Origin of the sequence: Nocardia sp. NPDC060255, from assembly GCF_042727395.1 — a bacterium.
Taxonomy (GTDB): domain Bacteria; phylum Actinomycetota; class Actinomycetes; order Mycobacteriales; family Mycobacteriaceae; genus Nocardia.
This window is the reverse complement of the sequence record NZ_JBHXAU010000008.1, coordinates 170,805-228,282: the sequence shown is the minus strand read 5'-3', so window position 1 is coordinate 228,282 and position 57,478 is coordinate 170,805. Positions and strand designations below refer to the sequence as shown.

51 protein-coding genes and 1 pseudogene (1 of these 52 running past the window's edge) are annotated in these 57,478 nt (G+C 66.7%); 17 read left to right on the top strand and 35 right to left on the bottom strand.

The window, feature by feature from the left end; translation table 11 throughout:
* The 3 genes from ACFWF1_RS17760 to ACFWF1_RS17750 all read left to right on the top strand — a co-directional run.
* On the top strand, window positions 1–36 hold the 3' portion of the coding sequence (locus ACFWF1_RS17760; protein ID WP_379288926.1) for a YciI family protein. It extends 306 nt beyond the left edge of the window; only the last 36 of its 342 coding nucleotides appear in the window; its start codon lies beyond the left edge, outside the window; its stop codon occupies window positions 34–36.
* Entirely contained in the window at window positions 37–1,266 is a 1,230-nt protein-coding gene (locus ACFWF1_RS17755; protein ID WP_379288928.1) for an RNA polymerase sigma factor, read from the top strand.
* Window positions 1,267–1,355: 89 nt separating this feature from the next.
* Window positions 1,356–2,042: a Clp protease N-terminal domain-containing protein gene (locus ACFWF1_RS17750; protein ID WP_379288929.1), complete on the top strand. Its 687-nt coding sequence runs from the start codon at window positions 1,356–1,358 to the stop codon at window positions 2,040–2,042.
* Window positions 2,043–2,165: 123 nt separating this feature from the next.
* On the opposite strand, the gene ACFWF1_RS17745 is transcribed toward ACFWF1_RS17750, so the two are convergent.
* Window positions 2,166–2,852, bottom strand: a complete 687-nt coding sequence (locus ACFWF1_RS17745) for an SDR family oxidoreductase (RefSeq protein ID WP_379288931.1) — start codon at window positions 2,850–2,852, stop codon at window positions 2,166–2,168.
* Between the two features lie 109 nt (window positions 2,853–2,961).
* Between ACFWF1_RS17745 and ACFWF1_RS17740 the strand changes: the two genes are divergently transcribed.
* Complete coding sequence (locus tag ACFWF1_RS17740) at window positions 2,962–3,864, top strand: LysR substrate-binding domain-containing protein (RefSeq protein ID WP_379288933.1); 903 nt, start codon at window positions 2,962–2,964, stop codon at window positions 3,862–3,864.
* Between the two features lie 6 nt (window positions 3,865–3,870).
* Here ACFWF1_RS17740 and ACFWF1_RS17735 read toward each other — a convergent pair whose 3' ends face one another.
* Window positions 3,871–4,362 (bottom strand): pyridoxamine 5'-phosphate oxidase family protein, encoded by a 492-nt coding sequence (locus tag ACFWF1_RS17735; protein ID WP_379288935.1) that lies wholly within the window; start codon window positions 4,360–4,362, stop codon window positions 3,871–3,873.
* A 62-nt stretch (window positions 4,363–4,424) separates the two neighbouring features.
* Here ACFWF1_RS17735 and ACFWF1_RS17730 point away from each other — a divergent pair, with 62 nt between their 5' ends.
* Window positions 4,425–5,393: a helix-turn-helix transcriptional regulator gene (locus tag ACFWF1_RS17730; RefSeq protein ID WP_379288937.1), complete on the top strand. Its 969-nt coding sequence runs from the start codon at window positions 4,425–4,427 to the stop codon at window positions 5,391–5,393.
* 3 nt (window positions 5,394–5,396) lie between these two features.
* Here the strand turns inward: ACFWF1_RS17730 and ACFWF1_RS17725 are convergent, their stop codons facing one another.
* Complete coding sequence (locus ACFWF1_RS17725) at window positions 5,397–5,723, bottom strand: NIPSNAP family protein (RefSeq protein ID WP_379288939.1); 327 nt, start codon at window positions 5,721–5,723, stop codon at window positions 5,397–5,399.
* 24 nt (window positions 5,724–5,747) lie between these two features.
* The gene (locus ACFWF1_RS17720) at window positions 5,748–6,848 is read right to left on the bottom strand and encodes an FAD-dependent monooxygenase (protein ID WP_379288940.1); all 1,101 of its coding nucleotides are present in this window, start codon (window positions 6,846–6,848) and stop codon (window positions 5,748–5,750) included.
* Window positions 6,849–7,583: 735 nt separating this feature from the next.
* Here ACFWF1_RS17720 and ACFWF1_RS17715 point away from each other — a divergent pair.
* Both ACFWF1_RS17715 and ACFWF1_RS17710 read left to right on the top strand, forming a co-directional pair.
* Window positions 7,584–8,036 carry a DUF6879 family protein gene (locus tag ACFWF1_RS17715; RefSeq protein WP_379288942.1) on the top strand — a complete coding sequence of 151 codons (453 nt, stop codon included), beginning with the start codon at window positions 7,584–7,586 and terminating at the stop codon, window positions 8,034–8,036.
* Complete coding sequence (locus tag ACFWF1_RS17710; protein ID WP_379288944.1) at window positions 8,033–8,875, top strand: helix-turn-helix domain-containing protein; 843 nt, start codon at window positions 8,033–8,035, stop codon at window positions 8,873–8,875. The genes ACFWF1_RS17715 and ACFWF1_RS17710 overlap by 4 nt, the downstream gene beginning before the upstream one ends.
* 1 nt (window position 8,876) lies before the next feature.
* On the opposite strand, the gene ACFWF1_RS17705 is transcribed toward ACFWF1_RS17710, so the two are convergent.
* The gene (locus ACFWF1_RS17705; protein WP_379288946.1) at window positions 8,877–9,203 is read right to left on the bottom strand and encodes an ArsR/SmtB family transcription factor; all 327 of its coding nucleotides are present in this window, start codon (window positions 9,201–9,203) and stop codon (window positions 8,877–8,879) included.
* Window positions 9,204–9,322: 119 nt separating this feature from the next.
* On the opposite strand from ACFWF1_RS17705, the gene ACFWF1_RS17700 reads away from it, so the two are divergent.
* On the top strand, window positions 9,323–10,492 hold the full coding sequence (locus ACFWF1_RS17700) for an FAD-dependent oxidoreductase (RefSeq protein ID WP_379288948.1): 1,170 nt from the start codon (window positions 9,323–9,325) through the stop codon (window positions 10,490–10,492).
* An 85-nt stretch (window positions 10,493–10,577) separates the two neighbouring features.
* On the opposite strand, the gene ACFWF1_RS17695 is transcribed toward ACFWF1_RS17700, so the two are convergent.
* The 4 genes from ACFWF1_RS17695 to ACFWF1_RS17680 all read right to left on the bottom strand — a co-directional run bounded on the left by ACFWF1_RS17695 (window position 10,578) and on the right by ACFWF1_RS17680 (window position 15,710).
* Entirely contained in the window at window positions 10,578–12,038 is a 1,461-nt protein-coding gene (locus tag ACFWF1_RS17695) for a GntP family permease (RefSeq protein WP_379288950.1), read from the bottom strand.
* Between the two features lie 90 nt (window positions 12,039–12,128).
* Window positions 12,129–12,737 (bottom strand): bifunctional 4-hydroxy-2-oxoglutarate aldolase/2-dehydro-3-deoxy-phosphogluconate aldolase, encoded by a 609-nt coding sequence (locus tag ACFWF1_RS17690; protein ID WP_379289029.1) that lies wholly within the window; start codon window positions 12,735–12,737, stop codon window positions 12,129–12,131.
* 11 nt (window positions 12,738–12,748) lie between these two features.
* Window positions 12,749–14,362: an amidohydrolase family protein gene (locus ACFWF1_RS17685; RefSeq protein ID WP_379288952.1), complete on the bottom strand. Its 1,614-nt coding sequence runs from the start codon at window positions 14,360–14,362 to the stop codon at window positions 12,749–12,751.
* 13 nt (window positions 14,363–14,375) lie between these two features.
* The gene (locus ACFWF1_RS17680) at window positions 14,376–15,710 is read right to left on the bottom strand and encodes an alanine racemase (RefSeq protein ID WP_379288954.1); all 1,335 of its coding nucleotides are present in this window, start codon (window positions 15,708–15,710) and stop codon (window positions 14,376–14,378) included.
* Between the two features lie 105 nt (window positions 15,711–15,815).
* Here ACFWF1_RS17680 and ACFWF1_RS17675 point away from each other — a divergent pair, with 105 nt between their 5' ends.
* Genes ACFWF1_RS17675 through ACFWF1_RS17665 form a run of 3 tightly spaced genes read left to right on the top strand, consistent with a single transcriptional unit; the run spans window position 15,816 to window position 18,068 of the window.
* A complete protein-coding gene (locus ACFWF1_RS17675) occupies window positions 15,816–16,859 on the top strand; it encodes a sugar kinase (RefSeq protein ID WP_379288956.1) in 1,044 nt (347 codons plus the stop codon).
* A 28-nt stretch (window positions 16,860–16,887) separates the two neighbouring features.
* Window positions 16,888–17,658, top strand: a complete 771-nt coding sequence (locus tag ACFWF1_RS17670) for an IclR family transcriptional regulator (RefSeq protein ID WP_379288958.1) — start codon at window positions 16,888–16,890, stop codon at window positions 17,656–17,658.
* A 2-nt stretch (window positions 17,659–17,660) separates the two neighbouring features.
* A complete protein-coding gene (locus tag ACFWF1_RS17665) occupies window positions 17,661–18,068 on the top strand; it encodes a RidA family protein (protein ID WP_357391438.1) in 408 nt (135 codons plus the stop codon).
* A gap of 120 nt (window positions 18,069–18,188) precedes the next feature.
* On the opposite strand, the gene ACFWF1_RS17660 is transcribed toward ACFWF1_RS17665, so the two are convergent.
* The 7 genes and pseudogenes from ACFWF1_RS17660 to ACFWF1_RS17630 form a co-directional block, all read right to left on the bottom strand.
* Entirely contained in the window at window positions 18,189–19,700 is a 1,512-nt protein-coding gene (locus ACFWF1_RS17660) for an ABC transporter ATP-binding protein (RefSeq protein ID WP_379322194.1), read from the bottom strand.
* Window positions 19,674–20,525 (bottom strand): annotated as a pseudogene (locus tag ACFWF1_RS17655) (ABC transporter ATP-binding protein); the annotation flags it as partial. The pseudogene ACFWF1_RS17655 and the gene ACFWF1_RS17660, both read right to left, overlap by 27 nt.
* A gap of 10 nt (window positions 20,526–20,535) precedes the next feature.
* Window positions 20,536–21,447 carry an ABC transporter permease gene (locus tag ACFWF1_RS17650; RefSeq protein ID WP_379288960.1) on the bottom strand — a complete coding sequence of 304 codons (912 nt, stop codon included), beginning with the start codon at window positions 21,445–21,447 and terminating at the stop codon, window positions 20,536–20,538.
* A complete protein-coding gene (locus ACFWF1_RS17645) occupies window positions 21,444–22,388 on the bottom strand; it encodes an ABC transporter permease (RefSeq protein WP_379288962.1) in 945 nt (314 codons plus the stop codon). The genes ACFWF1_RS17650 and ACFWF1_RS17645 overlap by 4 nt, the downstream gene beginning before the upstream one ends.
* A gap of 18 nt (window positions 22,389–22,406) precedes the next feature.
* Window positions 22,407–24,038 (bottom strand): ABC transporter substrate-binding protein, encoded by a 1,632-nt coding sequence (locus ACFWF1_RS17640; protein ID WP_379288964.1) that lies wholly within the window; start codon window positions 24,036–24,038, stop codon window positions 22,407–22,409.
* Between the two features lie 183 nt (window positions 24,039–24,221).
* Window positions 24,222–25,853, bottom strand: a complete 1,632-nt coding sequence (locus ACFWF1_RS17635; protein WP_379288965.1) for an ABC transporter substrate-binding protein — start codon at window positions 25,851–25,853, stop codon at window positions 24,222–24,224.
* Between the two features lie 162 nt (window positions 25,854–26,015).
* The gene (locus tag ACFWF1_RS17630; RefSeq protein WP_379288967.1) at window positions 26,016–27,797 is read right to left on the bottom strand and encodes a gamma-glutamyltransferase family protein; all 1,782 of its coding nucleotides are present in this window, start codon (window positions 27,795–27,797) and stop codon (window positions 26,016–26,018) included.
* Between the two features lie 71 nt (window positions 27,798–27,868).
* Between ACFWF1_RS17630 and ACFWF1_RS17625 the strand changes: the two genes are divergently transcribed.
* Window positions 27,869–28,768, top strand: coding sequence for a LysR family transcriptional regulator (locus ACFWF1_RS17625; RefSeq protein ID WP_379288969.1), 900 nt, complete (start codon window positions 27,869–27,871; stop codon window positions 28,766–28,768).
* A gap of 65 nt (window positions 28,769–28,833) precedes the next feature.
* Here the strand turns inward: ACFWF1_RS17625 and ppc are convergent, their stop codons facing one another.
* From ppc to ACFWF1_RS17580, 9 genes are all read right to left on the bottom strand, one after another.
* Window positions 28,834–31,605, bottom strand: coding sequence for a phosphoenolpyruvate carboxylase (gene ppc, locus ACFWF1_RS17620; RefSeq protein WP_379288971.1), 2,772 nt, complete (start codon window positions 31,603–31,605; stop codon window positions 28,834–28,836).
* An 89-nt stretch (window positions 31,606–31,694) separates the two neighbouring features.
* On the bottom strand, window positions 31,695–32,231 hold the full coding sequence (locus tag ACFWF1_RS17615; protein WP_379289032.1) for a sugar O-acetyltransferase: 537 nt from the start codon (window positions 32,229–32,231) through the stop codon (window positions 31,695–31,697).
* A gap of 105 nt (window positions 32,232–32,336) precedes the next feature.
* Window positions 32,337–32,879, bottom strand: coding sequence for an ATP/GTP-binding protein (locus tag ACFWF1_RS17610; RefSeq protein ID WP_379289034.1), 543 nt, complete (start codon window positions 32,877–32,879; stop codon window positions 32,337–32,339).
* A 46-nt stretch (window positions 32,880–32,925) separates the two neighbouring features.
* Complete coding sequence (locus ACFWF1_RS17605; protein ID WP_379288973.1) at window positions 32,926–33,372, bottom strand: DUF742 domain-containing protein; 447 nt, start codon at window positions 33,370–33,372, stop codon at window positions 32,926–32,928.
* A complete protein-coding gene (locus ACFWF1_RS17600) occupies window positions 33,369–33,752 on the bottom strand; it encodes a roadblock/LC7 domain-containing protein (protein ID WP_357391518.1) in 384 nt (127 codons plus the stop codon). The genes ACFWF1_RS17605 and ACFWF1_RS17600 overlap by 4 nt, the downstream gene beginning before the upstream one ends.
* Window positions 33,753–33,793: 41 nt before the next feature.
* A complete protein-coding gene (locus ACFWF1_RS17595) occupies window positions 33,794–36,487 on the bottom strand; it encodes a nitrate- and nitrite sensing domain-containing protein (protein WP_379288975.1) in 2,694 nt (897 codons plus the stop codon).
* A 479-nt stretch (window positions 36,488–36,966) separates the two neighbouring features.
* On the bottom strand, window positions 36,967–37,989 hold the full coding sequence (locus ACFWF1_RS17590) for a hypothetical protein (RefSeq protein ID WP_379288977.1): 1,023 nt from the start codon (window positions 37,987–37,989) through the stop codon (window positions 36,967–36,969).
* A gap of 45 nt (window positions 37,990–38,034) precedes the next feature.
* Entirely contained in the window at window positions 38,035–38,553 is a 519-nt protein-coding gene (locus tag ACFWF1_RS17585) for a hypothetical protein (protein ID WP_379288978.1), read from the bottom strand.
* Between the two features lie 26 nt (window positions 38,554–38,579).
* A complete protein-coding gene (locus ACFWF1_RS17580) occupies window positions 38,580–39,347 on the bottom strand; it encodes an alpha/beta hydrolase (RefSeq protein WP_379288979.1) in 768 nt (255 codons plus the stop codon).
* Window positions 39,348–39,565: 218 nt separating this feature from the next.
* Here ACFWF1_RS17580 and ACFWF1_RS17575 point away from each other — a divergent pair, with 218 nt between their 5' ends.
* A complete protein-coding gene (locus ACFWF1_RS17575; protein WP_379288981.1) occupies window positions 39,566–39,934 on the top strand; it encodes a hypothetical protein in 369 nt (122 codons plus the stop codon).
* 883 nt (window positions 39,935–40,817) lie between these two features.
* Here the strand turns inward: ACFWF1_RS17575 and pheT are convergent.
* From pheT to ACFWF1_RS17560, 3 genes are all read right to left on the bottom strand, one after another.
* The gene (pheT, locus tag ACFWF1_RS17570) at window positions 40,818–43,322 is read right to left on the bottom strand and encodes a phenylalanine--tRNA ligase subunit beta (protein WP_379288982.1); all 2,505 of its coding nucleotides are present in this window, start codon (window positions 43,320–43,322) and stop codon (window positions 40,818–40,820) included.
* Window positions 43,323–43,355: 33 nt separating this feature from the next.
* Window positions 43,356–44,417, bottom strand: coding sequence for a phenylalanine--tRNA ligase subunit alpha (gene pheS / locus ACFWF1_RS17565; RefSeq protein WP_379289036.1), 1,062 nt, complete (start codon window positions 44,415–44,417; stop codon window positions 43,356–43,358).
* 411 nt (window positions 44,418–44,828) lie between these two features.
* A complete protein-coding gene (locus tag ACFWF1_RS17560; protein WP_379288984.1) occupies window positions 44,829–46,256 on the bottom strand; it encodes an MFS transporter in 1,428 nt (475 codons plus the stop codon).
* A 103-nt stretch (window positions 46,257–46,359) separates the two neighbouring features.
* Between ACFWF1_RS17560 and ACFWF1_RS17555 the strand changes: the two genes are divergently transcribed.
* Entirely contained in the window at window positions 46,360–46,938 is a 579-nt protein-coding gene (locus ACFWF1_RS17555; RefSeq protein ID WP_379288986.1) for a TetR/AcrR family transcriptional regulator, read from the top strand.
* A 206-nt stretch (window positions 46,939–47,144) separates the two neighbouring features.
* On the opposite strand, the gene ACFWF1_RS17550 is transcribed toward ACFWF1_RS17555, so the two are convergent.
* The 4 genes from ACFWF1_RS17550 to infC form a co-directional block, all read right to left on the bottom strand.
* The gene (locus tag ACFWF1_RS17550; protein ID WP_379288988.1) at window positions 47,145–47,942 is read right to left on the bottom strand and encodes a TrmH family RNA methyltransferase; all 798 of its coding nucleotides are present in this window, start codon (window positions 47,940–47,942) and stop codon (window positions 47,145–47,147) included.
* A 38-nt stretch (window positions 47,943–47,980) separates the two neighbouring features.
* Window positions 47,981–48,361, bottom strand: coding sequence for a 50S ribosomal protein L20 (gene rplT, locus ACFWF1_RS17545; protein ID WP_107655317.1), 381 nt, complete (start codon window positions 48,359–48,361; stop codon window positions 47,981–47,983).
* 167 nt (window positions 48,362–48,528) lie between these two features.
* Window positions 48,529–48,723 carry a 50S ribosomal protein L35 gene (gene rpmI, locus ACFWF1_RS17540; protein WP_135236040.1) on the bottom strand — a complete coding sequence of 65 codons (195 nt, stop codon included), beginning with the start codon at window positions 48,721–48,723 and terminating at the stop codon, window positions 48,529–48,531.
* A gap of 58 nt (window positions 48,724–48,781) precedes the next feature.
* Entirely contained in the window at window positions 48,782–49,495 is a 714-nt protein-coding gene (gene infC, locus ACFWF1_RS17535) for a translation initiation factor IF-3 (protein WP_379288989.1), read from the bottom strand.
* 369 nt (window positions 49,496–49,864) lie between these two features.
* Between infC and ACFWF1_RS17530 the strand changes: the two genes are divergently transcribed.
* The 3 genes from ACFWF1_RS17530 to ACFWF1_RS17520 all read left to right on the top strand — a co-directional run bounded on the left by ACFWF1_RS17530 (window position 49,865) and on the right by ACFWF1_RS17520 (window position 52,607).
* Entirely contained in the window at window positions 49,865–50,206 is a 342-nt protein-coding gene (locus ACFWF1_RS17530) for a DUF1844 domain-containing protein (protein ID WP_379288990.1), read from the top strand.
* Window positions 50,207–50,323: 117 nt separating this feature from the next.
* Window positions 50,324–50,938 carry a TetR/AcrR family transcriptional regulator gene (locus tag ACFWF1_RS17525; protein ID WP_379288991.1) on the top strand — a complete coding sequence of 205 codons (615 nt, stop codon included), beginning with the start codon at window positions 50,324–50,326 and terminating at the stop codon, window positions 50,936–50,938.
* A 55-nt stretch (window positions 50,939–50,993) separates the two neighbouring features.
* A complete protein-coding gene (locus tag ACFWF1_RS17520) occupies window positions 50,994–52,607 on the top strand; it encodes an FAD-dependent monooxygenase (RefSeq protein ID WP_379288993.1) in 1,614 nt (537 codons plus the stop codon).
* Between the two features lie 1,367 nt (window positions 52,608–53,974).
* On the opposite strand, the gene ACFWF1_RS17515 is transcribed toward ACFWF1_RS17520, so the two are convergent.
* The 3 genes from ACFWF1_RS17515 to ACFWF1_RS17505 all read right to left on the bottom strand — a co-directional run bounded on the left by ACFWF1_RS17515 (window position 53,975) and on the right by ACFWF1_RS17505 (window position 56,005).
* Window positions 53,975–54,880 (bottom strand): alpha/beta fold hydrolase, encoded by a 906-nt coding sequence (locus tag ACFWF1_RS17515; protein ID WP_379288995.1) that lies wholly within the window; start codon window positions 54,878–54,880, stop codon window positions 53,975–53,977.
* Window positions 54,877–55,308 carry a helix-turn-helix domain-containing protein gene (locus ACFWF1_RS17510; RefSeq protein ID WP_379288996.1) on the bottom strand — a complete coding sequence of 144 codons (432 nt, stop codon included), beginning with the start codon at window positions 55,306–55,308 and terminating at the stop codon, window positions 54,877–54,879. The genes ACFWF1_RS17515 and ACFWF1_RS17510 overlap by 4 nt, the downstream gene beginning before the upstream one ends.
* A 205-nt stretch (window positions 55,309–55,513) precedes the next feature.
* Entirely contained in the window at window positions 55,514–56,005 is a 492-nt protein-coding gene (locus tag ACFWF1_RS17505) for a hypothetical protein (RefSeq protein ID WP_379288998.1), read from the bottom strand.
* Between the last annotated feature and the right edge of the window lie 1,473 nt (window positions 56,006–57,478).

Sequence of the window (57,478 nt, the reverse complement as noted above, 5' to 3'; positions counted from 1 at the left end):
CTGCCGATCGAGGTCCGCCCGCTACGGGACAGCTAGATGGTCGCACCCGTGACCACCGCGGTGATCGAAGGGGTGTTCACCGAACATTACGGCCGCGCGGTCGCCAGCCTGATCCGCGTCTTCGGCGATATCGGTATCGCCGAAGACGCGGTGCAGGAGGCGTTCACCGCGGCGGTCCAGCGGTGGCCGTCGGACGGGCTGCCGCCGAGCCCGCCCGGCTGGATCATCACCACCGCACGCAACCGGGCGATCGATCGGCTCCGCCGGGAAGCCTCCCGCCCGGACCGCCACGCGCAGGCCGCGTTGCTGCACGCCGGCGACGAACCGGCCGAGGAGGGCGCGGTGCGCGACGACCGCCTACGGCTCATCTTCACCTGCTGTCACCCCGCGCTGGCGCGCACCGCGCAGGTGGCGCTCACCTTGCGACTGCTCGGCGGGCTCACCACCGCCGAGATCGCCCGCTCCTTCCTGACCGCCGAATCGACTATGGCGCAACGGATTGTCCGCGCCAAGGGCAAGATCCGCGACGCCCGCATCCCCTACCGCGTCCCCGCCGACGCCGACCTCCCGGCCAGGCTGCACGCCGTCCTCGCGGTCATCTATCTGATCTTCACCGAGGGCCACACGGCGACCTCCGGTGACCGGCTCGTCCGAGCCGACCTGTGTGCCGAGGCGATCCGTCTCGGTCGGCTGCTCACCGAACTCATGCCCGACGAGCCGGAAGCGGCTGGACTGCTCGCGCTGATGCTGTTGACCGATGCCCGCCGCGCGGCCCGTACCGGCGCCGACGGATCCCTGGTGCCGCTGCCCGCGCAAGACCGCGACCGGTGGGATCGCGAGCGCATCGCCGAGGGGCACGCGATCGTACGAGAGTGCTTGCGCCGCAACCAACCTGGTCCGTATCAGCTCCAGGCCGCGATCAACGCCGTGCACACGGACGCGCCGATCGCGGCGGCCACCGACTGGCCGCAGATCGTGCGGCTCTACGACCAACTGGCCGCGCTGACGCCGAGCCCGATCGTCGCGCTCAACCGGGCGGTCGCGGTCGCCGAGGTCGACGGCCCCGATGTCGCGCTTGCCCTGCTCGACGATCTCGACCTCGAAAAGTATCACCTGTACCACGCGATTCGGGCCGACCTGCTCGAACGCCTCGGCCGCACAACGGAAGCCGCGGCCGCCTTCGACGCGGCGCTCGCCCGCACCGGCAACGCCGCCGAACAAGCCTTGCTCGCCCGCCGCCGCGCCGCGTTGACCGACCGCGATTGACTGCCGACTCGACACCCGCATATCGACCAGCCGCTGCCCATTGTTGACTACCATCGAAATCAGCGGCCAACGGCCGAAAGGGGGTCGCTATGTTCGAGAGATTCTCCGATCAAGCCCGCCGGGTCATCGTGTTGACGCAAGAAGAGGCGCGCGAGCGCGGTCACGACTACATCGGCGCGGAGCACATGCTGCTCGCCGTCCTGCGCGCCTGCGAGATCGGTTCCGCGGCAACCACCGCGCGCGCACTGACCGAGTTGGGGATCGATCCGACGACCGCTCGTGCGCAGATCGCGCTGACGCCGGGGGCTACGGATCACAGCATGTCGGGCCATATTCCGTTCACCAAACAGGCCAGAAAGGCGCTGGAGAACAGCCTGCGCGAAGCGCAGGAGCTCGAACACGCACATATCGAACCGAGCGACTTACTCCTTGCCCTGACCAGCACCGCGGCGGACGATCCGGAGACACCCGTCGGCGCCGCCGTCACCACGCTGGGTCTGACGCACGACAAACTACGGCAGGCGCTGCGCGCCGTCGCGAAGTATCGGATCGCCGCCACGGTCACCCCGCATTTCACGACGCAGGCGCAGAAAGCGTTGGCGCGCGCCGATATCGAAGCGCGTCAATCCAATAGCGGCAGAGTCGATACCGGGCACTTGCTGCTCGGGCTCCTCGCGCAGGAAGACGAGGTCGTGCGGCCCGCGCTGCAGGCGCTCGGCATCGATCCGGATCAACTCGCCACCGAGGTGCTCAACCGCATCCCCCGCGCCGAGTGACCGCTGACCGATCACACCTCGAGTCGGCTGCCGCGCAAAGGTTCTCCCGCCGCGCATGAATCAGCTGCCGATTTCGTGCTCGGCGGCACAGAACGTGCGCAGCGTACCGCTCCAGCGTGGATCTCATGCCAGGCGGCCGCCGCCGTCGACGTGCAGTGTGGTGCCGGTCATGAACGGATTCGTGAGGGCGAGTAGCGCCGCCGCTGCGATATCGGCCGAACTGCCCACGCGCCGGGCCGGATTGGCTGCGGCGATACCGGCGAAGAAGTCGTTCTTGTTCTCGCCCATGCCATCCCATGCGCCGGAGTCGACGATGCCTGGCGACAGCGCGTTGACACGAATCGGTGCGAGTTCCACCGCCAGCGCCTCGGCGAGGAAACTCACGGCACCGTTTGTCGTCGCCATCACCGCTCGGCCCGGTGCGGGCCGCCACGCTGCCACTCCGGCGAAGAGCAGGATGGCGCCGCCCTCCCGTATCCGCGGACCGAAGTGCTTGGCCAGCATGATCGGTCCGATCACCTTGGCATCGAATGCCCTTGTCACGGCGGCACGCTCGAGGCCGGTCACCGGTCCGTTCGCGTGGTCGGCGGCGACCGACACCAGATAGTCGATTTCCCCTACGTCTTGCGCCAGTCGCGCGATCGATTCCTCATCGCCGAGATCAACGGTCGCGCTGGCGGATGCTCGTGGGTCCCGCCCGGCCAGCACGACCGTCGCACCCGCGTCGATGGCGTCGGCGGCGAGTTGCCGACCGATGCCGGAGTTGCCGCCGATGATGACGAGTTTCTTGCCGTCCATCGAGCCTGTCATGGGTATCTCCTCGGTAGTGGTTGCCCTTCACCGAGTTCCAACGTGGTGCTGCGGCGGTGCAATCCCGTCGTGAGATCGATCTTTTCTGGCTTTCCGATAGGATCTGCGAATGGCAACGTTGCGGGCGCTCGAATGTCTCGTCGCCGTGCTCGACTTCGGTTCGGTGACCGAGGCGGCGGCCCGGCTGCACATGTCGCAGCCCGCACTGTCGCATCAGCTCGCGGCGCTGGAACGGGAGATCGGCACGCCGGTGGTGCAGCGGTTGCCGCGCGGAGTGCGGGCGACAGCGGCAGGGCAGGCGATCGTCGCGGATGCGCGGGCGGCGCTGGCGGCGGCCGAGCGGGTGGTGACCACCGGCCGGGCCGTCGCGGCGGGCGCGCAGGGACAGCTGCGCATCGCGTGCGCGGAGAGCATGACCGCGGGGTTGCTCGCGCCGGTGCTGCGTGGGTGGCGGCGGCGGCATCCGGACGTGCACGTCACATTGCACGAAATGACCAGTGCCGACGCGCTTTCGGAGCTCGTCGGTGCGGGCGCGGCGGATCTGGGCATCGGACCGCGACCGTCGCAGTGGGAGGGGCCGCTGGCCGTGATCGGACGCGAGGAGATAGTCGCCGCGCTGGCAGCGGCGGATACCGCGACACCAATTCCCCTCAAAGACATTGCCGCACAACCGATCGTGCACTATCACCCGGACAACGGCCTCGGCGCCTGGCTCGACGACATCGCCGCCACCCACGGCGTCACGCTCACCGCCGCGACGCGCACCAGGCAGGCGACCACCGCGGCGCAACTCGCCGCAGCGGGCCTCGGCACCGCCTTGGTGCCGACCACCGCGCTGTCCGCGAGCTTCCCCGGCGTCGTCCGCAGCCTGCGGCCGCCGATCTTCCGCGATGTCGTCTGCCTGACCAGCACGCCCAACGACCCACTGGTGCAACGATTTCAACACGAGGTCCGCAAACGTGGCGTGCCGGTCCCTGCGGCGATCGCCGCACAGCTCACGCCTGCGCGCTGACCGGCCTCAGTGCTTGCGCACTACCCGTTCACCCTGCCCCGGCTTCCAGATGGTGATGTCGAGGTGGTCATCGATGACCTCGACGGTGGACGCACTGCTCACCTCCGCGATGTAGAAGTGGTCGAACTCTTGACCGCGAAGATCGAGCCCGATGTCATCGAACAGCTGCTGCGCGAAGCGGTCATGGACCTCCTTGTCAGGAAGGTCGACGACGGTGCCGAACAGTTTCGCGTCACCGTCGCTGACCTTCGTGTCGATGGTGGCGGTGTGCAAGCAGAATCGCGGATCGCGGGCCAGATCACGGAACTTCGTCGTGCCCGGCATGCCCGCGATCACCAGCATGTCCTCGAAGATCCGCGGCTCCACCGGGCTGATCCGCGGGAACCCGTCCGAGCGGAGGGTGCCGAGCATGCACAGGTAGCCGGTGGCGGTGTACCTGCGCACAAAGAGCTCGGAGATGTGCGGCGCTTCTGCGGTGAACTCGCTCCAAGTGGTCATGTCGTCGACGGTACGAGCAATCCTTGACATCTTATGTCATGTTTTAGGACTAATCTCGATTCATGCGCGCAAGTCGACTGGTGCAGCTGCTGCTGATCCTGCAAACGCGCGGGCGATCCACGGCCGGCGAGCTCGCCAAGGAGCTCGAGGTATCGGTGCGCACCGTGTACCGGGACGTCGAGGCGCTGTCCGCCGCGGGCGTGCCGGTATACAGCGAGCCGGGCCGCGCCGGCGGCGTACAGCTCGTCGACGGCTACCGAACCCGATTGACCGGCCTGACCACCGACGAGGCGGATGCCGTGCTGCTCGCCGGATTACCGGGCGCGGCAGCCGATCTCGGCCTCGGTACCGTCCTGGCCACCGCACAGCTCAAGGTGCTCGCCGCCCTCCCACCCGAATTACGTGGCCGCGCAACCCGAATCGCCGAACGGGTACACATCGACGCACCGGGCTGGTTCCACCGCCCCGACGAAACACCCACCCTGAACACCGTCGCCGACGCGCTCTGGCACGACCGCAAGCTGCGGGTGCGCTACGGCCGCAAAGACAAAGTCGTCGACCGCACCCTCGACCCACTCGGCCTGGTCATGAAGGCAGGCACCTGGTACCTGGTAGCCCGAGACGGCACCGCCATCCGCTCCTACCGCGTCAGCCGCATCCGCTCCGCCGAGCAGACAAGCGAATCCTTCGACCGCCCCATGGATTTCGACCTCGCCGACCATTGGTCAACGGCAGCAGACGATTTCGCGCAATCGATGCTCCGCGTGCGCGCCCGCTGCCGAATCGCCACCACCCACCTACCCATGCTCCGGTTGATGAACGAACCGGCCGCCGTCGCCGAAGCACTCGCCTCGGCCACCGCCCCCGACGCCGAAGGCTGGGTCGAAATAACCCTCCCCTCAGAGTCCTACGAGGTCCTGGCCCACGGCCTCATGCCCCTCGGCGAATACGCCGAAATCCTCGATCCCCCCGAACTGCGGGCCCAGATGGCACAGACAGCAGCCCGAATGCACGCCCGCTACCACCCTTAGGGATTACCCTGCGCCATCGGATGATTCGTGACCGGCCAGCCCTTCCGGCGCTGCCCGCATGAACACCTCTTCCCGCGCCGTGAACAGCATAGGTAGCGTCCGACGAACCTCCTGCGCCCGACGCGTCGCCGGATCCGCCACGACAGCAGCCTGAATCCGCCGATACGCCTGGTCATCGTCGTACTCCCACACGGCGACAACCCGCCCGTCCTCGGTCTCCCACCGACCAACGAGCCGCGCACCATGGCGCAGCTGGACCGGCAGCAAGTGAGCACGGAAGAAGTCGTGAAAGACCGCGAGATTCTCCTCGACGGCCCGATAGATACGCATTCGATAGATCACGATGACTCGCCGTCAGCAGGTCCAGTCGAGAACTGGCGCAAGAGAATTGGCCTGGGCCGAGGCGGGAATCAAGCGCAACGCCGCATTGCGTAAGGCTACGATCGGAGGGGACGACAGCTGGGCAATGGTGCCGATGCGGCGGGACCGGGTGACCAGCATTTGTGTGCGGGGTCTGCGTTCTTGGTCATACCGGTTCAGGTCAGCGTCGTCGGTGGCGACGCGAGCGAGGACGACGGCGTCTTCGAGGGCTTGGCAAGCACCTTGGCCGAGGTTGGGGGTCATCGCATGCGCGGCGTCTCCCACCAGCGCGATGCGATCGGCGACATAGGTTTTCAGTGCGGGCAGATCGTAGAGGTCATGCTTGAGGACGGCGGATTCCTCGGCGAACGCGAGCAGGGACGGGATCGGGTCGTGCCAAGTGCCGAACCGCCGGCGCAGCTCGGCCAGGCCGCCGCCGGTGGTGTCGGCCGGCATGTTGGCGGCGGCGAAACAGTAGACGCGGCCGCCGGATAATGGTGTGTAGCCGAACCGTTCACCGCGACCCCATGTTTCACCGAGCCCGGTGATCGGCTCCGCGGGCGTGACCACCAACCGCCAAGCGGTGTAACCACTGTAACGAGGAGCGATGTCGCCGCTAACGACGCGACGAACGACGCTGCGGACGCCGTCGGCGCCGACAACCAGGTCGCCCGTTGATGTTCCGGCCGAGTGCGTGACAGTGCCGTCGGTCCGCGCCTCCGTCACTGAGATGCCGGTGCGCAGTGTCGCCGCCGGCAGTGCAGCGCGCAGGACGTCCAGCAGATCGGCGCGATGCATCACGATCGGACTGCCGAACCGGGAGCGAATGGCCTCGGTATCGACCCGAGAAATCCACCGTCCCTTGTGGTCACGAATACCCGACGAGCCTGCTTCGACAGCATGCGATCGCACCTGATCGCCGAGACCGAGCGCATCCAATGCGCGAAGCGCGTTGGACCACAACGAAATCCCCGCCCCGACCTCCGCGATCTCGGCCGCCCGCTCCAGCACCTCCACCTCCCAGCCGCGCCGAAGCAAAGCAATAGCGGTGGCCAGGCCCCCGATTCCGCCGCCCACAATGATCGCCTTGGACATCTCGCAACCCTCCTCTCAGATAGTCACGAGCGTAAGCCGCAGCTTGGTTCGCGAGTATGACCCTCGTCGCGCGCCCCATGCGGCCTCCGACTCGATCTCACCCCGCCCACCCTCTTTGCGATGGGTCGGAACCCGGGCACCCGTCGGGCTCATCGCCGCCAGGACCGTGATCGTCGGCACCGACTTCGTCATCCACATACTCGACGAACTCGATCAACCCGCCTTCGAACACTTGAATTCGTGAGCGCCGCACCATGTTCCGCCTCCTCGCTCGACCCTTGTGGTTGGCGGATCAAGACCAGGATTACTCCGCCCCTGAGCGCCTGCCTACCGACGTTATGAGACTGCTGGCAGCCCGTCTACGAGTTTGATAGAACTTGCCGAGATGTGGTCATCAGCACGCGAGACCTACTAGCTGGAGGGATCATTGACAGCAGCACGGAAAGGCTGTGCACACCGCTAGAGAGGAGGCAAGGTCATGCTTTTGAAATTCCTCGGTAAAGGTGGATCCGGCAACAACGACTGCCCGACCCTGTACGCCACCGACCATGGCTACCTGGCGCAGGGCTGGCGGACCAGCACACCGGGAACGATCGAGATCCCGCACCTCCTACTGGGATTTCTCGAACCGGATACGTATATCGGTGCGACCTTGACCGATACCGGCCGGGGGACGTTCCTCCTCAACGGTCGGCCGATCGCAGACGACGAGACGCTGAGCCGGACACCTACGCGGTGCCGAACGAGTCGGAACCCCTGCGGCGCTTCCTCGATGGCGAACCAGACGACAATGCTTGGTTCGAGTCATGGGGACGGCTTGTGTCGGAGACGACGACTCGGGGTGTACGAGTGACTCGTATCCGCGTGGTCACAGTCCCACATGTCGACTATCAACGGTGGTTGCTCGCACTGACGGTGTTGAATGCCCGAGCCGGAGAAGACATTCGATACCTACCCCGGCATCAGATCAGCGCCGACCAGGTGCCGGCGGATGACTTCTGGCTCCTTGATGATGAGCGGGTGGTGTTCAATCTCGTAGACATGAACGGCCGCGCGGCCGGAGCATCTGCGCTCACCACCGACCCCGGTATTGCCGACCGCTGCCGGACGGTGAAGCAAAGCCTTTGGCCGCTCGCGACCCCATACAGGGACTATATTGCCGGGCATGCGGTAGATATGCAGAGGTGACCGAAAGTGTCCACGACGCACGAGAAGCTCTCGGGGCACAGCTTCGTGAGATCCGGCGCAGAGCCGGAATAAGCGGCCGCCAACTCGCACGCATCTGCGGATGGCATGAATCCAAGGTATCGAAAATCGAATACGGGAGGGTGAAACCCTCCGATGCTGACGTTCGCGCCTACTGCGAACATGCGGGTGCGAAAGATCAGCTTCCAGACCTGCTGGCGACCGTCCATCACATCGATACCGCATACATGGAGTATCGGCGTCAACACGCCGCAGGGCTCAGGCAAGGGCAACGAAAGTCCGTCAAACTTGCCGAACAGTCGAAGCAGATGCGAATCTATCAGCCGACGATCATTCCCGGCATACTCCAGACCGCAGCGTATGCCGAAGGCATCCTCGAGCATTCCGTCGCCTTCTATCGACTCCCTGACGACGTCGATGAGGCAGTCTCCAGACGTATCGAGCGGCAACAGTTTCTCTATAAGGGCGACAGGCGTTTCCATATCCTCATAGCTGAGCAGGCATTGTCTACCCGGGTTGGCGGTATTCAAGTCATGACAGGGCAATTGGACCGGCTTCTTGCGGTCACTGGGCTGCCTCGCGTTCATCTGGGGATCATTCCGGCTGCCGCCGGGCCGCCGATGCAGGCCACAAACTTCGTCTTGTTCGACAATCGCCTGGTCACAGTCGAAGCGGTTACAGCAGAGCTGACAATCACGCAGCCGCGTGAAATCGCCATCTACGGACGTCTGTTCGACATGCTGGCAACACGGTCAGTTTCCGGCGGCGCGGCTCACACGTTGATTGCCGCAGCCCTTGCCCGCCTTCGAGCGCGGGAATAGCTCAGATACCGTCCTGGCGTTCGGCTTCCAGGAGTGCGAGGAGTCCGGGGAATCTGGTCTCGACGTCCGTGCGTCGTAGGCGGATGCCCTTGCGGTTGCCGTAGTCGATCTCGTCGATGAGGCCTGCTTCGCGCAGGACCCGGAAGTGGTGGGTTTGGGTCTGCTTCGAGATCGGGAGGTCGAACGAGTTACAGCCTCGCTCGCTGTCGGTGCGGTCGGCGGCCAGCTTCGTCATCACCGAACGACGGTGCTCGTCGGCGAGAGCGCGAAGCACCACGCCCAGTTCGAGCGCATCGACCGCTGGACCGACCAGGTTCGTCCCGGCCACGGACACCTCCTTCAGGTACGTCTTGCATCGTACCTTAGCGGCGTGCTCTACTCGAGTACGAAATTCATCGTACCTAGACGGCCGGCAATGCGGCCGTCGGCGCTCCGAGAGGTCTTGTCATGAAGAAGCCCGAGGTGCTGATAGTCGGTGCCGGAATCGCCGGGCCCGCGCTCGCGTACTGGCTCGCCCGGAATGGATACCGGCCGACCGTCGTCGAGCAGGCCCGGCAGCTGCGCTCCGGTGGCAGCGCGATCGTCGTGCAGGGGCCCGCGATACCGGTGGCCGAGCGGATGGGCATCCTGCCGCAGCTGCGCGAGCTCGCCACCCGCAATCGGTCGCTGACCCTGCTCGACCCGGCGGGCAAGCGAGTCCTGCGACTTCCCGCTTCGGGCGGGTCGCCGACGGTCGAGGTGACCCGGGCCGACCTGTCCGAGGTACTCCATCGGTCGGCGCGCGGCGATGCCGAGTTCGTGTTCGACGACACGGTCACCGCACTCGATCAGGACGAATTCGGGGTCGACGTCACCTTTCGACGGTCCGCGCCACGGCGTTTCGACTTGGTGGTCGGTACCGATGGGATGCACTCCACCACACGGCGTCTGGTGTTCGGGCCCGAGCGGCAGTTCGTGCGCGACCTGGGTCTATACGGCGCGACCGTCCCGCTGGCACCCGACGCCATCGACGACCCGAGCGAGCTGACGATGCTGACCGTGCCGAACCGGATGCTGGTCGTGCACCCTGCGCGCACCACGCCGCTCGCGATCTTCACCTTCCGAGCCGCACGACTGGCGCCCCACGACCGCAAGAACATCGCTCTGCACAAGCAAACCGTGGCCGACGCGTACGCCGACATGCGTTGGCGGGCACCGGAACTCGTGGCGGCCTACCTCGACCACCCGGCCCCGTTCTTCGACCCCCTGACGACCGTCCGGATGCCCTCGTGGTCCCGCGACCGGGTCGTCCTGGCCGGGGACGCCGCGGCGGCCACCGCTCTGCTGGGCGACGGGTCCAGCCTGGCGATGGCAGGAGCGTATGCCCTCGCCGAAGAACTCGCCGCCCACCACGGCGATCACACCCGTGCCTTCGCCGCCTACGAGTCGCGGCTGCGCCGCGAAGTGCGACCGCGCCAGCGACGCGTCGGCCTGCTCGCCAGACTCATGGTGCCCGGCACCCGACCAGGCCTCGCGGTGCGCAACACGGTGGGCCGCGCGGTCGGTCGCCTCTCTCGCGAAACCGGTGGAGGCGTCCGCGATGCCGAACACGTGAAGAGTGATTTCGTCCGGCAGTAACGGGCCCGGTACGCCGATACGGGGATGGACAGCCGGCGGGAGTATCCGCTGGCTGTCCATCCCCGTTAGGACTTCACCGTCAGGGTCAGCTGACGATGGCGAACAGGATTGCCGCTACCGCGAAACTGACTACGGAGAGGATGGTTTCGAGGACGGTCCAGGTTTGCAGGGTTTGTTTGACGGACATGTTGAAGAACTTCGCGATGATCCAGAAGCCGCCGTCGTTGACGTGGCTGAGGATGATCGAGCCCGCGGCGATGGCCATGGCGATCAGGGCGATCGACATTTGGGAGTAGCCGCCGCTGGCCACCAGCGGAGCGACGATGCCGCCGGTGGTGACGATGGCGACGGTGGCCGAGCCCTGGGCGATGCGCAGACCGCAGCTGATGATGTAGGCCAGCACGATCACGGGAAGGCCTGCCGCGGACATGGTGTCGGCGAGGGCGGTGCCGATTCCGGTGGCGGAGATGACCTTTCCGAAGAAGGCGCCCGCGCCGACCACCAGGAGCAGCATGCCGACCGGCCGCAGCGATTCCGCGGTGAGCTGGCTGAGTTCCTGCACGGTGGAGCCGCGCCGCACGCCGAGCACGTAGAAGGCGACGAGCACCGCGATGAGCAGCGCCACCGCGGGCGTACCGAAGAACGTCAGCACCTGCAGCACCTGAGAGTTCTTGTCCAGCAACTGGGTACCGAAGGTGGCACCGAGGATCAGGATCAACGGGATGGCGATGATCGCGCCGATCAGGCCGACCGACGGCGGTGTCGCGGTCACGGTCTTGGTGGCCACGCCGCCGGAACCATCGGAAACCCGCTCCCCCTCATCGGGAGCGGTCTCCGCCTCGTCCTTGGTGACGAGAAATTCTTCGGGCACCTCGACGTGGATGCGCTTGCCGATGTAGCTACCCCACACGATGCCCGCGGCGATGAATCCCGGTATACCGCAGATGAATCCCATGAGAATCAGCCAGCCTAGGCTGACCCCGAGCAGGCCACCCAGCGCTACCGGCCCCGGGTGCGGCGGCAGGAACGCGTGCGTCATCGACAGTCCGGCCAGCATCGGCATGGCGTACAGCACCAGCGAACGACCGCCCTGCTTGGCGGCCACGTAGATCAGCGGCGCGAGCACGAAGATGCCGATGTCGAAGAACACCGGGATGCCGAAGATGAGCCCGAGCAGGCCCATCGCCACCGGAGCGCCCCGCTCACCGAACAGGTCCAGCAGTTTGCGGGTCAGAACATCGGCGCCACCGGATTTTTCGAGGATCGCACCGAGCACCGTGCCCAGCCCGATGATCACCGCGATGTGCCCGAGGATGCCACCGAAGCCGGTCTCCAGGATGGAGTCACCGGACTTGATCGCCGTGCCGACGATCTTCGACACCGGTAGCCCGGCGGCGAGCGCCAGCGCTAGTCCGGTGAGCAGCAGCGCGATGAACGGCTCCAGCTTGACCTTGATGATGGCGAACAGCAACACAGCGATCGCGAGCCCGCAGAGCACAAGCAGCCCCGGGGTGGTGGTGCGCAGCCAATCTACGGTGGCGCTCACGACTCCGCCTCGCTAGCGCTCGGCTCCGTCGTGCGCACCTGCGCACTGTGTTTTTGGTTCGCTCGCTGACGCTCGCTCACTGTGGACCTCTCAATTCATGGATCGAACGAACGATGCCGCACGCGAAGCGATTTCGGACCAGCGGCCCGCTGCGACATCGGAAGGGGCAACAACGTCGGTTCCGGCCGTGACGGCAACTGCGCCCGCGGCCAGGAATTCGGCGGCATTACCCGCGTTGACGCCACCCGAAGGGATGAGCGCCACGTCAGGGAACGGACCACGCAGGTCCTTCAGGTAGCCGGGGCCGAGCGCCCTGGCCGGGAAGATCTTCACCGCGGCCGCACCGAGATCCAGCGCGGTCAGCACCTCACTCGGGGTGAAAGCGCCCATCACGACCGGAATGTCGTGCTGCGCGGCGACTTCCGCCACCTCCACGCGCAGACCCGGGGTCACCAGGAACTGCGCGCCACTGTCGATGGCGGCCTTGGCTTGTTCACCGGTGAGCACCGTGCCGACACCGATAACTGCATCCTCGGCCGCGCGCGCGGCGGCGAGATAGCCGAGCACACCCGGCGTGGTGAAGGTGAGCTCCAGCGCCCGAATACCGGACGACGCAAGCGCTTCGGCGAGCGCGACCGGATCGGGGATCTCGGGCGCGCGAACCACGCTCAGCACGCGATCGGCGCGGATCACCTGCATGGCCGAGGTACTCAATATGTCTCCTTCCGCGAAGCGTCCATGCGCAGCGCACGTCCGGCGAGTGTCCCGGTGGGCGCGCCGTTTTCGATGGCGAACTCACCGTTGACCAGCACGTGCTGGATGCCGCGCGCCTGCTGTTTCGGGTTGTCGAAGGTCGCGGTGTCCACGACGGTGTTCGGATCGAACACCACCAAATCGGCGGCGTACCCGGTGAATACGAGCCCGCGATCACGCAGCCGCAACCGATCGGCGGGCCGACCGGTGAGGTGGTGCACGCAGTCTTCTAGTTCGAGTAGGCCGAGTTCACGAACATAGTGGCCGAGGTAGCGCGGGAAGGTGCCCCAGGCGCGCGGGTGCGGGCGCGCCGGTGCGAGCAACGCGTCGCTGCCGCCCATGTGCCCGGGGTGCACCATGATCGCGCGCACGTTCTCCTCATGTCCGACGTGCTGCAGGATGCTGGTCGCGAACTGGTCGCGGCGCAAGAGATCGAAGAACACATCGACCGGTGCCATGCCCCGTTCCGCGGCGATCTCGTCGACCCGCTTTCCGACGTATCCCGCCAGTTCGGCGTTGGCCACGCCGCCGATCTGGATGGTCTCCCATTCCACTGTCACGCCGTGACAACCGTCGGACCCGTTCACGTTCACATCCACGGCGATTCGCGCCCGCGCCTCGGCATCGTCGAGCCGGGCCAGCGCCGCATCCGGCCCGCCGGACATCGCCCAACTCGGCAGCAGCGCCGAAAGGGTGGTCGCACCGGGCAGATACGGGTACGTGTCCAGGGTGATGTCACACCCCTCGGCCCGCGCCGCGTCGATCAGCGCCAGGAATTCCGGTGCCCGCCCACGATTCACGTGAAAGTTCATCGTGGCGTGCGTGAGATGCAGTGCGACCCCGGTGGTTCGGGCCAGGCCGATCATCTCCGCGTAGGCCTCGAGCGCGCCCGCCCCATACGACCGGGTATGCGGCGCGTAGAACCCGCCGAACTCGGCGACCACCTGGCACAGGGCCGCCAATTCCCCGGTGTCGGCATACATTCCGGGCGTATAGGTGAGCCCGCTGGACATGCCGACCGCACCCTCACGCAGGCCCTGCGCCAGCAGTTCCCGCATACGGCCGATCTCCTCGGCCGTCGCCGGACGCTGGTCCGCGCCGACCACGAGCAGCCGCAGTGTGCCCTGCGGCACCAGATAGGCCGCGTTGGGCGTGATCCCGCGATCGAGCCGATCCAGGTACTCACCGACGCTGCGCCAGGAGAAGTCCAGATCGCTGGGATTGCCGTTCCATCCGGCGATCTGGCGGCGCACCACCGCGAGGGTCGCATCGTCGATCGGCGCGTAGGACAGGCCGTCCTGCCCGATGAGCTCGGTGGTGATGCCCTGGCTGATCTTCGGGAAGTGGCCCGGCTCGGTCAGTAGATGCAGATCCGAGTGGGCGTGCATGTCGATGAAACCAGGGCACAGCACCGCGCCCGGTCCCGCATCGATGACACGCTCGGCGCCCCCGATACTGCCCGGCTCGGCGATCCGCGCGATGCGCCCCTGTTCGACCAGCACATCGCCGCGGAAGCGCGGCGAACCGGTGCCATCGATGATGTCGATGTCGCGAAAGAGTAAGTCCGTCATGGTCATCGGCTCGTCAGAAGAACGTATGCAGGAGGTCGACGACCCGTGGAGATGACGCGTCGGCGTCATCGATCACCGGGATGAGCCGCCACTTGTCGAACGCGGTACACGGGTGCGACAGGCCCAACCGCACCACCGAACCCACCGGCAGCGCGGTTCCGGCAGGCAGGCGCAGGAACGTGTGCTGATCGTTGAGCGCGGAGACCGTCGCCGCCGGGTCGACTGCCGAAGCTTCCTTTCCCACAACATATTGCGGCACCGGAAGGCCCTCGTCATAGGGCAGGTCGCGCTTGCCCGCGTCCAGCAGCGCCAACTCCGGCTCCGGACGGGAGACGGTGCGCGCCCAGCCGTGCATGGCCGAACGCAGCGGCGTCGCACTGCGCGACGCGGCGAACGGCGAGATGCCCGAGTAGAAGCCGTCGTCGTGGATGATGTAGGCCCCGGAGCGCAGCACGACCGAGGTCGGAACACCCTGCGCGCCTTGCTCATCGGCGAGACCGGCCAGCCGTTCGACGACCAGGTCCTGGTAGGCACTGCCACCCGCGGTCACGATCGCGCCGTCCGGATACTGTCCGGCGGCGGCGAGCTCGCGATGCAGGCGGGCGAGTTGGTCGAGGTAATGCCGCACCGTCTCGGTGGCGTCGGCGGTGCGGTCGTGCGCGAGCGCGCCCTCATAGCCGCCCACACCGGCGAGCGTCAGCCGCTGTGCGCCGGTGATTGCCGCCGCGACGGCGTGCGCCTCTTCGATGGTCCGCGCACCGGTACGACCATGTGGCCCACCGAGTTCGACGAGTACCCGTACCTTCGCCGAGCCCGGCGCGGACCGCAGGTGCTCGTCCATCAGCTCGATCGTCTCGACGCTGTCCGCCCAGCAGACGAACTCGAAAGCCGGATTCTCGGCCAATTCGGCCGCCACCCAGTGCAATCCGACCGGATCGACCAGCGCGTTGGCCAGCAGCACCCGGCCGACGCCGAAGGATCGCGCCACCTGCACCTGCCAGATGGTAGCCAGCGTGATACCCCAGCACCCCGCGGCCAGCTGCTGTGCCCACAGCTGCGGTGACATGGTGGTCTTGCCGTGCGGCGCGAGCTGCACACCTGCGGCACTTGCCCATTCGGCCATGACGGCGATGTTCGCCGCGACGGCGGACCGGTCGATGGTGAGCAGCGGCGTCTCGAACTGGTCGAGACTCGGTGCGGTGGCGAGGAATTCGCGCACGGTGCGCCCCCAGGCGGCCGGCGGCAGCCCTTTGTGCTCGGGACCGATCTTCCGGTCTCCGAGTCCTGCTACGACGTCTTCGTCGATCGCCACGGCATTCCTTCCCAGCGAATTCACCTCATTATGCATAGCGTATTGCTATTGCATATTTTGCAATGCTTGTTGCGCATCGTGTTTCGTGTGGTTATTCTGCACGGGATGGCCGGTGGCCGCAAGCACAGAAAGGAGATCGGTGTGACGTGGCCTACGTCGACCCGCTCGAGGGCGGTAACCGTCGGCGAGGGACTCGCGGTGCTGGTGGCGCAGCCGGGACCGCTGGAGGAATCAGAGAGCTTCGAACGGACCGCGGGCGGCGCGGAGGCGAACGTGGCCACCGTGCTGCGCCAGCTCGGTGTCGACACCGCGTGGCTGTCCCGAGTCGGCGACGACGGGTTCGGCCGATATCTCGTCACACACCTGGCGGCCCACGGCGTCGACGTGTCGGCGGTCGTCACCGATCCCGGCAGACCGACCGCCGTGTATGTCAAGGAGCGCGGCAGCGGCTCGGGCAAGGCCACCGATCTGGCCGACCGGGCGAGCCGCATGCTCTATTACCGGACGGGCTCGGCGGCGAGTGCGCTCTCCCCGGCCGATCTCGCGGCGACCGCGGCGGCCGAGCTGCTCGCGCAATGCCGCCTGATCCACTTCACCGGGATCACCACCGCACTCTCGGAGTCGGCGACCGGCCTCACCGAGGCGCTGCTCGCGCTCCCCCGCGACGGCAGGCTGGTGAGCTTCGACCTGAACTTCCGGCCCGCGCTGTGGGCCGGACGCGGCGAACTGGCCGCCGAGGTGCTCGCGCGCCACGTCCGCGGCAGCGATGTGGTCTTTCTCGGCGCCGACGAGGCCGGTGCGGTGTTCGGCACCGACGACTCCGACGAGCTGCGCGCGCTGTTCCCGGAACCCGCGCAGCTGATCGTCAAGAACGACGCGCACACGGTCACCGGATTCGCCGGTACCGAGCGCGTCGAGGTCCCGGCCCTCGGGCTGGAGATCACCGAACGGATCGGCGCGGGCGACGCGTTCGCCGGCGGCTACCTCGCCGCGTTACTACATGGACGACCGCTGGTGCAGCGGTTGCGATTCGGGCACCTCTGTGCCGCAGCGGCATTGACCGGAACCGGCGACGGTGCCGTGCTGCCCGCACCGGAGATACTGGAGCGACTGGCCAGTGTGGACGAAAACGCCTGGGCCGAGCTGCATTACAACGACAGCGTCAATCAGAATGTGGCCTCATGAGTCACCTTAAAGCTAGCGAGTCGCAGTCATGAGTCAGAGTTTGTCGCGTGCGTTGACCATTCTTGTTGCGCTCGGCGAGGATTCGCGATCGCTGGACCAGCTGGCGACCCAGCTCGGCGTGCACAAGTCGACGGTGCTGCGACTGCTGCAAACGATGGAGGCGCAGCGCTTCGTCACCCACGACAGCCAGCACCGGTACGTGCTCGGGTCGCGGTTGTTCGAACTGGCCAACCGCACCCTGGAGCAGCGCGACGTGCGCACCCTCGCGCGACCGCACCTGAGCGCGTTGAACGCCGACACCAAACAGACGATCCACCTCGCCACCTACGAGTCCGGCGATGTCATCTACATCGACAAGCTCGACGCCACCCAGAGCGTCCGCATGTACTCGCGGGTCGGCCGCCCGGCGCCGCTGCACTGCACCGCCGTCGGCAAGGTGCTGATCTCGGCGCTGCCCCGGTCGGAATGGCGGATCATCGCCGACAAGATCGACTTCCACCCGTTCACCGAACGGACCATCCGCACTCCCGAGCGCTACCTGATCGAGCTGGAAAAGGTTGCCGCGCTTGGTTATGCGGAGGACCACGAGGAACACGAGAGCTTCGTCAACTGCATCGGCGTCCCGGTGCGCAACGGCACCGGCGCGGTGGTCGCCGCGGTCTCCATGTCGGTGCCGGACATGCTGCTCGACCACGACCAGGTGCTGGCCGAACTGCCGCGTGTTCGCGCGGCGGCCGACGCCATCTCCGCCGAGCTCGGCTGGATCCCCGGCCGCGCAACCACATCCACGAAAGGCTGACCATGAGTGAGAAGATCGCCGTCCGCACCACCGACGCGCCCGCACCCGCGCACACGTTCTCCCAGGGCGTGCGCAAGGGGCCGTTCGTGCAGGTCTCTGGACAGGGTCCGGTGGACCCGGTGACCAACGAGTACCTGTACCCGGGTGACGTTGCGGCACAGACCATCCGCACGCTGCAGAATGTGAAGGCGATCGTCGACGCGAGCGGGGCGACGTTCGACGATGTGGTGATGCTGCGCGTCTACCTGACCACCCGCGACGACTTCGGCGCGATGAACGAGGCCTACGGCGAGTTCGTCAACGCCAACACCACCGGTGACGTATTGCCCAGCCGCACCACCGTTTTCACGGGCCTGCCCCGCGCCGAAATGCTCGTCGAGATCGACGCCGTCGCGATCGTCTCCGAGTAGAACAAACGCCTGCGGCGAGGATGTGCACAACGAGCCGCCCCGACCCACGGATGGGTCGGGGCGGCTGTTTCCGCGTCGCGTAGTCAGCCGCGACGCGGGGGTTGGGTTCGGCTGCGGTCCTTAGACTTTGGCAGCCAGTTCACTATCGACAGCAGCTGCGACGTCCTCGTCGTCGTCGCCGGACACGCCGCCACTGAGGACACCCGTGCCGGGGATCGCGGCCAGCAGTTGACGCGTGTACGGGTCGGCGGGCGCGGTGAGGACATCCTCGACCCGACCCTGTTCCACCACCCGGCCGTCCCGCATCACGACGACCTCGTGGGCCAGCGCGCGAACCACGGCCAAGTCGTGCGAGATGAACAGGTAGCTGACGCCGAGCCGCTCCTGCAGTGACGCGAGCAGCGTCAGGATCTGGTCCTGCACAAGCACATCCAGCGCCGACACCGCCTCGTCGCACACGACCAGCTGCGGCTCGATGGCCAGTGCCCTGGCGATCGCGACGCGCTGGCGCTGGCCACCGGACAGCTCGTTCGGGTACCGGTGCGCCATCGCGGCGGGCAGCGCCACCTGCTCCAGCAGTTCCGCGACCCGCTTGCGGCGGGCCTCGCGATCGCCGATGCCGAAGGCGCGCAACGGTTCCGCGATCAGCCGCTCGACCGTCCACATCGGGTCCAGCGAGGCGTACGGGTCCTGGAACACCGGCTGCATCGACAGCCGCGCCGCGCGCAACGGCGCACCGCTGAGCCCGACCATGTCGACACCGTTCAGCTTGATAGTGCCGGAGGTGGCGGTGACCAGGCCGAGCACCATCCGCGCGGTGGTGGTCTTGCCCGAGCCGGACTCGCCGACGATCGCCGTGGTGCGGCCGCGGGCGATCGTGAACGACACGTTGTCGACCGCGCGCAGCACCCCACCGCGACCGCGAATGCGATACTCTTTGCTGATGCCGGAGACCTCGAGAATCGGGGAATCCTTGGCGGGCACCGCATTCGACGGCGTGACGGCGGCGGCTTCGGCGGCGGACACCTTCGCGGTGTCGACCTTCTCCTCGGCCACGGCGTCGTCAACAGCCTTCGAGGCAGCGACCTCGCCGTCGGCAGCCTTCTCGTCGGCAGCGTCGGCGTCTGCCGACTTGCCTTCGGCAACCTTCTCTCCAGCTGCGTCGTCAGCAGCAGTCGCGTCGGCCGACTTGTCGTCCGCAGACTTCTCATCGCCCGCATCGCCAGCAGCCGCCACGTCGGCCGACTTGTCGTCAGCCTTCTCGGCAGCGACTTCGGCACCCTCGTCGTCAGCAGACTTCTCGGCAGCGGCCGCGCTGTCGGTGCCCTCGGCGACTACCTTCTCGGTAACCACTTTGCCGTTACCCTTGGCCGCCTTCTTGACGGCGACCTTGCCGTCGACAGCCTTCTCGTCGATCGCCTGCTCGTCGGCAGCGTTGTCCGCGGCCGCAGTCTCGTCCTCGGCCGACTTCGCGTCGGAATCCGTACCGCCGGTAGCCGTTTCGTCAGCGGCCGCAGCAACGGCCTGATCGGCCGCAACAGCACCCTCGCCGCCATCGGCCTCGCCGACCGCAGCCTTCTCCTCGAGCACCTCATCCACCACAACCGGATCAGCACGCCGCGGCGCGATCAACGCGGGCGCCGCCGCGACCAGCCGCCGCGTGTACTCCTCCTGCGGATCCGTCAGCACCTGCCGCGCGGGCCCGGACTCGACGATCCGCCCGTCCGACATCACCACCACCCGGTCCGCCCGCTCGGCCGCCAGCCCCAGATCATGGGTAACCAGCAGCAACGCGGTGCCGAGCTCCTGCGTCAACTTCTCCAGATGATCCAGGATCTGCCGCTGCACAGTCACATCCAGCGCCGAGGTCGGCTCGTCGGCGATCAGCAGATCCGGCCGGCAGGCCAGGCCGATCGCGATCAGCGCACGCTGCCGCATACCGCCCGAGAACTCGTGCGGGTACTGCCGTGCCCGGCGCGCGGGCTCGGGCAAACCCGCCTGCCCGAGCAGCTCGATCGCCCGTTCCTTCGCCTCGCTGCGCGTGCAGAGCTTGTGTGCCAGCAGGGTTTCCGACACCTGCCGACCCACCCGCGACACCGGGTTCAGGTTGGACATCGGGTCCTGCGGCACCAGCCCGATCTCTTTGCCGCGCAACGCGCGCAGCCGCTTCTCCTCGGCGTGCGTGATGTCCGCACCGCGCCACTTGATGCTGCCGCCGGTCACCCGGCCGGAGCCGGGCAGCAGGCCGATGATCGAGTGCGCCATGGTGGACTTGCCGGATCCGGAGGCACCGACCACCGCGACCCGCTCCCCCGGCTGGATGACCAGGTCCACGCCGTGCACCGCGGTCACGTCACCGAAGGACACCCGCAGATCACTGATCTCCAAAAGTGGTTCTGGCCCACCCGCCACCCGACCGCCGCCCCTCGTGGAATCGCTAGGCGATACTGTATTCATTCGGGCTCCTTCAGCGCCGTGTCTTCGGGTCGAGCGCATCCCGCAGGGCGTCGCCGAAGAGGTTGAATCCCAAGCAGATGAGCGCGAGCGCCACACCGGGGAAGATGCCCGGCCACGGCGTGCGGGTCAGGTACTGCTGTGCGTCGGACAGCATGATGCCGAGGCTCGGCGCGGGCGGCTTGATGCCGAGCCCGAGGAACGACAGGATCGCCTCGCCGATCACCGCGGTCGGCATGATCACCGTGGCCTGCACGATGATCGGCGCCAGCGAGTTGGGCAGGATGTGCTCGCCGAGGATCTTCCAGGACGGCACGTCCATCGTGTTCGCGGCGAGCACGAAGTCGGTCTCCTTGAGCCGCAAGGTTTCCGCGCGGACCACCCGCATCATGATCGGCACCTGGGCGATGCCGAGCGCGATCGCGGCGTCGGCGAGCCCGCCGCCGTTGATCGCGGTCAGCCCGACCGCGAGGATGATGAACGGGAACGCGAGCAGCACGTCGGAGAGCCGGGACAGGATCATGTCCAGCGTCCGCCAGTACCCGGCGAGCAGGCCGAGCGGCACGCCGATGAGCACCGCGCACAGCACCGACAGCACGCCGACCTCGAGCGAGGCGCGGGTGCCGTAGAGCACGCGGGAGAGGATGTCGCGGCCCAGATCGTCGGTGCCCAAAAGGAATCCGACGGTGCCGGGCTGCTGGAACGGGGTCGGGAAGTGCACCTCGCTCGGCGAATACGGGGCGAGCAGCGGCGCGAACACGCCGACGAAGATCACGATCAGCAGCAGCACCCCGCCGACCACGCCGAGCGGGTTGTGCAACAGCTGGCGCAGCACGCGACCGCGCACCGCCGGCGGCGGGGTCTCCAGGGGCTTTTTCTCGACGCCGGGACTTGCCTCGACGACCGGAGTATCGGTAATAGTCACTGCGCCCTCCCGGACACTCGCACGCGGGGGTCGATCACCGTGTACAGCACGTCGACCAGCAGGTTGATCACGATGTAGGACGCGGCGATCACCAGGATGACCGCCTGGATCACCGGGTAGTCGCGGGTGAACACCGAGTCGAGGGTCAGCTTGCCCATGCCGGGCAGGCTGAAGATGCGCTCGGTGACCACCGCGCCCGCGATGAGCCCGCCGAGTTGCAGGCCGACGATCGTGGTGACCACGATCAGGCTGTTGCGCAGGCCGAACCGGAAGATCACCGCGGGGCGGCTGAGCCCCTTGGCCCGCGCGGTGCGGACGAAGTCGGCGGTCAGCGTCTCCACCATCGACGACCTGGTCTGGCGCTGCACCACCGCGGCGTGCGCGAGACCGAGGATGATCGCGGGCAGCGTGAGGAAGTACAGGCCGCGCAGCGGATGCTCGAACGGCGAGACGTACCCGGAAGCGGGGAACCAGTTCAGGTGCACCGACAGATACAGCACCGCGAGGATGCCGACCCAGAAGGTGGGCACCGACAGCGCGGCCAGCGAGAATCCGTTGGCCACCCACTCGGGCCAGCGGCCGCGATACACCGCCGCGATCACGCCGCCGATCACGCCGACCAGCACCGCGATGATCATCGCGTACACCGCGAGCTGCGCGGTCACCGGCAGCGTGGTGCCGATCATGTCGATCACCGGCGTGCCGGTGCGGATCGACCGGCCGAAGTCACCGGTGAGTGCGTGCCAGACGAATTCGAAGTACTGCACCGGCAGCGACCGGTCCAGCCCGAGGTCGGCGCGCACCGCGGCGATGGCCGCCGGATCGGCCTGCTCCCCCGCCATCACCGTGGCGGGATCACCCGGCAGCGCGCGCACCCCGATGAAGATCACGATCGACGCGAGCACCAACGTGACAGCGGACTGCCACAGACGGTGAAACACATACTGCAACATGGATTTTCAGCCCTTCCGATCCGCGACGAACGCGGCTTTGCCGAGCCGGACAGCGCCGTCGGCGTACACCTCGATGCCCGTCACCCATGTCGAGTGCACGGTCAAGTTACGCAGGCGGTAGGTGTAGATAAACGGGTTCTCCCGTGCGATAAACCGCACCGCCTGCTCATAAAGCGCACCGCGTTGCGCGGCGCTCGTACTGTGTGCGGCCCAGCCGAGGAGGTCGTCCAGGGCGGGTGAGTTGTATCCGCTGTAGTTACCGCTCGAGCCGGTGGTCAGGAATCGGGCGGTGTTGCCATCCGGGTCGAGACGGCCCGACCAGCCGAGCAACAGGGCCTCGTAGGTGCCCTTCTTTTGCGCGTCCAACATGGCCGAGTATTCGGTCGGCACGATCCGCAGGTCGAACCCGCCCTGCGCGACACTGTCCCGCAACGCCTCCGCGTACTGGAGATAGTCCTGTGTGTTGGTGACTTGCATCGTGACGGGATACGGCAGTTGCACACCCGCCTCCTGGAGCAGCTCCTTGGATCGTTCCGGGTCGAAGAGCGGGCAGGCAGTACTGGCTCGCGTCGCGTAGGAGGTACGTGGCGCGATCGGTGTGCAGGCAATGTCGTACCAGTTGTGGAATACCTTCTTGACCAGTGACTCCCGATCCGTGGCCAACGAAAACGCCATCCGGACCCGTGGGTCCTTCGCGATGGCGGTGTTGATCGGCTTGACCGGTTTGCCCGCGCCGTCGACATTGCCGATATTGAGATACAGGCCCTGGAAGCCGAACGATCCCGATTGCAGGACGCGTAGTTGCGGCAGCTTGGCCAACCCGTCGATGTCCATCGGTGAGATCGTGTCGCCGACCTGGATGTCACCGGAGCGCAGATTCGCCGCACGCGTCTTCGCATCGGCCACGATCCGATAGGTGATCGAATCGAAGTGCACGTTCTTCGCGTCGTAGTACAGCGGGTCGCGGGCGACGGCGATCGAGGTATTCGGCACCCGCTTGACGAACTTGAACGGCCCGACGCACACCGGATGATCGCCGAAGTTCTTGTCCGACTCCTTCAGCGCGGCAGGCGACATGATCATCCCGGCGCGATCCGCGAGCGCGGCGGTGAGCGGCGCGAACGGCTCTTTATACTTGATCACCACGTGGTTGGAGTCGGCGGCCTCGATCTCGTCGATCGGACCCATCTCGCCGGTGCGCTGCGAGCCTTCCATCTTCCAGTGCCGCCGCAAGCTGGTCTCGACGGCGTCGGCGTTGAACTGGGTGCCGTCGGCGAACTGGATCCCGCTGCGCACCGGAATGGTGACAGTGAGGCCGTCCGACGAGATATCCGGGAGCGCGGTGGCCAACTGTGGCACCAGGTTTCCGGACGCGTCGTTGTCGTAGAGCTTCTCGCAGATCGTGCTCATCACATAGCGCATGTAGAGCGAGCTGGAAGTGGTCGGATCGAGCTTGTCGGGTTCGTTCGACAGGCCCATCACCAGATCACCGCCCTCACGCACCGGCTGCGTGCCTATGGGTGTGCCGTAATCGTCGACGTGCGTTGCGGTCTCGGTGGCGTGTTGCGTCGGTGCGCAGGCAGCGAGGACGGCGGCGACGACACCGAGGACCGCCATCCGAGTGGAGCGAACGAGCATGGGCTACAACATACTTCAACACGCTGCATTTTTCGCCACCACCGTTTCTTTTTGTACATTGTTCTCTTAACCGCCACTGAACGAAATGAAGGCGGGCGGAAATCGATACGGAAAATAGCGGTCCGGCGACTCCGGACCGCTATTCCCGTTCGGTGTTCAGCTATTGCGCTGCGCCGCGCCTTTTCAGCTCTTCGAGTCCGTGAACGCGGCCTTACCGAGGCGGATGACACCGTCGGCGTACGCCTCGATGCCGGTCACCTTCGTGGTGTGCACGGTGAGCACCCGGATTCGGTAGGTGTAGACGTACGGATTGTCCGCCTGGATCAACGCCGTTGTCTTGCCGTACAGCTCGGCACGCTCTTTCGGGTCGGTGGCGCGGGCGGCCTTTCCGAACAAGTCGTCCAGTGCGGGGTTGCTGTATCCGGCGTAATTTCCAGCCGAGCCGGTGGTGAGGAACTTGGCGAGATTCGCGTCCGGATCGAGCCGTCCGGACCAGCCGAGGTAGAGCACCTCGTAGGTGCCGCGCTTCTGCACGTCCAACAGGGTCGCGTACTCGGTGGGCACGATCTTCAGGTCGAATCCGCCTGCCGCGAGGCTCGCCTGCCAGGCCTGTGCATAGCGGAGCTGGTCAGGGGTATTCGTTACTTGCAGCGTCACCGGGTACGGCTGCTGCACTCCGGCCTCGGTGAGCAATTGCTTCGACCGCTGCGGATCATAGGCGGGACAGGCGACTCCGGCTTCGGTCGCGAACGTGCTGCCCGGCACGATGCCTGAGCAGGCCGTCTCGAACCAGTTGTTGAAGACCGTGTCGACCAATGTCTTCCGGTCGGTGGCCAGCGAGAAGGCCAGCCGGACCCGCGGATCCTTCGCGATCGGGGTGTCGATCTGCTTGGTCGGCTTACCAACACCATCGACGTTGCCGATATTGATATAGGCGCCGTTGAAACCGAGCGAACCGGATTGCAGCACTCGCAGGTCCGGGTCCTTGGCCAGCGCGTCGACGTCCTGCGGCGAGATGGTGTCGGCGACCTGAATATCACCCGAGCGCAGATTCGCCGCGCGGATGTTGGCATCGGTGATGATCCGGTAGGTCACCCGGTCGAGGTGCACCTTCTTCGCGTCGTAGTACTGCGGGTCGCGGACCACCTCGATCGAGGTCTGCGGCACCCGCTTGACGAACTTGAACGGCCCGACGCACACCGGGTGATCGGAGAAGTTCTTGCCCTCGTCCTTCGCGAGTTCGACCGGGGACATGATCATTCCGGCCCGGTCGGCGAGCGCGGCGGTGATCGGCGCGAACGGCTTTTTGTAGCGAATCACAACGTGCGTCGGATCGGCGGTCTCGATGGCCGCGACCGGACCCATTTCGCTCGTCCGCTGCGAGCCCTTCATGCTGAAGTGCCGCTGCAGGCTGGTCTGCACCGCGGCTGCGTCGAACGGAGCGCCGTCGGCGAATTTGACGCCTTCACGCACTGGAATGGTGACCGTCAGCCCGTCTTCGGAAACGGTCGGCAGCGCGGTGGCCAACTGCGGCACCAGGTTTCCGGACGAGTCGTTGTCGTAGAGCTTCTCGCAGATCGAGTTCATCACGAAACGCGTGTACAACGAACTGGAGGTAGTCGGGTCGAGCTTGTCGGGTTCGGAGGAGAGGCCCATCACCAGGTCGCCGCCTTCACGTACCGGCTGCGATCCCACGGGTGTGCCGTAATCATCTGTGTGCGTTGCCGTTCCAGCGGGGTGCTGTACGGGTGCGCAGGAGGCGATGGCGACGGCGGTTACGCCGAGCACCAGCATCCGTGTGAAGCGAGCGAGCATGCGCTACAAGATACTTCAACGTTTCGCACTTTTCTCGGCGGGTATTCGTTTTCGTAGATTGTTCTTGTTTGCGTCATCGGATCAATCAAAGCGAACTTATCAATGACACGACAAATAGCGGTCCGGCGCATCCGGACCGCTATTCTCCGCTTAAATATTCAGTTATCGTCCCGCGGCGTAGCCCTGCATGCCACGGGGATTGGCTCCAGCTGAAAGTACACCGTTCTCCCGGTCGCGAGCTACCGCGCACAACCGGCCTTCCGACCACGGCGGGCCCACCGTCACGCGATGACCGCGTCGTTCCAGGTCGGAGATCACCTCGGTGCCGATCCGCGACTCGACGATCACCGCACCCGGGCTCATCGCCCGCGGATAGAACGAGCCCGGGAAACTTTCCTGATGCCAGTTCGGTGCATCGATCGCGCCCTGCAGATCGAGGCCGCCGCGCACTTTCTCGCGCATCGCCACGGCGAGGAAGAAATGCAGGCTCCACTGATCCTGTTGATCGCCACCCGGCGTACCGAAAGCCATCACCGCCTCGCCGTCGCGCAATGCCAGCGACGGGCTGAGCGTGGTGCGCGGGCGGCGGCCCGGTGCGAGCGAATTGGGCAGGCCCGGTTCCAGCCAGGCCATCTGTAGTCGGGTGCCGAGCGGGAAACCGAGCTCGGGTACCACCGGATTGGACTGCAGCCAGCCGCCACTGGGCGTCGCCGCGATCATATTGCCCCAGCGGTCCACGATATCGAGCTGACAGGTGTCGCCGCGGGTAGCACCGGAGGTGGCCACCGTCGGCTCGCCCGCACCCAGCGGAACGTCAACGGCGTCAACGGAATTGGTCTGCACGTAGCCGCTCAGGCGGGGCCGCTGGCCGTCCGGGCTGCCCGGGCGCAGATCGAAGGAGGCCTGCGGGCCGATCAGCGCGCTGCGCTGCGCGTTGTACCAAGGCGAAAGCAGCGTCGCGAGCGAGACCTGGGTGCTGTCGCCGTACCAGGCCTCACGGTCGGCCATCGCGAGCTTCGAGCCCTCGATCAGCGTGTGGTAGTACTCCGGCGTGCCGTACTCCAGCCGTTCCGGCAGCAGTGCCAGCTGTTGCAGCATGACCGGGCCCTGGCTCCACAGACCCGGCTTCGCGACAGTCCAGCCGTTCCAGGTGTAGGTGACCGGATTCTCGTACGACGCACTGAAATTCGCGAGGTCGTCGCCGGTCAGCGTGCCGACGTGCCGCTCGCCGGAGGTGTCCATGGTCGGCCGCGCGGACGCGGCGACCAATGCCTCGGCGATGAAACCCTCACGCCAGATGCGGCGCGCGGCCTCGATCTGGGCGTCCCGATCCGCGCTCGCGGCCTCGGCCTCGGCGATCAACCGTCGCCAGGTCGCGGCGAGCACCGGGTTGCGCAACAAAGCGCCTGCGGCGGGCGCCTTTCCGTCACGCAGGTAGAGCTCTGCGGAGGTGGTCCACTCGTTCTCGAACAGCTCGGCCACCGTTTCGACGGTCTCGCCGATCCGCTCGACCGCGGGATGGCCGCGCTCGGCATTGCCGATCGCGTACGACAGCACCTCGGCGAGGCGCTTGGTGCCGTGATCGCGCAGCAGCACCATCCACGCATCGAACGCGCCGGGCACGGCTGCGGCCAGCGGACCGGTGCCGGGCACCAGATCCAGGCCGAGCGCGTTGTAGCGCGCGATGGTGGCCCCGGCCGGCGCCGGACCCTGGCCGCACAGCACACGGGGGGGCAGCCCCGCGGGCGCCAGGATGATCGGCACTTCGCCGGCCGGGCCGTTCAGATGTGGCTCGACCACGTGCAACACGAACCCCGCGGCGACCGCCGCGTCGAACGCGTTACCGTCGTCCTCGAGGACCGCCATCGCGGCGGCCGAGGCGAGCCAGTGGGTTGACGACACCATCCCGAAGGTGCCCTGCAAGGTGGGACGCGTGGTGAACACCTGCCGAGTATCTCCCGCAAACGGTACGTACGTCCAAGACATCTATGGCACCAAACCGATAGCCTATGGTTATGGAACGCAGGCAGCTGGAGTACTTCGTCGCCATCGTCGAGCACGGCGGGTTCACCCACGCCGCGCGGGCGTTGCGGGTAGCCCAGCCGTCGCTGTCGCGGGCGATCGGCAAGCTGGAGCGGGAGCTGGGGGTCGCCCTGTTCCACCGGGTCGGCCGCAACGCCGTGCTCAGCAATGCCGGGGAATTCATGGCCGATCGAGCGCGGCAGGTACTGCGCGATCTGGATGCGCTGCGGGCCGCCGCGCAGGCGGTCGGCGAAGGCGTGGTCGGGCGGGTGGATGTGGCGGCCACCTCGTCCTCCACGCTGGAACCGGTGATCAGCACCATCGCCGAACTGCGCGAGCATCACCCCGGTCTGACGGTCGGCACGTGGTCGGCGCTGTCGGCCGCCGAAGTGGTCGCCATGGTGTTGCGTGGACGCTGCGAAGCGGGCGTTTGCGGTAGCGCGGAGCGACCCGCGGGCCGCGGTTTGGTGGCGCATCACCTGCGCGACGAACAGTTCCTGCTCGTCGCGCCGCCCGGCACGAAGATCGGCACCGATGGCACAGTTACGCCAGAAGACCTGCGCGGCATGAGCTTTGTGATCACCCAGCCCGCCACCGCCGTCCGGGCCCGATTCGACCGGCTCGCGGCCACCGTCGGCGATCTGCACATCGCCGCCGAGGTCGGCGATCGCAGCGTGGTGCTGCCGATGGTGCTGCGCGGCATCGGTTCCGGCCTGATGCCCGACGGCTGGCACGACCTCGCGGTACGTGCGGGCGCCGAGGTCTACCGGTTCGATCCACCGGAGAAACTCCCCCAGTGGCTCGTACACCGCGGCGGCCCCCTGACCGCCGCAGCCCAAGCCTTCGTCGACACCACGTTGTCCCAGGCCAGCCGCGCCCGCTCGACCGCCTGAGCGGCACCACTTCTGACACACGCACGCGTGTCAAGTCGCGGTGCGCGACGTCAGAAGGCGTGCAGCTAGCCGGAGTTGCGCAGGGCGGTGGCGAGGCCGTTCATGGTGAGCAGGATGCCGCGTTTGACGAGTTCCGAGTCGTCGCCGGCGCGGAGTCTGCGCAACAGCTCTACCTGCATCTGATTCAGCGGTTCCAGGTAGGGGAAGCGGTTGTGGATCGACTCGGCCAGGGAGGGGTTGTCGGCGAGCAGGTGATCGTTGCCGGTGATCGCGGCGTGCATCCGGATGGTCCTGGCGTGCTCGTCGCGGATCATGCCGAAGATTTGCTCGCGCAATGCCGCATCTTCGACCAGCTCGGCGTAGCGGGCGGCGATGTCGAGGTCGCTCTTGGCCATCACCTGCGCCAGGTTGGACAGCACGGTGCGCAGGAACGGCCAGCGGCGGTACAGATCCGTCAGGGTGGCAAGGCGTTCGGGATCGCCGCCGATCCACTCCTCCAGCGCGGTGCCGGTGCCGTACCAGCCGGGCAGCATCACCCTGGCCTGGCTCCAGGACATCACCCACGGGATGGCGCGCAGGTCCGACACCGAGTTGGTCGGTTTGCGGGAGGCGGGCCTGCTGCCGATGTTCAGGTCGCCGACCTCGGCCACCGGGGTGGACTGGCGGAAATACTCGACGAATCCCGGTGTTTCGTGCACCAGCCGCGAATACGCCGCGCGGGCCCGGTCGGCCAGTTCGTCCATCAGCTCGTAGGACGGCTCCGCGTCCGCCCCGAGGCCCTCCACGTCGAGCAGCGTGGATTCCAGCGTGCCCGCGATGAGCGACTCCAGATTGCGGTGCGCCGCACCGGGTTCCGCGTACTTGGCGGCGATCACCTCGCCCTGCTCGGTCAGCCGCAGCGACCCGCGCACGGCGCCCGCGGGCTGGGCGAGGATGGCGTCGTAGCTGCGGCCGCCGCCGCGACCGACGGTGCCGCCGCGACCGTGGAAGAGCCGCAATCGAATACCGGACTTGCGCGCGACCTCGACGAGGTCGAGTTCGGCCCGGTAGAGCGCCCAGTTCGCGGCCAGGTAGCCGCCGTCCTTGTTGGAATCGGAGTACCCGAGCATCACCTCCTGGCGCATTCCGCGCGCCGCAACCAGGTCGCGGTACACCGGAACATCCAGTGCGGCAGCCAGTGTCGCCGCGCCGGCGCCGAGGTCCTCGATCGTCTCGAACAGCGGAACGATGCCCACCGAGCAGTGCGGCGGCCCGTCCGGCTCGCCGGGATCGAGCAGGCCGCCCTCCTTGAGCAGCAGCGCCGCCTCCAGCATGTCGCTGACCGAGGTGCACATGCTGATGATGTAGTTCGGCACCGCCTCGGTGCCGAGGGTGTCCACCACATCCCTTGCGGCACAAACGATGTCGACCTCTTTGCGGGCCAGCTCGCTCAGCCTGGCGTGCGGGCCGAGCAGCGGGCGGCGGGTACGCAGCTCCTCGGCGAGCAGTTCGACGCGTTGTTGTTCGGGCAGGCTCGCGTAGTCCGAATGCACACCGGCCCAGGCCAGTAGCTCGGCGACGACCTGTTCGTGCACCTCCGAGTTCTGTCGCATGTCCAGGCCCTGCAGGTGGAAGCCGAACGTCTCGATCGCATGGCGCAGGGCGGCGAGGCGGTCGTCGGCGAGCAGATCGTCGCCGCTCGCACGGAGCGAAGTGTCGACGGCGTCGAGGTCGTCGAGCACCGCCTGCGGGGTCGGGTACGGCTCCGCGCCGACATCCAGCCCGTTCGGCGGCACCTCCCCAAGGGCACGCTGGGCGGCCGAGGTCAGCCGTCCCCGGATGCGGTGCAGCGCACGGCGATACGGCTCGTCGGCGTGACTGGCCGGATCGGGATATCCGGCCTCGGCGAGGGCGGCCACCGCGGGCGTCACCTGGACCAGGCGCGCCGACAGCGCGAGGGCCTTCTCCAGTTCCACCAGTTCGCGCAGATACCGCGAGAAGGCGACCGCGGCCGCCTGATGTCCGGCCTGCCGCACGACATCCGCTGTCACGTACGGATTTCCGTCGCGGTCGCCACCGATCCACGAGCCGGGCCGCAGGATCGGCCGCGGCAGCAGTTCGGCGCCGGGCCAGCGCGAGCGCAGTGCGGCGCGCACCTCGGCGTTGATCGCGGGGATGACGTCGAACAGGGTGATGTCGTAGTAGCGCAGGCCCACCGAGATCTCGTCCTGGATCCGCAAGCGCTGCAACCGGATCAGCGCGGTGCGCCACAGGCTCAGCACCTGATGACGGATCTGCTGATCGAATTCGTTGCGCTCCCGCTCGGTTTCGGTGTAGCGCTGGCGCAGCCGCATCAGTTCGGTGATGCGGGTCTGGCTGTCGAAGACGGTGCGACGGCGGGTTTCGGTGGGGTGCGCCGTGATCACCGGCGAGACCAGTGCATCGGCCAGCAGGTCCGCCACCTGGGCACCGTCCAGCGCCGCCGCGTCGAGCTTGCGATAGGTGGCGGCCAGCGACGAATCCTGTGGCGGCTCACCGGCCGCCTCGTGCGCCTTACGCCGACGATCCCGCTGGATGTCCTCGGCCAGGTTGGCCAGCAGCACGAAATAGCTGAACGCGCGGATCAGCGGCAACGCCACCCCGATCTCGACCCCGTCCAGCATCTCCGCGACCGCGCTGCGCTCCACCTCCGCCCGCCGCACCCGGAAGGCCTCGATACGCACCCGCTCGATGAGGTCGAACACCTCCGGCCCCTCGTGGTCCCGAATGGTGTCGCCGAGTACACCACCGAGAAATCGGATGTCGTCGCGCAGCGGCCGAATGGCGTCGTGTTGCGTCTCGCTCGTCGATTCACCCATGATCAGACAGTATTGCCGTCCGGCCCGCGTTGGTATGCGACACCGCCCACACCGTGTCGCCGCCGAACCCAGCAGCCCCCTACGAGCGGCTACAACTCGCGGATCACCCGCGCCGGGTTACCGGCCGCGAACACCCGCGGCGGCAGGTCTCGGGTGACCACGCTGCCCGCGCCGACCACCGTGTCGTCCCCGATGGTGACCCCGGGGCACACGATGACTCCGCCGCCGAACCAGACGTTGTCGCCGATCCGGATGGGAGCGGCGGTCTCCCAGCGCTGCCTGCGCAGTTCGTGGTCCGCCATCGGGTGCAGCGCGGTCAGTAGCTGGCAGCGCGGACCGATGGACACGTCGTTGCCGATGGTGATCGGCGCGCAATCGAGCAGGATCGCGTCATAGTTCAGGAAGCTGTTCGTGCCGATCTCGATGAGATAGCCGTAGTCGCACTGGAATCGCGGCATGATCCACGACCCCTCCCCCACCTTCCCGAGCAGCTCACGCAGCACCGCGTCCCGCTCCTCGGTCTCCCCCGGCCCACTCCGATTGAACTGATCGCAGAGCTGCTGCGCCCGCCGCCGCTCCCCCACCAACTCCACATCGTTGTCCCGATACAACTCCCCGCGGAGCATCCGCTCCTTCATCTCACCCACCCGCGCCACTCTAAACGCCGAACGGGACCTGACCAGGTCCGCCGTTCGCGGCTACCGTGGCCATGTCCCGTTCGATGGAGCGTGTCAGGCGGGCAGGCCCTGCACCGATAGTCGGTGGAACAGGACCTGCTCGAGCAGGGCGACGAGGACGTCCTTGACCGATTCACGGTTGCGCGCATCGCATTCCAGCACCGGAATCCAGTCGTCCAGTTCCAGCGCCTCGCGGACCTCGGCGAGGTCGAAATGCACGCCGTTGTCGAAGCGGTTGACCACCACCACGAATGGGGTCTGCTTCTCCTCGAAGTAGTCCAGCACCGGGTAGCAGTCGTCGACCCGGCTGGTGTCCACCATGATCACCGCGCCGAGCGCGCCGTCGACCAGGTCGTCCCACAGGAAGACGAACCGGTCCTGGCCCGGCGTGCCGAACAGGTACAGAATCAGCGAGCGGTCCAACGTGATTCGGCCGAAGTCGAGCGCGACCGTGGTCTGCGTCTTGTCCGCGCGCCGACCCGGATCGTCGATGCCGAGCGACACCTCGGTCATCGCGGCCTCGGTGACCAACGGCTCGATCTCGGAGATCGCGCCGATGAATGTTGTTTTGCCGACACCGAATCCGCCGCTGATCACGATCTTCACCGACGACGGCATCGTCGGCGGTGGCGGACTGTTCACGTCAGAGTGCCCGTACAAGGTCCCTGATCCTCTCGATGGCAGCGGTAGACAGTTGATCGGCCTCGCGCACGGTCGCGTACCCGCCGGCGACGAGGTCGCTCACGACGACCTTTGCGACACCGACCGGAACACGCAGCGCGGTACCGATTTCGGCGATGGAATGGGGCTGCTGGCACAGCTGCACCACGGTGCGCTGTTCGAATTGCAGCGGTGCGGAGAGCGCCGCGGGCGGCGCCTGCACCAGGGTTTCGATGCGCAAACCGTCCATCAACGGCGTAGTGCGCCCCGCGGTGACGACAAAGGGACGCACAAACTGTTCATCACTGTCGACAAGTTCTTCGGCCGGCGGTTGTTGCTGGCCTGGGCGGTCCGGATCGAACCACCCGAACATCTGATTCATCGGGATCATCCGCGGGTCCGGCAGCCTCGGCCGGTCAGAATCTCTCATCTTCGCAACGTCTCTCGCAACTCGGATATCAACGCCGGATCAAGGAGCGACCCGGCGCGTTCGGCCAGCACGGCCATTTCGTAGCCGACAAGGCCGACATCGCAATTGCCGTCGGCGATGACGCCGAGGCAGCTGCCGTCACCCATGGCCGAGACGAGCAAAAAGCCACGCTTCATCTCGATCATGATCAGTTTGAGTCCGTCGAAGGAGTAACTGCGTGACGCACTCTTGGCGAGGCTGGCGAGCCCCGACACCATGGCCGAAAGCCGGTCCGCGGAGGTGCGGTCCAGGCCGTCCGACATCGCGATGAGCAGTCCGTCCGAAGACACCGCGACGGTGTCGCGGACACCGTCGGTTTCCCGGACGAAGTTCGCGAGCATCCAGTTGAACGTGTGCGGGTCGGCGCTCGGCAAGTGAGTGGTCACCGGTTCTCCTCTGCGATGGTCTGAGCCTGATCGTCGGCGCGGGTGTCGTGGTCGCGGGCACCGACATAGGGACGGGTGGTCGACGGCGGCGGCGGGGCGCCGCGGTCGTGTCCGGCCCGGAACGACGAAAGCATGCTACGGGTTTCCTCCGGCGAACGTTCCGGAATCGGCGACCGATCCGGACGCTCCGACGCGCCGTTGGTGTCCCGCCGCGGATCGGTGCTGGGCGCCGTGCCCGCGGTGCGAGTCTTCTTGTTGCGCTTAACAAGTCCGTTGCGCGTGGTGCGCGGTGCCGACGCGCCCGGGTTCGCCGATCCGTTTCCGCTGTACAGGCTTTCGGCGACACCGTAGTGACCGTCCGGCGAATCCGGCAGTCGCCAGGTTCCGGTATCGGTCAGGTTGTCCGGCTGCGCCGGGGGCGGCGGAGGCGGTGTGGAAACCGTTGGCGGGGAAACGAACTGGGAGTACGCGGAGGGCGCGGGAGCGTTCGGCGCGGCATGCTGCGGACCGTTGTATTGGTCGTTGCGCGGTACCACCCGTTGCGCCGCGGTCCACGGGCCCTCGGCCCTGCGGTCGGCGCCGTTCTGCTCGTTCGACGAGATCGCCGGCGCCGCATGGGCAGGACCGCGCGGGCTCGGCGGGATCGGGTCGGGCGCGGTGTTGCCGCGGATCACGGCGGGAGAAGTCATGGCGCCGTTGGTATTCGGCCCCTGCTCCAGTTCGGGCACGCCGTTCGACTCCGAATCGGCGCCCCAGGACCGCTCCAGCCCGGTGCCGGAGATCTTCGCCTGCACCGCGGCGGGCCGTCGATCCCCTTCCTGCACAAGGATTTCCAGTGGCAGCGACATCCGCGCGACGATGCCGCTGACCGGCGAGACGTTGAGCTCGACGTCGATGCCGAGCCGCTCGGCCAGCCGACCGACCACGTAGTGACCGAGGTAGCGGGTCGGCGCGACGATGAAGTCCTGTTCGCCGCGCAGCCTGGCGTTCGACTGGGCCAGCTGGTCCATCGGCATGCCGACACCGTGGTCGACGACGGCGAGCAGATAGCCGTGCGGCACCCGGCGCCCGTAGATCTCGACCTCGAGATCCGGTGGGGAGAAGGCGAGTCCGTTCTCGATCAGCTCGGCGAGCATGTGCGCGAGCTCACTGACCACCGCGCCGGTGATCATCACATCGTCCACCCGGCGCAGCACGACCCGGCGGTAGTCGTCGACCTCGGACAGACCCGCGCGGATCACGTCGCTCAGCGCGATCGGCTGGGCCCAGCGCCGCGGGCTCGCCTCACCGACGAGCACCAGCAGGCTCTCGGCGTTGCGGCGCATGCGGGTGGCCAGGTGGTCGAGCTCGAACAGGTTGGACAGACCCTTGGGATCGAGTTCCTCGCGCTCGAACTCGCTGATCAGGCCGAGCTGGCGGCGGACCAGGTTCTGGTTGCGCCGGGCCAGGTTCGCCATCGACTCCGTGGTGTTGCGGCGCACCAGCGCCTGCTGCGAGGCCAGCTCGAAGGCGGTGGTCTGCACACGGTCCAGCGCGCCTGCCACGGCGGCGATTTCGGTACTCGCACCCGCGGGCGCCAGCACCGGCATCGGCGCCTCCGGTCGGCTGTCGTCCGCCCGCGACCAGGCTTCGATGACCTGGGGCAGGCGGCGCGTCGCCACGTCGTCGGCCTCGCCGGCCAGCGCGGCCAGCGGGCGGACGATGGCGCGCACCGAGGTGATCACCAGCACGATCATCGCGGCGATGGCGATGGCCGAGGCGACGAGGAAGAAGATCAACTTGGTCGCCGCCGCGGCGCGCAGGCTGTCCGCCCGGGCCTGCACGTCGTCGCCGACGGCCTGCTGCACGGTGCGCTGCTCATCGAGGACGCTGGACATCTGCGTCCACCAGGTCATCGGGTCGACCTCACGGACCAGCGGCCCGTCGCTGGAGGCGATCGCGATGCTCTCGGATTGGTCCGCCTTGGTGGCGTTCTCGCTCAGCTGCGCCGCGTCCAGCTTGGCCTGCTGGCTCTTGGTCGCGTAGCGGGAGAACGCGGTGAAGCCCGCGAGCTTGGTGGAGCGGATCTCCATGAACTGCACGTACTCGCCGCCGTTGAATCGGCCGGCGGTGAAGACGCCGTTGAGGAAGCCTCGCTCCTTGTCGACCTCCTCCTTCGCCGCGCCGAGCGCGTAGAGCGCCTGCAGACCGCGCTGGATCTGCGGGTCGCGGGCCTGGTCGAGGCCGAGCGCGAGGCGGTTCAGCGCGGTGACGCCGTCGGTGTAGAACTGGAAGACGACCTGCCTGCTGACGCGGCGCGTGTCGATCTGAGTGCGGGTGTTGGCCAGCAGATTCAGCTGGCCGAGCGCCGCGCGCACCTGATCCGCGCCGGGCGCGTCCCCGGCCGCGGCGCTGGTGAGCGCGCCGAGCGCGCTGTCCACCTTGCCGCGCTGGTCGAGCAGTGGCTGCTGCAGGCGGTTGTCGCCGCCGAGCAGGCCGTTGCTCAGACCGAGCTCACGCTGGATCTGGTTGGTGAGGTCCTGCACGCTCAGCGCCAGCGAGACGGCCTTCACCGTGTCGTTGGACTCGCGGAAGTCCGAGAGTTCGCGATAGACAGTGACTCCCAGCAGGGCGAGCACCAAAATCAGCGCGAGCGCGAGAATTCGGGTCAGCTGACCGCCGATGGTCCTCGGCCGGATGACGGCCGACATTCGGCCACTCGAGTTCCCGGAGGGAACCGCAATAGTGAGATCCGGTGTGTCCCCGGGCTTTGGTTGCCGTAGACGTGAACGCACCAACCTGCTACTCCTCCGAAAAGCCGGCCGTGACAGCTCCACGACGAGCGCACGGAAAGTCTCCGAGCAAAATCCCATATGCCCGGTCCGGCGTCAACTCGAGAACCCCAGATAGGGAACTTTGTTCATACTTTTCAACCTGCACTGCAACCTGTAGCTACCAAGTGTCCAGATCTGGACAGAAAGGTGGTTCAAGGTTGTAGCAGAACTTAATGCGCACCGAGGTCGGTGCGGCATCACTGTCGATCAGTCGGCATCCGGGCGCCGGCCCGAAATGCCCTCGGATAGTAGCCGAGTCGTCGCCTTGCGCGCACCTCGAGCGACGACGGTCCGCCGCCGAACGCACTGATGGGCTGCCGAGACATCGGCAACCCATCAGCAAGCGAGGTCGGAGGTTACCCGCCGCCGAGAATCGCGAGTACCTTCTCCGAGGTGTAGAACGGCTCCAGCCGCTCTCGAATCAACTGGGACAGCACGCCGTTTCGCTTCGCGCCCTCGAGCACCGCCGGGCCGTAGCGCAGGATTTCGGTGGTAATGGCGTCGGCGGACAGGCCGAGCTCCGGCAACATGGCCGCCAGGGTGTAATCGCCGTACTTCGTGAAGAACACCTCGACACATTCGTCGACGAGCAGCCCGAAGTATTCCTTCTCCCGGGTGGTGACCGCGATTTCGTAGCAGATCAACACCAGCTCGTTCAGGTCCTTCTGCGACAGATAATCGCGCAGGCCGCTCACCGGCTCGTCGGCGTGCAGATCCCAGAATTCCATCGCGGCGTCGTGCACCGGAGCGTCACGCAGCATTTCGCGGATCGCGTTGTTGGTGCGCTTGAGCGCGAAAACCGCGCCCTTGCCCGCCATGTCACCGATGAAGGTGCTCTCGGTCGCCTTCTTCGCGGTCTTGGCCGCGGACTGCCCCATCGAGATCAACGAGGAGACGCCGGGGATCTTGCCGGCGATCTGCTTGTTCGCCTCCATGAAGTCCGAGATCAACTTGTCGACGAACTTCGACGCGACGGTGGCCACCAGCGGGCTCTCGGTGAGCCGGTCCAGGATCCGCTCCTGAGCCTGGTGCATGCCGAAGATCTTCTCCAGCAGCGCCTCGACCGGTTCGCGGTCGACCACCTGGCCGAGGGTGTAGTCGTTGTTGTTCGCGATGTGGTCGTAGATGGAATCGGCGAAAACCCCGACCATGTCGGCGATCACCGGACTGCCGCCGATCAGATCGATGACGGTCGCGACGGTCTGCTTGGCCTGATCGATCTCGACGATGTCCTTGAAGATCAGGGTGTCCGCGACACCGAGCACCGACTCGACATCGCGGGCAACAACTTCGGCGAAGCGATCGCCGGTGACCTCGGCGAGCACGAATTCCACCTGTGCATCGAGTAGCCGTTCAGCAATCTCGCGCGGCTCCGTCATGGTGTTCCACCCATTCACAGTCGTAGTACGGTGCGCCCGGCCAGGTTACGGCCCGTGTGTTTCGGTATCGTTGCCGCGCAACGACTTCCGTATCTGCTCCAGGCGTTCACGCGCCGCTCGCTCGCGCGCGTCCCATTGCTCGTCCGCGCTGCGGCCCGCGGGAGTCTGCTGGTCGAGTTCGCTCATCCCCTGCGCGGAGCCGAAGCGCTGCTCGACCTTATCGCGAACTGACCCCCAAGTAGGGACACCGGAGGACGAATATCCACCTGTCTCAGTCGGTGCCGGGATACCGGTCGGTGGTACCGGTACCGCGGGTACCGCAAAGGTGCTTCCTACCTGGCCGGATACGTCGTGCAGCGGCGGCGCGTCATGCACCGATGTGGGCATCGTGGTAGGAGTCACACCGCCGGCGGTCGTCGCATCACCGCCTTCGAGCAGGCCGAGCAGTGCGGCGTGCACGACCTCGAAGCCGGGACGTTCCGCGGTGGCGACCAGCAGCACGCCGACCAATTCACGGTCGGACAGCGCCGCCAAACGGGCCGCGATCTCGCTGTTTTCAGTCATATCACCAGGCTACGCAGGGCGATGACTCACGCCTGGACGATGGCACCGGCCCAGTCACGCACCAGCTCGAACCAGGCGGAGCCGCCCACGATGATCAGATCGTTGTGGCCCGCGCCCGGAAAGACCTTCAGACGTTTCGGTTCGCGGGCGGCCGAGTACAGGCGTTCGGCGTGCCGCAGCGGCAGGAGTTCGTCGTTGTCGCCGTGCATGATCAGGACCGGGGCGCGCAGGGAGCGGATCCGCTTTTCGCTCGGATACGCGTCGGGGACGAGCGGGCCCGGCAGGAAGGGGTAGACGGATCTGGCGGCGTCGCGCAGGCCGGAGAAGGTGGACATCAGCATCAGGCCGGCGGGCGGATGCGCGAGGGCGAGTTCCACCATCACGCCGCCGCCGAGTGACTTCCCCAGGTAGAGAACGTGATTCGGATCTACGCTGGGTTGTTCGAGCAGCACCCGGCGCGCTGCTCGCGCGTCGAGGTAGGTGCCGTGCTCGGTGGGACGTCCGGTGCTCTGCCCGTATCCGCGATAGTCGAACGCGAGCACATCGAACCCGGCCTCGACGAGCAGCGCGAACAACGCGATCCGATCGCCGATATTGCCCGCGTTGCCGTGCGCGAACAGGATGTGCCCGATCGACTTCGGCGCGGGCAGCCACCAGCCGTGCAGCGTTTCCCCGTCGGCGGTGCTGATCGACAGGTCGGTGTAGGCCATCCCGAGGACGGCGGGCGTCTGCAGGATCTGCCGATCCGGCAGATAGGTCAACGCGTTCAGTATCGGACTGGCCGGGTGTCGCATGCTCTCGTTCTTACCCCTCCCCCGGCCGTTTTGGTCACTCGACCCGCAGGCTTTTCGCGCTGTGCTGTCAGTGCCGCCGATGGATATGCACGACCGTACCGGTCGGCGACTCGCCGGAAATCGGGCCGCTTCGCGCGCTGCCGGAACGGGTATACAAGGCGGGGATTGTCAACCAACGAAAGGGAACATCTTCTATGCGGACAACGATTCTCGCGACTGTGACGCTCGTAGCGGCGCTCGCCGGCTTCACCGCCGCAGCTGTGCCCGCCAGTGCGGTTAGCGATGCGGACACCTGCGCGTCCGTCAGCGCAACGGCCAACGAACTGACCGCCGGGATCAACTCGTCCAAGGCGAACGGCGCCGGGTCCGCGGCAGAGGTGAAGGCGGCGTTCAGCACCGCGGCCGCCAAGTTGGACACCGTCGCCGCCAACGCCGACGACGGCAAGGTCAAGACCGCGATCGCGGCCGCCGTGCCATTCATGAACAAGGCGGCAACCGCATCCGACGCAGACCTCGGCGCCGTGCTCCAAGACCAAGAGCTGCAAAACGCCATGTCGGCCCTAGACCAGGCCTGCCGCACCAGCTAGCAAAATCCGCACCACCACAGGCCCGGAGGGTTCCCCTTCCGGGCCTGATCGCATATGCCCAACGTCAGCAGCCGCGCGGACGTTCCACCCCGCCGCGCACGTCCCATGCCCCCGCACACGAAATCGCCCACCAATTCGTGCGCAGCAGGCAAACCTATGCGCGGCAGACCAACCAATGCGCAGCTGCGTGTGCGACAGCGTTCAGCCGCGAGTCGGCGCAGGCTGCACATGTTCTGTCCCGCCGCGCACCAGTTGTGCAGCCGCGCACGAAATCGCCTGCTGATTCGTGCGCGGCGAGCAAACCCGTACGCCGCAGGCCAATCAGTGCGCGCCAGAGTGCACCAGCACGCAGCCGCGAGTCGGCGCCGCGCTCCGCATGTACTGACCCGCCGCGCACATTCCATGCCCTCGCGCACAAAGTCGCCCACTGATTCGTACGCGACAAGCAAACCCGTGCACCGCAGGCCAATCAGTGCGCGCCAGAGTGCACCAGCACGCAGCCGCGAGTCGGCGCCACGCTGCGCATGTACTGACCCGCCGCGCACATTCCATGCCCTCGCGCACAAAATCGCCGACTGATTCGTGCGCGGCAGGCAAACTTGTGCGCGGCAGACCGATCAATGCGCAGCTGCGTGCGACAGCGTTCAGCCGCGAGTCGGCGCAGGCTGCACATGTTCTGTCCCGCCGCGCACCAGTTTGTGCAGCCGCGCACGAAAACGCCTGCTGATTCGTGCGCGGCGAGCAAACCCGTACGCCGTAAGCCAATCAGTGCGTAGCTGAGTTCAGCTGGAAGGCGGCGGCACGCTGCGCACGTGTTGTCCTGTCGCGCACGAAATCGCTGGCAATTTCATGCGCGACAGGGTGATTCGTGCGCGGCGGGCGACTATCCGCGCAGGACTGCGCCGACGGCTTCGGCGGCTGCTGCTACCGCAGCGTCGCGGGCGGCGCTGGCTTCGTCCTCGGTGAGGGTGCGGTCGGTGGCGCGGAAGCGGAGGGCGTAGGTGAGGGACTTGCGGCCCTCGCCTGCTTGGGTGCCCTCGTAGACGTCGAACAGGGCGATGTCTTCGAGGAGGTCGCCGCCGCCGGTGCGCAGGGCCGATTCCACGGCGGCCGCCGGGGTCGCCTTCTCGACGCTGACCGAGACGTCCTGCAGCACCGCCGGGAACGGGAAAATCGTTGGGGCGGGGCGGGATTCGAGCAGGGGCAGGGCGTCGAGGTCGAGTTCGACGGCGCAGGTGCGCGGCGGCAGGCCGGAACGTTCCAGCACGGCGGGGTGCAGTTCGCCCGCGTAGCCGACAACGTTGCCGTCGACGACCAGTTCGGCGCAGCGACCCGGATGCCACGGCAGGTAGGCGGCGGGGCGGCGTTCGATGGTGACGCCCGCCGCGTCCGCGACCGCATCGGCGATGGCGAAGGCGTCGGCGGCCTCGGCCTGACGACCCTGACCCCACGGCCCACGCGGGTCGCGGCGGCCGGTGAGGACGGCCGCGACGTGCACGGGCTGGGCGGGCAGCGAGTCCAGCAGGTCGGTGATCTGGTCGTCGGTGGGACGACGGTCGACTGGCAGCGCCTCGACCGGGTGCACGTTGTCACCGGGCAGCACCACCTGGGCGATACCGAAGATGGTGAGGTCGCGGGCGCCGCGGGAGATGTTGCGGGCGGCCACTTCCAGCAGTCCGGGCAGCAGCGTGGTGGCCAGCTCGGCCCGCTCGACATCGAGCGGGTTCAGCACCCGGGTGCTCGCCCGGCGCGGGTCGTCCGCGTCGAGCCCCCAGATGTCGAAGACACCGGCGGGCATGAACAACGGCGCGGGCACCTCGACGGCACCGGTGAAGGCCAGCGCCCGGCTGACCGCGCGGCGGCGGAGCTGGGTGGCGGTGAGACCACGCCCGGCGGGCGCGGTGGGCAGCACGGACGGGATCTGCTCGAGCCCCTCCAGCCGCAGCACCTCTTCGACCAGGTCGGCGGGCTGGGCCAGGTCGGGCCGCCAGCTCGGCGGGGTGACCACGAGCTGACCGTGCCCGGTGGTCTCGTCGACGGCCACCTCGACGATGCAGCCGATCTGGGCGAGACGACGCGCGGAGGTGCCGGTCGGGTAGACGACACCGGCGACGCGGTCGGCCACGTCGATGTCCATCCGGATCGGCGGCGCGGGCGGCACCGGGACCCGTACGTCGGTGAGCGCGGATTCGACAGTGCCACCGGCGATTTCGGCGAGCAGGGTGGCGGCGCGGTCCAGCGCGGCCACGTTGATCTCCGGGTCGACCACCCGTTCGTACCGCTTGCCCGCCTCGGACACCAGCTTGTGCCTGCGCGAGGTGCGGTAGACCAGCAGCGGGTTCCAGGTGGCGGCTTCCAGCACGATGTCGGTCGTTTCGGCGCCGACCTCGGTGGTCGCGCCGCCCATCACGCCGGCCAGCGAGATGACGCCGGAATCGTCGGCGATCACCACGTCCTCGGGATCGAGGGTGCGCTGGACCTCGTCGAGGGTGCGCAGCGTCTCGCCCTTGTTGGCGGTGCGGACGACCAGGCCGCCGCTCACCTTGGCCGCGTCGAAGGCGTGCAGCGGCTGGCCCAGTTCGAGCATGACGTAGTTGGTGACGTCGACGGCAGGCGAGATCGGGCGCACCCCGGACAGCAGCAGCCTGCGCTGTAACCACCAGGGGCTCACCGCATTCGGGTCGATGCCGGTGACCCGGCGGACCGCGAACCGGGTGCACTTGGACTCGGGTTCGAGGCGGATCGACCAGGCGTCCTGCTCGTCGTCGGGCAGGGTACGCACGGCGGGATCGGCGTAGTCGAGGTCGAAGCCGCAGGCGAGCTCACGGGCCAGGCCGCGCACCGAGAAGCAGTAGCCGCGGTCCGGGGTGATGTTGAGCTCGATGACCGTATCGTCAAGGCCCAGCAGCTCGTTCGCGTCCGCGCCCGGCTCGGCGGTGCCCGGCTCCAGCACCAGGATGCCCGAATGATCCTTGCCGATACCGAGTTCGGCGACCGAGCAGATCATGCCGTTGGAGACGTGCCCGTAGGTCTTGCGCGAGGAGATCGCGAAACCGCCTGGCAGCACCCCGCCGGGCAGCACCACGACCACCAGGTCGCCGACGGCGAAGTTGCTTGCGCCGCAGACGATCTCCTGCAGTTCAGGATTGCCGACGTCGACCTTGCAGAACCGGATCGGCTTCTTGAACTCGGTCAGCTCGGTGATCTCGGCGACGCGGCCGACCACCAGCGGCTTGTCGATGTCACCGGAGATCCGCTCGAGCTTGTCGAGTTCTTCGACCTCCAGACCCACTCGGACAAAGCCCGCGTCGAGTTCTTCCGGCGTCACCGACCAGTCGGGGTTGGTGCGCTGGATGATGTCGGTCAGCCAGGACTGCGCTACTCGCACTTGACGTTTCGCTCTCTCGATCGAAGGGTGGGGTCAGGACCGGATGCCGAAGGGCAGCGTGAAACGCACATCGCCCTCGACGATGTCGCGCATGTCCGGGATGCCGTTGCGGAACTGCAGCGTCCGCTCCAGGCCCATGCCGAACGCGAACCCGCTGTACACCTCGGGATCGATCCCGCTGGCGATCAGCACCTTCGGGTTCACCATGCCGCAGCCGCCCCACTCGACCCAGCCCGCGCCGCCCCGCTTGTCCGGGAACCAGACGTCGACCTCGGCGGAGGGTTCGGTGAACGGAAAGTAGTTGGGGCGCATCCTGGTTCGGGTTTCCGGGCCGAACAGCGCCCGCGCGAACGCGTCCAGGGTGCCGCGCAGGTGCGCCATGGTCAGGCCCTTGTCCACGGCCAGCCCCTCCACCTGGGAGAAGATCGGGGTGTGCGTGGCGTCGAGCTCGTCGGTGCGGAAGGTCCGACCGGGGCACACCACGTAGATCGGCAGCTCGCGCGACAGCAGCGAGCGCACCTGCACCGGGGAGGTGTGCGTACGCAGCACCTGGCGCGAACCCTCCGGCGCGATGTGGAAGGTGTCCTGCATGGTGCGGGCCGGGTGGTCGGGCAGGAAGTTGAGCGCGTCGAAGTTGAAGTGCTCGGTCTCCACCTCGGGGCCCTCGGCGACCTCCCAGCCCATCGCGACGAAGACGTCGGCGACCTGCTCGGAGATGACGGTGACCGGGTGCCTGGCACCGAACGGGTGCCTGCGGGCGGGCAGCGTCACGTCGATCGCCTCGGCTACCAAAACCGCCGCGTCCCGCTCCTCGAGCAACGTCGCGCGGCGCTGCTCGAACGCCTCGGACACCCGGGCGCGCGCGACATTGACCCGCTTGCCCGCGTCGGCCTTCTCGGTCTTGGGGATGCTGCCCAGCGCGCGTTGCGCCAGCGCGAGCGGCGCCTTGCCGCCGAGGTGCTCGGTTTTCGCGACCGCGAGCGCATCGAGGTCGGCCGCAGCGGCGAACGCCTTCTCGGCGGCCGCCGCCGCGGCGGCCAGTGCCTCCTCAGTCAGCGTCGCGTTCTGCTCGACTGCGTCGTTGTCGTCGGCCACGATGGTTCGACTCTCCCCTGGGGATCGGTTCGCGGGCACGGCTGGTTCCCTGCCCACATTGCTGCTGGTGGAATCCTATTGGATGCGCCATATCCAGTTCATCCGGATTCCCCGGTGCGCGGTGGGACACCGATTGCGCTGCGGATGAGCGGTGCCAGCCACCCGGTCGCGCGGTCTTCTCGAGGACAACTGCGGCCGATCAGTCAGCTCCCCCGCCGCCGGACCGGCGGTCCAGCATCCGGGGCGGCACCGGCCATGACCACCGAGGCGTTCGGCGGCATGGTCAGACCCATGCCGATGATGGACCGCCGGTCCATCGTCGATCACGCCGGCCACCGACTCCGTGCCCGCAGATCCGCCGATGCCGGCCGTCTCCGCAGAGTCGACCGGCATCGGTGTGTGAACTACCCGTCAGGCTTGAGTGATCTTGGCAGGCAGTAGTAACGAGAGGACCGCACCGACCGCGACGATGGCGGTGCCGACCCAGATCGCGGGCACAAGGCCGTCGACGAACGCCTGCGGGCTGAGATACGAACCGTGCGAAGCGAATACGGACGCGAGCACGGCGACACCCATCGCGACACCCACCTCCCGCAGGGTGCTGTTGGTGCCCGAGGCCATCGCCCGATCATCCGGGGCGGCACTGGCCATCACCACCGAGGCGTTCGGCGGCATCGTCAGACCCATGCCGATCCCACCGAGCACGAACGCGCCGACGAAAGAGCCGTAGGTGGCATCGACAGAGGTGATCGCCGCCATCCACCCGAGCGCGATCGCCAACATCAGCTGACCGGACGCCAGCAGCGCGCGGGCGCCGATCCGGTCGACGAGCAGACCGGAGATCGGGGCGACCACCATCGGCACCATCGTCCACGGCATGGTGCGAATGCCCGATTCCAGCGGGCTGTAGCCCTGCACCACCTGGAAGTACTGCGCCAGCAGGAAGATCGACCCGAAGACACCCATGGCGAAGGTGAAGCTCGTCGCATTGCTGATCCGGTAGGCGCGCGAGCGGAACAGACGCAGCGGCAGCATCGGATCGGGTGTCCGCAGTTCCCACGCGATCAAACCGGTCAGCAGCACCGCGCCCGCGATGAAGCAGCCGAGCACACCAGCCGAGGTCCAGCCGTCGTCGGCGCCGTGGATCACGCCCCACACCACCGCGAGCACCCCGCTCGCCGACAACACCAAGCCGACCAGGTCGAGCCGCCGGGCGCCGCCGTACGACTCGCGCAGCGCCCGGGCCGCGAACGGCACAACGGCGATGCCGATGGGCACATTCAGCCAGAAGATCCACTGCCAGCTCAGCCCGTCCACTACCGCACCACCGACGACTGGCCCGACCGCGACGCCGAGTCCGGCTATGCCACCCCAGATCCCGATCGCGGCGCTGCGCATCCGCTCCGGCACCGCCGCCGACAGCAGGGTCAGCGACAGCGGCATGACTGCGGCGCCGCCGAAGCCCTGCACGACCCTGGCCGCGATCAACATCCACGGTTCGGTGGCGAGCGCACAGGCCGCCGACGCCACCGTGAACAGCGCGATGCCTGCCAGGAAGATCCGGCGGCGACCGAGTCGGTCACCGATCGCCGAGACGGTGAGCAGCATCGAGGCGAAGGACAGTGTGTAGGCGTTGATGAACCACTGCAGATCCGACAGTGAGGCGCCGAGTTCGGTGCGGATGATCGGCAACGCGTTGGTTACCACGAGATTGTCGAGCGTGACCATGAACATCGGGATGCCGACAGCGGCGAGCACTGCGGCGACCGCGCGGCCGCTCATGGGTTTCGTGGGCTCGACCGGGGCCAGTACGGCGTCGGGTTCGAGGATTTCGGTCATGATCGGCCTTTGTTGTAATTGACTGATAACTACAGAGCCGAAGAGTATGCATCGACTGATAACATGTCAATACCAACGGGGCGGACGAGCGGAATGGAGCACGATGTCGAGTTCGACCAGGGTCCGGATGACCGCCTCGGAGCGCGGCGAGCAGGTATTGCAGGCCGCCGTCTCCGCCTTCGCCGAATCCGGTTACGCGGCCACCCGCACCGACGAGATCGCCAGGCGCGCAGGCGTTTCCCAGCCGTACGTGATCCGGCTCTTCGGCACCAAACAGCACCTGTTCATCAGTGCGATGCATCGAGTGTGCGACCGGATCGAGGAGGTGTTCCGTGCGGCGCGCGGAGAGGCGGAGCCGGACGCGACACCGGAGCAAGGGCTGCACGCCCTAGGCCATGGCTTCGGCATCTTCCTGACCGACCGGGAGATGCTCCAACTGTTCCTGCACGGCTTCGCGGCCAGCGGTGACCCGGCGATCGGCGACGAGGTGCGCACCCGCTTCGGCAACATCTACCAACTGGTGCGCGACCTCACCGGCGCCGACGTCCATCAGGCCCGCGAGTTCATCGCCACCGGCATGCTGCTCACCGTCCTCAGCGCAATCCAAGTAGCGGGCCCCGATGCGGTCGCACCCCAGTGGGCAACCGAAATGCTGAACGACTGCGCGGTGCTCGACGATTGATCTGCCGCCGCACTACGTCTGACGCACGCACGCATGTCAGCGCGGCAAGTCGGCGTGCGGGAGGTCAGAAGGCGTGCAGCCACTGCGGCCGGGCACTAGCACGCACAACGTACGCATCCACTACCCATGGCCGCACCACTTCTGACAGATGCACGCGTGTTGGCGCGGCAAGTCGTGGTGCGGGGAGTCAGAAGGCGTGCGGCGGTCTACTTTGCGTAGCGCACGCGGGAGTTCGCGTACAGGCAGATGGCGGCGGCGGTGGCCAGGTTCAGGCTTTCGGCGCGGCCACGGATCGGGATGCTGATGCGGTGGTCGGCGCGCTGCGTGACCTCAGGATCCAGCCCGTGCGCTTCGTTGCCGAACAGCCAGGCGACCGGTCCGGCGAACAGTTCATCGGCGTCATCGAGATCGACCTCACCGTTCGCGGCGGTGGCCAGGATCGTGATGCCCGCCGCCGCAAGAGAATCCAGCGTTTCGCCGACGTCGCGATGCCGCGCGATCGGCACATGGAACAGGCTGCCCGCGCTCGCCCGCACGCACTTCCCGTTATGCGGGTCGACCGAATCACCAGCCAGCACAACCCCATCCGCACCAACGGAATCGGCGACCCGGATCAGGGTTCCAGCATTGCCGGGTTCGGCCATCTCGACGGGCACGGCGAGCATCCGCGGCGCGGTCGCGAGCACATCGGCCAGCGGCACGTCGATCAGCTCGCACACCGCGACAAGTCCTGGCGCGGTGACGGTTTCGCCGAGCTGCTGCGCGGCGCGATCGCTGACCAGCGTGGTGCGCACGCCCATCCCGGCGGCACCGGCGACCAGTTCATGCTCGCGAGCCGCGGCACCGGCGGAGTAGAACAGCTCCTGCACCCGTCCCGTATCCAATGCCGCGGCAACGGAATTGGCCCCTTCGGCGAGGAAGAGCCCGGCCTTGCGACGCTGCGCACCGCGCTGCAGCTTGACAGCGGAAACGACCCGTGGATTGCGCTCCGAGAGCGCGTCCACGGGTCGTTCCGAAAGATATTCGCTTGTCACCCGGTGACTTACGCGGCAGGCGCGTTGACGTCCTGCGGCAGGGCGGCCTTGGCGATCGCGACGAGACCGGCGAACGCCTCGGCGTCGGAGACGGCGAGCTCGGCGAGGATCTTGCGATCCACCTCGACACCCGCGGCCTTCAGGCCCTGGATGAAGCGGTTGTAGGTGATGTCGTTCAGACGCGCCGCGGCGTTGATGCGGGCGATCCACAGCTTGCGGAAGTCACCCTTGCGCGCCCGGCGGTCCCGGTAGGCGTAGGTGAGCGAGTGCAGCTGCTGTTCCTTGGCCTTGCGGTACAGGCGCGAACGCTGCCCGCGGTAGCCCTTGGAGGCCTCGAGGATGGAACGACGCTTCTTCTGAGCGTTGACGGCCCTTTTGACGCGTGCCATGGGTCAGTCCTTTGTCGATCTAGGGGGCGCATGCGGCACCCGGAGTTTGTCAGTTGGTCGGCGTCCGGAATCCGGAACGCGGTTTGCTCACGGGCTCTTTCGAGCGACCGGCAAGCAATCGCTGGCCCTTTCGAGCGATCTGCAAGCAATCGCTACGGGTAGGTCTCTCAGAGACCGAGCAGCCTCTTCACGCGCGGGACGTCGACGGACGCGACGGCCTCCGTGCCATCCAGACGACGAGTCCGGCGGGACGACTTGTGCTCGAGCAGGTGGCGACGGTTCGCCTGCTGGCGAAGCAGCTTGCCTCGGCCCGACACCTTGAATCGCTTCGAGGCGCCGCTGTGGCTCTTCATCTTCGGCATGGATTCCTCTATCTGTCTCGTCCCGGCGGCCCTTGCGGACCGCCGGCTCTTATCGGTATTACTGCGGCGACTCGGCCTGCTCGGCCGGAGCCGCAGCGGGCGTCGTGTCTGCGGCGACGGCTTCAGCGGGCGCGGGGCTCGGCTGCGCAGCGGGCTGCTGCGGCCGCGGAGCTGCGGACTCCTGCTGTGCCTTCACTCGCGTCTTCGCACCCTTGTGGGGCGCGAGGACCATGGTCATGTTGCGACCGTCCTGCTTGGCCGAGGTTTCGACGAACCCCAAGTCAGCCACGTCCGCCGCGAGACGCTGCAGCAACCGGTAGCCCAGTTCGGGCCTCGACTGCTCACGTCCACGGAACATGATGGTGACCTTGACCTTCGACCCGGCCTCGAGGAAGCGCATGACATGGCCCCTCTTGGTCGCGTAGTCGTGGTCGTCGATCTTCGGGCGGAGCTTCTGCTCCTTGATCACGGTCTGCACCTGGTTCTTCCGAGACTCGCGCGCCTTCTGCGCCGTCTCGTACTTGAACTTGCCGTAGTCCATGATCTTGCAGACCGGCGGACGTGCATCCGGAGCGACCTCGACGAGATCGAGATCTGCCTCCATGGCGACGCGTAGTGCATCTTCAACACGCACGATCCCAACCTGCTCGCCGCTGGGTCCGATGAGCCGAACCTCGGGAACACGGATGCGATCGTTGATGCGGGTCTCAGTGCTGATGGGGCCTCCTAGGTCAAGCGGTGTCGTCAGGACGACCGCGCGCAATAACTGCAACCCCTTTTCAACACAAAAGCCCCGGAGCGGTATTCCGCTACGGGGCCCGAGTCGACCGGTCAGCGCACGCCAAAGCCTCGCGTGCGATCTTGTGCCGGGGTTCTCGCGAGAGAACCCCGGCACAAGAAACCCGCCTCCGAGAAGGCGGGTGACCGGACCGTTTGACCTGACGATCGCTCGTCGGCAACGGTGGGAGTCGGGCTCCACTTATCAGCCCCAGGCTCGAAATCTTGGAAGAAGACACAACCAGGGGCGGTCGTCAGCGGAAAGTCTAACATTCTGTTCGGCTATCGCCGAATCGGCCCGGCGACCGCGCGTCGAGCTCGGCCGATTCATCGGACCGCAGGTCGCGTCGCTAGCCTGATGAGCATGACAGAAGAGCTCGACAACTCCGTGCGCGAACTGGCCGACATCCCCGCGGTCGAGGTGATCAGCCGGGCCGCGGTGATGCTGATGAGTTCGGCGGCGGAGAAGCTCGGGCTGGCGGACGAGGATCCGGAGAGCAGTTCGCGGCGCGATCTGGACGAGGCGCGGCGAGTGATCACGGCGCTGGCCGGGCTGGTCACGGCTTCGGTGGAGTACCTCGGGCCGCATGCGGGGCCGATTCGTGAGGGGTTGCAGTCGCTGCAGCGGGCGTTCCGGGAAGCGTCGGCGCATCCGGATGAGCCGGGTAAGGGGCCGGGCGAGAAGTACACCGGTCCGGTCTACTGATTTTTCGCAACGCCGCGCGGCAGCGCTGACCTGGCCTTCGCCCGGTTCGCGCTGCCGTTAATGTTTCCCGGCGGGAAATTTTGCCCACCGGGCACGTTTTTTCGGTAGGCTGTGCTCATGCCGGATGAAGAAGTGCTCGGACTGCGCGAACGCAAGAAGCTCGATACCCGCATGGCGTTGAGCACCGCCGCGTTGGAGCTCGCTTTCGAGCGCGGCATGGAGAACGTCACCCGCGAAGACATCGCGGCGCGCGCCGGGGTTTCGGTGCGCACGTTCAACAACTACTTCACCGGCAAGCACGACGCGATCGTCTATCGGCAGATCGTGCGGATCCGCCGCAGTCTCGCGATATTGCGGGAACGTCCGGCAGACGAGCCGCTCTGGACCGCAATCACCGCTTCGATGCTCGAGCCGTTGGAGGACGATGGCATGCAGTTCACCCTGCCGAGTCCGCAGCAACTGGCCGAGATCCGGAAGCTGTTCAACGCGCCGGAATTGCGGCACGCCATGTCCAAAGAGATCTCCGACGATTGGCTCGAGCTGATCGCCGAACGCACCGGCACCGACCCGCTGCGCGACATCTATCCGCGCCTGGTCGCCGGCACTGTCGCCACCATCGCCGAAGCGGTCATGGTGGCGTACCTCAATGCCGATCCGCCGGTCCACATCACCACGCTGCTCCGCCGCGCCCTCGCCCAAGTGGCCGCCGGACTACCCGAACCTCCGCGCTGACCTGACAACGCTCACACCGCACTAAACCCACCATCGAACAAGGGGTGTATTTGTCATGCCCGAAAACTCTGTCGACGTAGTCATTTCCGGTGCCGGACCCAACGGGCTGATGCTCGCCGGCGAACTCGCGCTGGCCGGTGTCCACGCCATCGTGCTGGACGGACTTCCCGCGCCAAGCGCTGAGCCGAAGGCGAACGGCCTTGTCGGCCAGGTGATTCGACTACTGGACATGCGCGGTCTCTACCACGAGTTCGGCGGCGCGCCCGGTGCGCCGCAGCCGCTGCCCGCCTACTTCTTCAGTGGGCTGCCGTTGTCGTTCGCCGAGCTGCCGGACAATCCGATGACCTTTCTCGGCATCCCGCAGCCGAAACTCGTTCGGCTGCTGGAGAAGTGGACTGCCGGACTGGGCGTTGACATCAGGTGGGGGCACCGGCTCAGCGCGCTGGCTCAGCGCGACGATGGCGTCGACATCACCGTGACGGGACCTGACGGTGACTATCGCCTCGGCGCTCGGTACCTGATCGGCGCCGACGGTGGCAAGAGTTTCGTCCGCAAACAGGTCGGCATCGACTTCCCTGGCTACACCGCGACCGACGGCATCACGCGGATGGGGCACGTCTGGTTGCCAGACGAGTTGCGGACCAGTGACGGCGGCCTCGACATTCCCGGATTCGGGCGACTTCCCTTCGGGCACAACAGACTAGAACGTGGCGGCTTCGTCTTCGCCGAGTTGGATCCAGGCAGGCCGCTCATCGCCAGCATGGAGTTCGGCGTCGAACCGGTGCCCGACGGCACCCCGATGACCTTCGAGGAACTGCGCGCAAGCGTGCGACGAGTACTCGGCGTCGACCTGCCGATGGACGCGCCGCGCGGTCCTGGCCCACATGCATTGCGCCGCATCGACAATCAGAACACCCGCCAGGCCGAACGGTACCGCGCGGGCAACGTGTTCCTCGTCGGCGACGCCGCCCACGTCCATTCCGGCATGGGCGGCCCCGGCCTCAACCTCGGCCTCCAGGACGCAGCCAACCTCGGCTGGAAGCTCGCCGCATCGATAAACGGTTGGGCCCCAGCAGGTTTGCTCGACACCTACCACACCGAACGCCACCCGATCGGCGTCCGCGTAATGATGAGCTCCCTAGCCCAAACCGCCCTCTTCGCCCCCGGCCCCGAAGTAACCGCAATGCGCACCCTCCTCGGCGAACTACTCCAACAGCCGGAGAACACGGCTTACATCGCCCGCCTGATGTCCGGCTCCGACACCCGCTACGAAACCGACGACCCACACCCCCTCGCCGGCCGAATGGTCCCCGACCTCACCCTCGAAACCTCCGACGGCCCCCAACGAGTCGCCGAACTCCTCCGCAAGGCACGCCCAGTACTCCTCACACTCACCAACAACACAAACTTCACCGATATCGCAGCCGGATGGCACGACCGACTCGACATCATCACCGCAACCACTACCCCCGCACCCGCACCCGCACCCGCACCAGCACCAGCACCAGCGTCAGCATCCCCTGCACTCGCCACAGCGCCTACACCCGCCGCAGCATTGTTGATCAGGCCGGACGGATACGTGGCGTGGGCATCCGACGGAGTCGACCACCCCAACTCAGATCGCCTACACAAAGCCCTGACCCGCTGGTTCGGCCCACCCCTGAACTAACCCACCGATCCCCCTGCCGCGCACAAATCATCCAGCCGCGCAACGTTTTGCCAGCAATTTCGCGCGCAGCCGAACAATTCAAGCGCGGCAGCGCACAGTGCGATCGGCTGTTCGACTGGTCGCGAAATAGCACCAGCGGCTACTCGCACAGAGGAACTGCGAGACCACATCGACCTGCCCACGGATCGCATGCCCTGCCCTCGCACCACGTGCACCAACCGGCCAGCCGCGCACGAATCATCCAGCCGCGCAACATTTTGCCACCCAATTCGCGCGCAGCCAGACAATTCAAGCGCCGCAGCGCACAGTACGATCGGCTGTTCGACTGGTCGCGAGATACCACCAGCGGCTACTCGCACAGAGAAACTGCGAGACCACATCGACCTGCCCACGGATCGCATGCCCTGCTCTCGCAGCACGTGCACCAACCGGCCGGCCGCGCACGGATCGTCCTGCCGCGCGGGGGTTTGCCAGCCGATTCACGCGCAGCCTGACAATTCATACGCGGCACGGTGCAGGCGACTGCCCGGTACGCACTGGGAGGCAGCGCCAACCTTCGCGGGCCCGACTCTCGCCACACACGCACGAATTGGCCTGCCGCGCACAGTTCGTGCCACCGCGCACGGATTCGCCTGCCGCGCAATGGTTTGCTGGCCGATTCGTGCGCAGCAAGACAATTCGTGCGCGGCGCGGATAGTCGCGAGACAGCCTCACCGGGGAGTAACTGCGAGACAGTGTCGGTCCGCTCGAGAATCGCGCGCCGACATCCACGACACGCACACCCAACAGCACTCCGCGCATGGTCTGGGGCACGCGCACACACCGGCACACCGCGCATGGTCTGGCCTGCCGCGCACAGATTCGCATGCCGCGAAAGGGCTTGCCAGCCAATCCGTGCGCAGCTGAACAATTCGTGCGCGGCAGGGCGCGGCCAACTGCGCGGATACAACACCGAGGAGGAACTGCGCGACAGCGCCGGTCTGCTCAAGGATCGCGCGCCCACACTCACGGCACGCGCACACACCGGCGCTCCGCGCTGGTCTGGCCTGCCGCGTACGGACTCGCATGCTGCGTCAGGGCTTGCTAGCCAATCCGTGCGCAACTGAACAATCCGCGCGCGGCAGGGTGCGGGCGACTGCGCGGATACCGCGCCGAGGAGGAACTGCGTGACAGCGGCGGTCTGCTCAAGGATCGCGTGCCGAAACTCGCGGCACGCGCACACACCGGCGCTTCGCGTATGGTTTGGCCTGCCGTGCACGGATTAGCGTGCCGCGCACGAGTTTGCCGACGGATTAGCTTGTCGCGCATGGGTTTGCCGTTCGAATTCGGTGCGGCCGGGCGAATCGTGCGCGGTGCGGTGGGGCCGGTTATCGGGTTAGTGGTGGGTGGGCCGGGCGTTCGGCGAGGAGGAAGTTCAGCACCGTTTCGGCTTGGCCGAGGATTGCGTGGCCGACGTTGGGGAGCATGTGCACTGTTGCGTTGGTGACGGAGTGGCGGACTCGGCCGGCGGTGGTGGCGGAGTCGAGCATGACGTCGCGGGCGCCGACTATTACCAGCATTGGCATGGTCAGGCTGTGTAGGTGCTCGTCGGAGAATATGGGGAGTCGTTCGGTGCGCGGCTTGTACTGGGTGAAGGTGAGCACTATGTCGTCGAGGACTTGTTCGGTCAACTTTGTGTCCAGGCCGGTGGCGATGCGTGCGGTCTGCCGGACGCCGCGGCGTCCGAAGAAGCGGAGGAACAACGCTAATGGGAGCCAGCCCATTTTCTGCGCGCCGATACCAGCGGGGCACAGCAGGGCGAGGCGCGTTATCCGCCCCGGCCTGCGGACGGCATAGTCCAGTGCCACCCAACCACCGAGGGAGGCGGCGACAACCGAAAAGGTTTCGAGTCCAAGGTTTTCCAGCACATCGTCGAGCCACAGCGCGAGCCGGTCGGAGTCGAGGGGCGGGCGCGACGGCGCACTGGCACCGGCCTCGCCGATGATGTCGACCGCGTAGGTGCGGAAATGCATTGCCCAGGAGGTGATCTCGTCGCGCCACATGGTCGTGTTCGCGCCCGATCCGTGCAGCAACAGGAGCGGCGGCGCGTCCTGCGGACCCGAGACGACGACGAAGGTCTCCCCCTCGCGGGTCGGAACGCGCAGGTGTTCAGCCGGTACGGGCCATTCCCTGAGTAGTTCCTCGTAACGCTCGCGAACCTTGGCCGCCCCGCTCTCGGACTTGTAGATCTTGGTCATGCCACCCTGATCGGTGGCGATATTTGGCTCGCTCATGACGCGAGCACCCCCTCCATGTATTCGAACAGCCGAGCCGTATCGGCAAGGCCGCCAAGGACAATCACTTTCATGCGCGCCCGCTCCGCGTCGTACGCCGTCTCGATCCGCAGCGGCTCGTCATCGGGCGACCGCGTGTTGGCCGCACCCATCAGCAGGGTGGTGAGGCGGTCCGCCATCTCGGCACTGACCGCTTCCACCTGAACGATGCTCGACACCTCGGTGTGTCGCTGCCGCCCCACCGTGTCACGCATCGGGGCAGGCACCGGCAGCCCGGTGAACGCCTCGAGATCCGTCTCCGCGATCCGATACTGCTTCCCGATCCGCACCGCATTGAGCCGCCCGTCCCGCACGTAGTTGCGGATCGTCCGGACGTGCAGGCCGAGACGCTCGGCGACTTGCTCAACTGAGTACAGGCGATCGGTCACTAAATGACTCTAAACTTCCCTATCGAACATCGCAATAGGGAAGTTTAGAGAAGTTAGGTGTGCAGAAGGTGGACGCCCAAACACCCGCAGCGCTCCCTCCGCTCGCGGACCACCCCCAGCGGCATCCATGACCAACGGCACACGACGGCGACCTTCACTCGTGAAGTGCAGCTGCCGTGTGCCGGTGACTACGCGATCGAACGTGTCATGCCGCACTGCGCGGCGGGATCACGGTGACGGTGTCGATGTGGCAGCGGCGGCCGTCGGTGGTTGTGGGCGGGGTGATGGTTCCGCCCGATCCGGTGTAGGTGAGTTCCGGGGTGAGGCAGCTTTGCTTGGCTTCGTTCTGGAAGGTGATCGTGGTGTCGGAGAAGACGAGCCGGTTGGGGATCGTCGCGTTGTCCCAGGGCTCGATCGCGAACAGGGCCATGTTCTGCGCCTGCCTCGCCATATTGATGGAGTAGCGCACCGAACCCGATTGTCCGGTAATGGTTTGCGTCCATACGCCGGTGGCCGAGTTCAAGGCGATGTCGATGTCGAGGGCCTCGCCGACCTTCAATGACATCGCCCGCCCGGAGTGACAGTCGGCGTAGCGCGGGTCTTTGGAGTACACGTTGACGTACTGTCCGGAAATCCACCAGGTCGAGTAGGTCGGCGGCTGCTGCACCGGGGCGCAGGCGTCACCCCACGTGAGCACGGGCTGCAGAACACCGAGGCCGATCGGATAGTAGTTTCTGCCCCCATCGCGAGGCTCGAGCCCCGGCCACAAAAACATTGTCCCCACCCTGGGCGGTTTCGGCGGCACCGTGAAATGCGTTTGCAGCCGGACCATTTCGTTGGCAGCCGGAATCTTGAAATAGATCCGCGACTGCTGATCCGGCTGAAGCGGTATCGGCTGCGTCCGCGGCGCCATCGACGGCGGCGCCGGAGTGGTCGGCGGCTCCGCCAACGAACTGGGCACAGCAACGAAACCCGCTGCCACTATGGCGATTACGACTGTAACGAGATGACGAGCCACAGCTCTACGTTTAAGGTTCACACTTGCAAATAGAATCACACGTAATCGCCACCAAGACCACCATCGACTGGGGAAAGACAAAAGCGCAGGCCCACCCCTCCCCAATTGCCTTCTCCTGTAAACAGTTACCGGAACCCCGCACCCCCATTCACCCAAACCTCTTCGCACACTTAGTTGATTCTTCGAATACCCCCAACAGATTGAACGAAGCTCTCCCCCTTTGGCTAAGCGGCACACCCGCTATACGGATGTCCGCGTGCCCCAAAGGGTGTACACACCACACAAAGGCTGTGTGCATCTCAACCAACTACCAAACCATCGCCCAATATCCCAACTCTCCCGAAGGGCTCGAAAACAGCACCACAGCCAGATGACCACCTCCAGAACGCGACACCGCGCACCTGACGCACACCTAAAGCCGGGTACCCCACCTGACGCGCCCAGCACTACTCACAAGAAAACATGGGATCAGGTCTTCAGCTCACTGAACAGGTCATCGCCTGGAGTCCTAAGAAGCACTTGCCCGGATAGGTCCACCTCCCCGAGGGTCTCTACGTGTACTGGTCCGGGTTGGTATACGCACAGAGAACTCCGGTGGTGTGCTGGCTCAAAGGTTGTCGACTGGTTCATCAGATGACCGGAGTAGTGCTGGGCGCGTCAGGTGGGGTACCCGACCTGCTCTTCCGCGGCTTGTGATGGGCAACGCTTGTGTTCCAGCGTGAGGACTGGCTGTGGTCCGGTTCAAAGATGCTCGGGGAAAACGAGCAGAGTCAAATGGTCGTTGGGCGTCATCGAGCAGAGTCATATGGTTGCTGGTCAAGATCGTTTAGCGACCATATGACTCGACTCGATGGTTAGCCGGTGTTCCTGACGTACAGACACTCCGTACGCCTCACAGCAACGGACGTATAGCGGGTGTGAGGCGTACGGAAAGTCTGTACGCCTGACGGAGGGGTCTGCGGATGCACGGTCAACGGGCCCCCGGGGGTGTGCCGTCGGCGAAATCTGCACTCTCACTCGGGATCTGCACTCGGAATAGGGCCCTAAAGCCAGTGCAGATCCCGAGAGTCAGTGCGTATTTCGATAGAGGGTGCGGGAATGCGATCGCGGCCGGGGGGGTGGGGCCGGGCGCGGGTAGGTGGTGGGTGTCGG

What these genes read in the sequence shown, in the direction of transcription:
- ACFWF1_RS17755 (WP_379288928.1), top strand. Translation starts at nt 37, where the DNA reads ATGGTCGCACCCGTGACCACCGCGGTGATCGAAGGGGTGTTCACCGAA.
- ACFWF1_RS17750 (WP_379288929.1), top strand. Translation starts at nt 1,356, where the DNA reads ATGTTCGAGAGATTCTCCGATCAAGCCCGCCGGGTCATCGTGTTGACG.
- ACFWF1_RS17745 (WP_379288931.1), bottom strand. Translation starts at nt 2,852, where the DNA reads ATGACAGGCTCGATGGACGGCAAGAAACTCGTCATCATCGGCGGCAAC.
- ACFWF1_RS17740 (WP_379288933.1), top strand. Translation starts at nt 2,962, where the DNA reads ATGGCAACGTTGCGGGCGCTCGAATGTCTCGTCGCCGTGCTCGACTTC.
- ACFWF1_RS17735 (WP_379288935.1), bottom strand. Translation starts at nt 4,362, where the DNA reads ATGACCACTTGGAGCGAGTTCACCGCAGAAGCGCCGCACATCTCCGAG.
- ACFWF1_RS17730 (WP_379288937.1), top strand. Translation starts at nt 4,425, where the DNA reads ATGCGCGCAAGTCGACTGGTGCAGCTGCTGCTGATCCTGCAAACGCGC.
- ACFWF1_RS17725 (WP_379288939.1), bottom strand. Translation starts at nt 5,723, where the DNA reads ATGCGTATCTATCGGGCCGTCGAGGAGAATCTCGCGGTCTTTCACGAC.
- ACFWF1_RS17720 (WP_379288940.1), bottom strand. Translation starts at nt 6,848, where the DNA reads ATGTCCAAGGCGATCATTGTGGGCGGCGGAATCGGGGGCCTGGCCACC.
- ACFWF1_RS17700 (WP_379288948.1), top strand. Translation starts at nt 9,323, where the DNA reads ATGAAGAAGCCCGAGGTGCTGATAGTCGGTGCCGGAATCGCCGGGCCC.
- ACFWF1_RS17690 (WP_379289029.1), bottom strand. Translation starts at nt 12,737, where the DNA reads ATGCAGGTGATCCGCGCCGATCGCGTGCTGAGCGTGGTTCGCGCGCCC.
- ACFWF1_RS17685 (WP_379288952.1), bottom strand. Translation starts at nt 14,362, where the DNA reads ATGACGGACTTACTCTTTCGCGACATCGACATCATCGATGGCACCGGT.
- ACFWF1_RS17680 (WP_379288954.1), bottom strand. Translation starts at nt 15,710, where the DNA reads ATGCATAATGAGGTGAATTCGCTGGGAAGGAATGCCGTGGCGATCGAC.
- ACFWF1_RS17670 (WP_379288958.1), top strand. Translation starts at nt 16,888, where the DNA reads ATGAGTCAGAGTTTGTCGCGTGCGTTGACCATTCTTGTTGCGCTCGGC.
- ACFWF1_RS17665 (WP_357391438.1), top strand. Translation starts at nt 17,661, where the DNA reads ATGAGTGAGAAGATCGCCGTCCGCACCACCGACGCGCCCGCACCCGCG.
- ACFWF1_RS17640 (WP_379288964.1), bottom strand. Translation starts at nt 24,038, where the DNA reads ATGCTCGTTCGCTCCACTCGGATGGCGGTCCTCGGTGTCGTCGCCGCC.
- ACFWF1_RS17635 (WP_379288965.1), bottom strand. Translation starts at nt 25,853, where the DNA reads ATGCTCGCTCGCTTCACACGGATGCTGGTGCTCGGCGTAACCGCCGTC.
- ACFWF1_RS17625 (WP_379288969.1), top strand. Translation starts at nt 27,869, where the DNA reads ATGGAACGCAGGCAGCTGGAGTACTTCGTCGCCATCGTCGAGCACGGC.
- ppc (WP_379288971.1), bottom strand. Translation starts at nt 31,605, where the DNA reads ATGGGTGAATCGACGAGCGAGACGCAACACGACGCCATTCGGCCGCTG.
- ACFWF1_RS17615 (WP_379289032.1), bottom strand. Translation starts at nt 32,231, where the DNA reads ATGCTCCGCGGGGAGTTGTATCGGGACAACGATGTGGAGTTGGTGGGG.
- ACFWF1_RS17605 (WP_379288973.1), bottom strand. Translation starts at nt 33,372, where the DNA reads ATGAGAGATTCTGACCGGCCGAGGCTGCCGGACCCGCGGATGATCCCG.
- ACFWF1_RS17600 (WP_357391518.1), bottom strand. Translation starts at nt 33,752, where the DNA reads ATGCTCGCGAACTTCGTCCGGGAAACCGACGGTGTCCGCGACACCGTC.
- ACFWF1_RS17595 (WP_379288975.1), bottom strand. Translation starts at nt 36,487, where the DNA reads ATGTCGGCCGTCATCCGGCCGAGGACCATCGGCGGTCAGCTGACCCGA.
- ACFWF1_RS17590 (WP_379288977.1), bottom strand. Translation starts at nt 37,989, where the DNA reads ATGACGGAGCCGCGCGAGATTGCTGAACGGCTACTCGATGCACAGGTG.
- ACFWF1_RS17585 (WP_379288978.1), bottom strand. Translation starts at nt 38,553, where the DNA reads ATGACTGAAAACAGCGAGATCGCGGCCCGTTTGGCGGCGCTGTCCGAC.
- ACFWF1_RS17580 (WP_379288979.1), bottom strand. Translation starts at nt 39,347, where the DNA reads ATGCGACACCCGGCCAGTCCGATACTGAACGCGTTGACCTATCTGCCG.
- ACFWF1_RS17560 (WP_379288984.1), bottom strand. Translation starts at nt 46,256, where the DNA reads ATGACCGAAATCCTCGAACCCGACGCCGTACTGGCCCCGGTCGAGCCC.
- ACFWF1_RS17555 (WP_379288986.1), top strand. Translation starts at nt 46,360, where the DNA reads ATGTCGAGTTCGACCAGGGTCCGGATGACCGCCTCGGAGCGCGGCGAG.
- rplT (WP_107655317.1), bottom strand. Translation starts at nt 48,361, where the DNA reads ATGGCACGCGTCAAAAGGGCCGTCAACGCTCAGAAGAAGCGTCGTTCC.
- rpmI (WP_135236040.1), bottom strand. Translation starts at nt 48,723, where the DNA reads ATGCCGAAGATGAAGAGCCACAGCGGCGCCTCGAAGCGATTCAAGGTG.
- ACFWF1_RS17530 (WP_379288990.1), top strand. Translation starts at nt 49,865, where the DNA reads ATGACAGAAGAGCTCGACAACTCCGTGCGCGAACTGGCCGACATCCCC.
- ACFWF1_RS17525 (WP_379288991.1), top strand. Translation starts at nt 50,324, where the DNA reads ATGCCGGATGAAGAAGTGCTCGGACTGCGCGAACGCAAGAAGCTCGAT.
- ACFWF1_RS17520 (WP_379288993.1), top strand. Translation starts at nt 50,994, where the DNA reads ATGCCCGAAAACTCTGTCGACGTAGTCATTTCCGGTGCCGGACCCAAC.
- ACFWF1_RS17515 (WP_379288995.1), bottom strand. Translation starts at nt 54,880, where the DNA reads ATGAGCGAGCCAAATATCGCCACCGATCAGGGTGGCATGACCAAGATC.